The sequence below is a fragment of the Halorussus marinus genome (genome assembly GCF_004521895.1).
Classification (GTDB): Archaea; Halobacteriota; Halobacteria; order Halobacteriales; family Haladaptataceae; genus Halorussus; species Halorussus marinus.
This window is the reverse complement of sequence record NZ_SBIR01000007.1, coordinates 1-54,339: the sequence shown is the minus strand read 5'-3', so window position 1 is coordinate 54,339 and position 54,339 is coordinate 1. Positions and strand designations below refer to the sequence as shown.

Here is a 54,339-nt window from a genome sequence, read left to right as displayed (position 1 = left end):
CGTCTACGCGTGGGCGACCGACGAGACCGTCGAGAACGACCGCGGCGAGCGCGTCGGCCCCGACGCCCTGAAGATGAAGGTGTTCGAGACCGAGCATCTGGGCCGGTTCGGTCCCGAGAGCTACGCCGCCGACCACGCCGCCTCGCCGGCGGTCGAGGAGTTCCGGCGCAACAAGGTGATCACCGCGCTGAACCGCCACGCGTGGCAGAGCCGCGACGAGGACTTCGAGGTCGGCGACATCGACCCCAAGGAGATACCGATCATCAAGACCGTGCTGGCGAACTACGACTGGGACGACGTCCGCCGGGTGTACGAGGACTTCGACCCCGACCAGTGGGCCGACCCGCCGAGCGACACCGAGACCGCGGCGCTGAAAGCCGAGACCATCGACAACATGGTCGAGCTGTTCGGCTACTCGCCGGCGTCGGCCGAACTGACCAGCCAACACGTCATGAGCCAGGTGAGCTACAAATGGGACTGAGAGAGGACCTCGAACGCTACCGGGAGGTCGGGGAGGCAAAGCGCGAGGATCTGGCGGAGTTCATCCAGTACGGCGATCTCGGCCAGAGCCTGCCCGACGAGATACAGATCCCGATCAAGATCGTCGACCTGCCCGAGTTCGCCTACGACCAACTCGATCAGGGCGGCGTCGGACAGGGCGAGCCCGACGTGGGCGACCCAGTGGGCCAACCCCAGCCCCAGCCCGGCGACGACGGCGAGGAGGGCGACGAGCCCGGCGAGGAGGGCGGCGAGCACGACTACTACGAGATGGACCCCGAGGAGTTCGCCGAGGAGCTCGACGACGAGCTCGGGCTCGATCTCGAACCGAAGGGCAAGGAGGTGATCGAGGAGAAAGAAGGCGACTTCACCGACATGACCCGGACGGGGCCCGACTCGACGCTCGACTTCGAGCGAATGTTCAAGGAGGGGCTCAAGCGGAAGCTCGCGATGGACTTCGACCCCGACTACGTCCGGGAGGCGCTGAAGATCGAGGGCTGGGGGCCCGACCGGGCGTTCGAGTGGGCCCGCGAGGAGAGCATCACCGTCTCGCGCCACTGGCTCGACGAGCAGTACGGCGCCCTCTCGGCCGAGGAGCGCACGACGTGGGCGAGCCTCGAGGAGATGGAGGCGAACACCCCCCGGCGGAGCGCCGCCCAGAAGATCCGCGAGGAGGGGATACGGCACGTCCCGTTCCGCAAGGAGGACGAGCGCTACCGCTACCCCGAGATCGTCGAGGAGCGCGAGAAGAACGTCGTGGTGGTCAACATCCGCGACGTGTCGGGGTCGATGCGCGAGAAGAAACGCGAGTTGGTCGAGCGCACCTTCACGCCGCTGGACTGGTACCTGACAGGCAAGTACGACAACGCGGAGTTCGTCTACATCGCCCACGACGCCGACGCGTGGGAGGTAGAGCGCGACGACTTCTTCGGCATCCGGTCGGGCGGGGGCACCAAGATCTCCTCGGCCTACGAGCTCGCGGCGGCGATCCTCGACGAGCGGTACCCGTGGGCCGAGTGGAACCGCTACGTGTTCGCGGCCGGCGACAGCGAGAACTCCCGGAACGACACGAGCGAGAACGTCATCCCGATGATGGAGGAGATCCCGGCGAACCTCCACGCCTACGTCGAGACCCAGCCCGACGGGAAGGCGATCAACGCGACTCACGCCGAGGAGGTCGACGAGCACTTCGGGGACTCGGACGAGGTGGCGGTCAGCTACGTCAACAGCCCCGAGGACGTGACCGACGCCATCTACGAGATACTCAGCACGGAGGCCGAATCGTGACCACCACGGAGACAGAGCCATGAGGGACCGACCCCGCACCCGGACGGCAGCCGAACAGCTCGACGAACCCGCCGCGGAGGCCCGGAATCTCGCGATGAAGCTCGGGCTCGACCCCTACGACGTCAACTACTGGGTGGTCGACTACGACGAGATGAACGAGCTCATCGCGTACAACGGCTTCCAGGAGCGATACCCCCACTGGCGGTGGGGGATGCAGTACGACCGCCAGCAAAAGCAGGGCCAGTACACCGGCGGGAAGGCGTTCGAGATCGTCATCAACGACGACCCCTCTCACGCCTTCCTCCAGGAGTCGAACGCGCTGGCCGACCAGAAGGCGGTCATCACCCACGTCGAGGCCCACTCGGACTTCTTCGCGAACAACGAGTGGTACGGCATGTTCGCAGAGGACCTCGACGCCGCCGCGATGCTCGAACGCCACGCCCGGCGCATCGAGTCGTACATGACCGACCCCGAGATCGATCGGGAGGCCGTCGAGCGCTGGATCGACAGCGTGCTCTGTCTGGAGGACAACATCGACCAGCACCAGCCGTTCAAGCGCCAGTTCGAGCGCGCCGACGACGAGGAGTTCGAGGACGACGAGCTCGCCGAGCGGCTCGATGAGATGGACCTGAGCGAGGAGGTCAAACGCCAGGTGTTCGACGAGGAATGGGTCAAAGCCCAGTCGGAGGACGCCGACCTCGACGAACCCGAGATGGACGTGCTTGCCTTCCTCCGAGACCACGGCAAGGCCTTCGACGGCGAGACGGGCAAGGCCGTCGAGATGGAGGAGTGGCAACGCGAGATCTTAGAGATGCTCCGGGCAGAGTCGTACTACTTCGCGGCCCAGAAGCTCACGAAGGTGATGAACGAGGGGTGGGCCGCCTACTGGGAGTCGATGATGATGGGCGAGGAGACGTTCGCGGGCGACGACGAGTTTCTCAGCTACGCCGACCACCAGGCCCGGGTGCTCAACTCCCCCGGGCTCAACCCCTACAAGCTCGGCAAGGAGCTGTGGGAGTACATCGAGAACACCGAGAACCGCCGGGAGGTGTGTCGGAAGCTCCTGCGGGTCGAGGGGATCACCTGGCGGAACTTCCACGACACCGTCGACTTCGATCGGGTTCAGGAGCTTCTGGCGCCCGATCCCGCGCTCGACCGAATCACGCCCGAGACGCTCGCGGACCTGCGCGACCTGCCGGCCGAGAAGATCGACGAGGCGGCCCTCGACCGCGCGGCGGCCGGCGACCTAGACGTCGCGGAGTACCCCTGGAAGGTGCTCGACTACGAGGGGCTGGCCGAGCGACACTTCTCGCTTTGCAAGCCCCAGAATCGGGGGTTCCTCAGGTCGGTCTCCCAGCAGGACCTCGAACAGTTCGCGCGCTACCTGCTCGACGACGCCAGATACGACTCGATCGAAGCGGCGATCGCAGCCGTCGACTACGCCGCCGGCTGGGACAAGCTCCGGGAGATCCGCGAGAGCCACAACGACGTGACGTTCCTCGACGGCTATCTCACCCAGGAGTTCGTCACGGACAACGAGTATTTCACCTACGAGTTCAGCCAGACCACCGGCGACTACCGGGTCGCGAGCACCGACTACGAGGACGTCAAGAAGAAGCTGATGTTGCAGTTCACCAACTTCGGCAAGCCCACCATCGCGGTGTACGACGGCAACTACAACAACCGCAACGAGCTCCTGTTGGGCCACCACTACAACGGCGTGATGCTCGACGTGGAGCAGGCAAAACGCACCCTCGAACGGGTGTTCGACCTGTGGGGCCGGCCGGTGAACCTCAAGACCATCGTGAAAGAGATCGACGACCGGGACGCCGAGATCGCCCGGCGCCGGGACCGCGAGCCAGAGCCCGAAGAGCAGGGCAAGCTCCTGCGCTACGACGGCGAGCAGTTCACGATGGAGGACCTGCCGTGGAGCGAGGTCGAGGAGATCGCGGCGACCGAGGTCGACTACGACACCAAGCCCGAGGAGTGGCTGGCCTGATCGGCGGGGCGCGAACGCCGTCCGGACCCCGCGAGTCCGGCCCCGACGCGCGAGGACGCGAACGCCGTCATGAGACCGTCGAGGGAACGTCGATCCGATTTTTCACGATCGCCTGCCGGGAGGCGTCGAGTTGCTCAGTCACGGCCTCGGGGATCGCCGAGCCGATCTCGCTCCCGTAGACGGCGCGGACGCCGCCTTCGAGGAGCCCGAGGGCGTTGACGGTCCCGACCCGGAACTCGAACTTGCCCTCGACGAGACTCGTGATCGAGCGGTACACCGCTGTGTCGACCTGCTTGACCATGCTCGCGAGGATCACGTCGCTGTACTCGGGCACGCTGACCGACTGATCGTTGTCCACGCCGATCGCGAACCGACCGTGGTCCTGGGCAGCCCGAAAGACTCCGACGCCGGTCGCGCCGGCGGCGTGGTAGACGATGTCGGCCCCGTCGCTGTACATCTGAGCGGCCAGTTCCCGGCCGGTCTCGGGGTCGCTGAACCCGCCCGCGTAGGCGCTTTCGACCGTGACCGCCTCGTCGGCGTGTGTCGCGCCGGCGCGAAACCCGGCCTCGAACTTCTCGACGAGCGGTGCCTCGACGCCGCCGACGAACCCGACTCTCCGCTCGTCGGTCGTCTCGCCCGCGCCGGCGCTGAACTCCCGGCCGGTCAGGAGACCGGCGAGGTGGCCGACCTGAAACGATCCCTGGTGTTCGCGGAACACGAAGTTCGCGACGTTCGACAGCGGTTCCCCGTCGTCGGTCGCGACGCCGTCGACGAGCAGAAACTGCTGGTCGGCGTATTCGGTGGCGTTGGCGACGATGCCGTCGGTCTGTGCGAACCCGATCCCACAGACCAGATCGTAACCGGGGTCGGTCGCGGCCGCGAACTCCCGCTGGAACTGCTCGATCTCGGTCGACGACGACGGTTCGGCGTTGTCGAAGTCGATGCCGAAGGTCTCGCTGGCGCGTCGGATCCCGGCGTTGGCCATGTCGTTGAACGAGTCGTCGTCGAGCCCGCCCGTCGCGTACACCATCCCGATTCGCGCGTCCGGATTACGTTCGAGCGTGGGGGTCGTCTGTCGCGACGTCGACTCGGTCGGCGTCGAGGCGCCGCGAGTCGTCGCCTCCTCGCGGGCATCGTTCCCGGAGCAACCGGCGAGTCCCGCGGTCGCGACGACGCCCAGTCTGCGGAGCAGGCGGCGTCGGGAAGCCGATCTGGGTGCGTCGGTCATCGGTGCACCACCGTACGGTCGGACGACCCGTCGCCGGCCCGGTCGTCGTCGAGATCGAACTGATCGAGCAGGTCGCTGAGCCGGTCGGCCCGACTCGCGAGATCCTCGACCGTCGAGGATACTTCGGTCAGCGACGCGGTCTGCTCCTCGGCGGCCGCAGAGACGGTCTCGGCTTCGGCTGTCGTCTCCTCGCTGACGCTGGAAACGTCTTCGACCGTCGCGACGACCTCCTGAACTGACTCGGCCTGGGTCTCGGTCGCGCGGCTGATCTCCTGGATGCTCTCGTTGGTCTCGGAGACGTCGTCGACCAACTGTTCGAGGGCCTCCAACGCGGTCTCGACGGTCTCGGTGCCGTCGGAGACGCTGGTCCGAGTCTCGGCCATCTCCGCGACGGTGGTTTCGGTCTGGTCGCGGACCCGTTCGATGGAGCCGCCGATCCGGTCGGTTGCGTCTTGGGTCTGCTCAGCGAGGCTCTTGACCTCCTCGGCGACGACCGCGAAGCCCTCGCCAGCCTCGCCGGCGCGGGCGGCCTCGATCGAGGCGTTGAGCGCGAGGACGTGGGTCTGTTCGGCGATATCGGTCACGAACGCCACCACCTCCTCGATCTCGGCGACCTCCTCGCGGAGTCGTTCGACGGCCTCCGCGGTCCGTTCGGTTCGGGACTCGATGCTGTCGAGTTCTTCGATTGCGTTCTCGGCGGCCTCTCGGCCGGCTTCGCCCTCGTCGGCGGCCGCCTCGGCCCGCTGGGCCACCGTCTCGGTCGAGGAAGCGACCTCCTCGACGGTCGCCGAGAGGTCGCTCATCTCCTCGCTGGTCCGCTGGAGGTCGCGGTTCTGTCGGGTCGCCCCGTCCGAGATCTCCTGTACCGACTCGGCAACCTCCTGGCTCGCGCGCTCGATCTCCGCGATACCGTCGGTGGCCTGCTCGCTCACGGCGGCGACGTCGCGGCTGAACGCTCGGACCTCCTCGATCGTCTCGGTCAGCTCGTCCAGCATCCGGTTGTACGAGCTGGCAATCTGTGCCATCGCCTCGTTGTCGGCGTCGGCGTCCATGCGCCGCGAGAGGTCGCCCGCCGCGCAGGCACGCATCACTTCGCTGTAGCTGTCGGCCCGGCGTTCGAGGCGGTCGTTGAGCTGTTCGGCCCGTTCGCGCGCCTGCTGGGCCTGCTCGCGCTCGCGTGCGGCGTCCTCGCGGGCCGACTCGGCGTCCTCGCGGGCCGACTCGGCCTCTCGAATCTTCTCCGTGATCGAGTCGCGCATGCTGTCGAACGCGGCGTACAGCTGACCGAGTTCGTCGATACGACTGCTTTCGAGGTCGGTATCGAAGTTCCCGCGTTCGATCTCCTTGGCCTTCGCGGTCAGCTCCTTCAGCGTCGTGGTCGTCTGTCGTTCGAAGACAACCGACACCACGCCGAGCGCGAGAACCGCCGCGAGAATCGTCGTGAGGAGACTGGTGCCGACCTGATCGCGAATGGCGAACGCGCTCGCCTTGGGAGCGTAGGAGACGACGATCCAGTCGGACCCGAGGACCGACGCTTTGTCGGCTACGAACTCCTCGGTGTTCACGAAGCCGTCCGCAACGTTTTGAACGGCGGTCGCGCCCGAGAGCGCCCCGTCGAGCCGGCGGTCGCCCGTGTTGAACACCTCCTCGCCGCCGCGGTTGTAGACGACCGTCTGGCCGTCCTCGACGGGCTGGTGGAGCCCGTTGACCTGTTGGGAGATGTCGGCGGTCAGCACCACCGCCCGCTCGTCCTTGTCGGGGACGCGGCTCACGAACGCGACGACCCGCCCGTCGCCGTCGGTCGCGTTGTACGGGTTGCTCGAAACGAACACGTCACGAGGGCGTTCGAGGTCGTCTCCGAGGTCGGCACTCGCCCACGAAACGCCCGACTCCCGGAGGTTGGTCCCGGTCGCCCCGTCGGCCGTGCTCACTCTGATCTCCCAGGAGGTGGTGTTGACGAAGTGGACGGCCCGAACGTCCTCGGGCAGTGTCGGCTCCTGGGACTCCAAGTAGTACTCGACGCCCCGCTCGTTGTACGTGCGGAACGCCTGAGCCTGCGAGAGCGTTCGGGTCAGCGTGCGCTTGCTCTGGACCCACTCGCCGAGCTGGCTCGCCTGCAGGTCGGCGGTCGAACTGATCCGGTTTTCGACGCTCTCGCTCAGTTCCGCGGTCGTCGACGCGTAGTTGAACGCGCCGACGGTGCCGGTCACCAGGATCACGATCAGGACGACCGCAAAGAACTTCCCGGCGAACGTCCGTCTGAGGACGTCGGGAACCGCTTCGGTCGGGAGCCGCTCTGCCAGCGATCGCCCCGCTCGCGAGAGTGGCCCGGACGAGTCTATCTGTCGCTTCTGCGAAGGGTCACTTCCCATATCGGTCCCGGATCACCCGACCGGGATAAGAGTTCCGCGATAGAAAGTGGAATTTAATTCATGTTAATAGAAATTTTATGTATATTTTTGTTCATAATATACGTGCCAGCGAGCGAAATCGAGGATGCGTCCGTCTCGCGCCGAGCCGCCGAGCCGCGGTAGCGACATCCCCCGAGGACGTTCAGTGATCGACGCCGCGACGGATCGTCGGGACTCCCGACGAAGACCGAGATGAAAGAGCGGGGGACGCCGATCGCGGCCCGACTACGGATGAAGCGACTCGTGAACCCGAGTCTGCGTCTGTCCGCGGCCGAGACGAGCGGCTTCCACAGCGATACATATGTACGGACTCGCGATAAATTAGCGAGTACGCCGATGGAATCGTACGCCGACCGAATTCGTGTCCTCTGTGTCGACGCCGACCGCGCGGCCGAGACCGCGAGGGCCCTCGAACGCGAGACCGACCGGTTCAGCGTCGAGTCCGCGGCCGGCGCGAGCGAGGCGCTCGACCGGCTCGGGGCGGCGTCGTTCGACTGCGTCGTCAGCGGGCTCGAACTGCCGGACGGTGACGCCCTCGGGCTCCGCGACGCCGTCCGGGCCGAGTACCCCGACCTCCCGTTCGTCGTGTTCGCCGACGCCGGGAGCGAGCAGGCGGTCGCCGACGCGCTCGCGGCCGGCGTCGACGACTTCGTACACCGACCCGCCGGGAGCGCCGGCTACACGCTACTCGCGAAGCGTGTTCTGGACGCCGTCGAGCGGGGCGAGCGCGAGCACCGACTGGAGCGAACGAGCAGGCGGTTCGACGCGGTGTTCGACAACCCCGTCTCGTTCATGGGAATCCTCGACCTCGACGGCACCGTCCAGCGCGCGAACGAGACCGCCCGGGCGTTCGGCGACGTGACCGCCGCGGAAGTCGAGGGCGAACCGTTCGCCGAGACGCCGTGGTGGAACCACTCCGAGGCGATGCAGGCCGACCTCCGGGAGTGGATCGACCGGGCCGCAGACGGGGAGTTCGTCCGCTACGAGGCCGACCACTACGACGCCGACGGCAACCGGCTCACCATCGACGGGACGCTCTACCCCGTGACCGACGCCGACGGGGAGCCGACCGCCATCGTCGCCGCCGGCCGGGACGTCAGCGAGCGGACCGAGTACGAGCGACACCTCCGGCGGATCCACGACGTCATCGCCGACACCGACCGGTCGTTCGACGAGCAGGTCGGGGCGCTGCTCGATATCGGGCGCGACGCCCTCGGAACGTCGTACGGCACGCTCTCGGACGTCCGAGGCGACGAGTACGTCTACGAGGTCGTGCGATCGCCCGACGATAGCGTCCGGGCCGGCGACACGGTCCCGCTGTCGTCGACGAACTGCGAGCGGTCGGTCGCGACCGAGCAGACGCTCGTGCTCTCGAACGTCGCTGAGGACGCCCCCGAACTGACCGATCGGGCGGGGTACACGGAGCAGGGAATCTCGTGCTACCTCGGCGCGCCGGTCAGCGTCGACGGCGAGGTGTACGGGACGTTCTGTTTCTACGACGACCAGCCCCGCGAGACGGAGTTCTCCGAGTGGGACGTGACGCTCGTCGACCTGATGAGCCAGTGGGTGGGCTACGAGCTCACCCGCCAGCGCGCTCGCGAGCGACTCGAACGCCAGAACGAGCGGCTCAACGAGTTCGCGAGCGTCGTCTCCCACGACCTCCGCAACCCCCTGAACGTCGCGCAGGGGCGACTCGAAGTCGCGACCGAGAGCTGTGACAGCGACCACCTCGACGCGGTCGCGCGGTCGCTCGACCGGATGGAGTCGCTCGTCGAGGATCTGTTGGCGCTGGCCCGGGAGGGCGAGGCGGCGACCGACCCCGAGCCGATCGAGGTCGCCGACCTCGCCGAGGCGAGCTGGCGGACCGTCGACACGGCCGACGCGACGCTCTCGATCGAGACCGACCGGACCGTCCGGGCCGACCGGGGCCGGCTCAAGCAACTGCTCGAAAACCTCGTCCGGAACGCGGTCGAGCACGGGGGTACGGACGAACGGCGCCCGGAGGGCCCCGAGGACGCCCCCGAGCGGGGCGGTGACGGCGTGGCGATCACGATCGGCGACCTCGGCGACGGCTTCTACGTCGAAGACGACGGCGAGGGCATCCCGGCCGACGACCGCGAGGCCGCGTTCGAGTTCGGGTTCTCGACCGCCCGAGACGGAACGGGCTTCGGGCTCGCGATCGTCGAGGACGTCGCCGAGGCCCACGGCTGGAGCGTCAGCGTGACCGAGGGGGCCGACGGCGGCGCGCGGTTCGAAATCACCGGCGTCGAGTGACCCGACGACTACCAGGCGTACTCTTCGCGCGGGTCGACGTCGTCGCGCTCGCTGTCGTAGATCAGGTCGCCTTCGAGGAACACCTGTCGGGCGTCCGAGTCGAGATCGAACATCGGGCCGTCCCAGACGACGACGTCGGCGTCGGTGCCGGCTTCGAGCGTGCCGACTCGGTCGTCGATGCCCAGAATCTCGGCGGGGTTGCGAGTGACGGTCGCCAGCGCGTCCTCGGCGGGGAGCCCCTCGCGGACCGCCAGCCCGACGCAGACGTCGAGGTGCTCCTGGGGGAGCACCGGCGCGTCGGTCTGGATCGCGACTTTCACGCCGGCCTCGTGGAGGATGCCGGGCGTCTCGAAGGTGATGTTTCGGAGTTCGTACTTGCTCGCCGACGAGATCGACGGCCCGACGACCGCGGGCACGTCCCGAGCGGCGAACTCCTCGGCGAGGACGTGGCCCTCGGTGGCGTGTTCGATCGAGAGGTCCTCGATGCCGAACTCGTCGGCGATCCGGAACACGGTGGCGATGTCGTCGGCGCGGTGGGCGTGGACCCGAAGCGGGAGGTCGCCCTCGACGACGCGGGCGAGGTTCTCCATCCCGAGGTCGCGGTCGAACGGCTCGCCTTCCTCGCGGGCGTTCGCGCGGCGCTCGACGTAGTCTTCGGCGTCCATCAGCGCCTGACGGAGCTTGGCGGCGATGCCCGGCCGGGTGACCGGTTCCCGGTCTTTTTGCTCGCCGTGGAACCGCTTTGGGTTCTCGCCCATCGCGGCCTTCATCCCGTCCTCGCGAACGAGCATCTCGTCGGCCACGTCGCCGTAGGTCTTCATCGAGCAGATGATCCCGCCGACGACGTTCCCGCTCCCCATCCGGGCGCTGACGGTCGTCACCCCGCCCTGAAACGCGTGCTGGAGTTCCTCGTCGCGGGGGTGGAAGCCGTCCAGCGCGTTGACGTGGGGCGTGATCGGGTCGGTCCCCTCGTTGACGTCGCCGTCCTCGGGTTCGCCCCACTCGCCCATCCCGGCGTGGCTGTGGGCCTCGACGAGGCCGGGCGTGACGTGGCGCCCGCCGGCGTCTACGACCTCGGCGTCGTCGGGCACGTCCACGTCTGCGCCGGCCGCGACGATCTCGCCGTCCTCGAACAGGACCGCACCGTCCTCGACGGTCCCTGCCTCCGTGAGAGTGTGGACCGTTCCGTTGACAATTGCTTTCACGGCTCGTACCAGCGACGATCGAAGTATCAGTATTTCGGTTCGAAACAGTCGGACCCGAGACGCCGCGACGTGTCCGGACGGAGAGCGGTCGCGAACGGGAACGCCCCGCCGACTCCGGCGCCGGTCGCCGAACGCGGCGCCGGAAGGTCTCACGGATTGGGAAGGTCAAGCATTTAATACCCCGCGCGGAACCGTAGTCGTATGAAGCGAGTCGACGTCGCCATCGTCGGCGGCGGTCCCGCGGGGACCTCCGCCGCCCGCTGTGCCGCCGAACAGGGGGCCCAGACCCTCCTCGTCGAGAAGGGCGTCCCGCGCGCCGACCGCGAGGCGCTGGGACCGGACTCGACCGACGCCGCCGGCATGCTCGACTACTGGGTGGACATCCTCGACGTCCCCTTCGAGGAGATCCCAGACGACGTGGTGCTCCGGGAACTCGACCGGACGGAGTTCTACGGCCCGACCGAGTCGTGTGTCCTCGGGGCCACCGGCATCGAGTCCTCGTACGACGGCTTCGGGTTCACCTTCCACCGCGCCCGGATGGACGACTGGTTCCGCGACCGCGCCGAGGCCGCTGGCGCCGAGTACCGGGTCGGGACCAGCGTGACCGACGTCGAGACCGACCTGACCGGCGCGCCGACCCACACGCTGGCGCTCTCGTCGGGCGAGGCGATCGAGGCCGACTACCTCGTGCTCGCAGACGGCCCCCAGCGACAGGTCACGATGCGGGTCCTCGACCGGTTCAGCCCGGCCGACCGCCCGATCTCGGAGGTGCTGTCGCCCGACACCGCCAACCACATCGCCTACCAGGAGTACCGGGAGTTCCCCGAGGAGCTGTTCGACCCCGACGCGCTCAAGTTCTGGTGGGGCGTGATGCCCGGCGAGACCGCCTACCCGTGGGTGTTCCCGAACGACGGGACGGTCGCCCGTGTCGGGCTCACGATGCCGATCGGGATGCGCCTCGACGACGTCGACGACCCGGCGGGGTACGACCTGCTCCGGGACGACGACGAGGCGCTCCCGCGACCGAACGAGTACATCGACCGCCTGCTCGAACGCGAGTACGGCGACGAGTACGACCTCTCGGAGTTCCCCCGCGTCGAGGACCGGGGCAAGACCGGCGGCACCGAGACTTACCCGATCTCCTCGACCCGGCCGATCGACTCGCCGGTCGACGCCAACGTCGCGGTGGTCGGCGGCGCGATGGGGACCACCTCGGCGTTCCACGAGGGCGGGTACCACGTCGCGGCCCGCACCGGCGCCATCGCGGGCGAACTCGCCGGCAAGGGCCGACTCGACGGCTACAACGACCGCTGGAAGGACGCGATCGGCGACGAGATACTCCGGAACGTCGCGTTCGCCGACATCGTCGCCGACTACGGCCCCGACGACTGGGACCGGACGTTCGCGGTCGCCAGCGACATCCTCGCCGACGAGAGCGAGGGCAAACTCCTCGACTGGAAGCTCTCCTCGGGGCTGACCGGCGCGAAGCTGGTCACCAAGTACAAGACCACCAAGCGAAAGTACCGGGGCGGCAAGTACGTCCAGTTCCGCGAGGACGAGTACTCGGCCTGATCCCGGTCGACAGATTGACAGGTCTCCGGGACGCCGACCCGGTATGACGAACGCTCCGGTCGCGGTGTTCGACGGGCACAACGACACCCTCCTCGACGTCCGAGCGGACGGCCGGGAGGGCGGTCGCTCGTTCTTCGAGCGACGCGAGGCGGGCCACCTCGACCTCCCGCGGGCCCGCGACGGCGGCCTCGCCGGCGGCCTGTTCGCGGTGTTCGTCCCGAACGACGACCACGAGTACGACCGCGAGCCGACCGCCGAGGGCTACGAGATGGACCTCCCGCCGGCGGTCGACCGCGAGCGGGCGAGGGCGTTCACCTACGACGCGCTGGCGCGACTCCACCGCATCCGGGCCGACTCGGACGGCGCGGTCCGGATCGTCGGCGACGCCGAGGCCCTCGACGCCGCGCTCGACTCGGACGCGCTCGCCGCGATCCCGCACCTCGAAGGCGCCGAGGCGGTCGCCCCCGACCTCTCGAACCTCGATCTCCTCTACGCCGCGGGCGTGCGCTCGATCGGACCGGTGTGGAGCCGCCCGAACGCCTTCGGCCACGGCGTCCGGTTCGAGTACCCCGGGACGCCCGACACGGGTCCCGGACTCACCGACGCCGGCCGGGACCTCGTCGCGGCCTGCAACGACCGGGGGATCGTCGTCGACCTCGCGCACCTCAACGCCGCCGGGTTCGAAGACGTCGCGGCGCTGTCGACCGATCCGCTCGTGGTGAGCCACGGCGCGGTCCACGCCATCTGTCCGTCGAGCCGAAACCTGACCGACGAACAGCTCGACGCGATCGCCGCCTCGGGCGGGCTCGTCGGAATCACCTTTGCGGTGGGGTTTCTCCGCCCGGACGGCGAGAGCGACCCCGACACGCCGATCGCGACGCTGGTCGATCACGTCGAGTACGTCGCCGACCGCGTCGGCGTCGACCACGTCGCGCTCGGGTCGGACTTCGACGGTGCGACCATCCCCGACCCGATCGGCGACGCGACCGGGCTCTCCGACGTGCTCGCCGCAATTCGAGACAGGGGGTTCGACGAGGACGAAGTGGAGAAGATCGCCCGCGACAACTGGCTCCGAGTGCTTGGGGAGACGTGGGCGTAGGCGCGATGCCGTAGTCGTGCGATGCTGTGAGCACCAGCAATCGCACCGCGAGCGAGGAGCGTCGTCGTTCGAACGCCATCGCCTTTCGTGATGAGGAGAAAGCGTCGCTCTCTCGGACCACGACGAGCGAGCGGACCAAGCGACGACCAGAGTGAGCGAAGCGAACGGCGGGAGGAACGCCGTGTCTGCGTGAACGGAGCGAACGCAGGCTCGGGAGAGCTTCCCTCTTCCGGCGGTTTTGATGGAGCGTTTGCAATGGCGGCGCGTTTATGCGCCGCCCTTCGAAAGGGTCGTCGGTCGTCTAGAACCCTTTGCCCAGTAGCTCGCGGGCGATGATGTTCTTCTGGATCTCGGTGGTTCCCTCGTAGATCTGGGTGATCTTCGCGTCCCGATAGAGCCGCTCGACGTCGAAGTCGTTGACGTAGCCCGACCCGCCGTGGATCTGGACCGCCTCGTCGGCGGCTTCGACCGCGACCCGCGAGGAGAACTCCTTGGCCATCGACGCGAGCTGGGTGAGCTGGTCGTCCTCGTTGTTGATGCTCCACGCCGACTTGTAGGTGAGGTTGCGCGCGGCCTCGGTCTTGGTGTGGATCTCGGCGAGCTTGTGCTGGATGGCCTGGAACTCGGAGATCGGCTGGCCGAACTGGTCGCGCTCCTGGGCGTACTCCAGGGCGCGCTCGCAGGCGCCCTTGGCGATGCCGACGCCCTGGGCGGCGACCATCGTGCGGGTCTCGTCGAAAAACTGCATGAGCTGGGGGAAGCCCATCCCGCGCTGGCCCACGAGGTTCTCCTCGGGGACCCGGACGTCGTCGAAGATGAGCTCGGCGGTGTCGCTCGCCCGGATGCCGAGTTTGCCCGTGATCTTGTCGGCCTCGAAGCCGTCGCGGTCGGACTCGACGACGATCTGGGAGAAGCCGGCGTACCGGTCTTCGATCTCGGGGTCGGTCTCGCACATCACGACGAAGTAGTCGCCGACCGAGCCGTTCGTGATCCACATCTTGTTGCCGTTGAGCACCCACTCGTCGCCGTCCTTCTCGGCGCTGGTCGAGACCGACGAGACGTCCGAGCCGGTGTCGGGTTCGGAGATGGCGGCGCCCATCACGGCCTCGCCCTCCGCGACCGGGCGGAGGTACTGCTCTTTTTGCTCTTCGGTGCCGAACTCCCGGATGGCGTCCGCGCCGAACGCCGCGGAGGTGATACACAGCCCGATGCCGGGGTCGACCGCGAACAGCTCCTCGACGATGATGGCGGTTTCGAGGGGCGTGTAGCCCGCGCCGCCGTACTCGACGGGGATGTTCGAGCCGGTCAGGCCCATCTCGGCGGCCTTGTCCATCACGTCCCAGGGGTACTTTTCGGCCTGATCGTACTCGCCGGCGACCGGTTCGATCTCGTTTTCGGCGAACTTCCGCACTTCGTCGCGGATCGCGATCTGCTCGTCGGATAGTCCAAAGTCCATGTGCGCCGATTGCACACCCGACCGTAAATTCCTTTGTAACCGTAAATAAACTCACTCAGAGTTTCTTATTCCGAGAGGGAAACGTTGAAACGGCCGGCAAGTGAGCGTACGGGTATGGAAGTCGAAGATATCAACACCGTCGCAGTTCTCGGCGCCGGAAACATGGGCCACGGCATCGCGGAGGTCGCGGCCCTCGCGGGGTTCGACGTGAACCTCCGGGACATCAAAGAGGAGTTCGTCCAGAACGGCTACGACCAGATCGAGTGGAGCCTCGGCAAGCTCGCGGAGAACGACCGGATCACCGACGAGGAGGCCGACGCGGCGCTCGATCGGGTGACGGCGCTGGTGGACTTCGAGCAGGCGGTCGAAGACGCCGACTTCGTGATCGAGGCGGTGCCCGAGAAGATGGAGATCAAAAAGGACGTCTACGGCGAACTGGAGGAGTACGCGCCCGACAGCGCGGTGTTCGCCACCAACACCTCCAGCCTCTCGATCACCGAGCTCTCGGAGGTCACCGAGCGCCCCGAGCGGTTCTGCGGGATGCACTTTTTCAATCCGCCGGTCCGGATGCAGCTCGTAGAGGTCATCTCCGGAGCCCACACCGACGACGAGGTGCTCGAACTGACCGAGGCCCTCGCCGAGGAGATGGGCAAGACCCCGGTCCGGGTCCGGAAGGACAGCCCCGGATTCATCGTGAACCGGATCCTCGTGCCCCTGATGAACGAGGCGGCGTGGATGGTCGAATCCGGCGAGTACACCGTCGCCGAAGTCGACAGCGCCACCAAGTTCGACATGGGCCTGCCGATGGGGAGCTTCGAACTCGCCGATCAGGTCGGCATCGACGTCGGCTACCACGTCCTCGACTACATGCACGACGTGCTGGGCGACGCCTACGAGCCGTGTCCCCTGCTGGTCGAGAAGGTCGAGGCCGAGACGCTGGGCAAGAAGACCGGCGAGGGGTTCTACGACTACGAGGACGGCGGCGTCGAGATCCCGACCGACGCCGGGAGCGAGGCCGCGGTCCGTCGACTTCAGGCGGTGATGGCCAACGAGGTCGCCAAGCTCGTCGGCAACGACGTGGCGGACCCGGCGGCGATTGACGAGGCGGTCATGCTCGGGGCGGGCTTCCCCGACGGCCCCGCGAAGCTGGCCGACGACGCCGGACTCGACGCCCTCGTCGAGACGCTCGAAAAACTCCACGAGGAGACCGGCGCGGCCCGCTACGAGCCGAGCGACGCGCTCCGGACGGCCGCCGACGAGGGCGGCTTCTACGGCGACGAGGCCGACGGCGACGGCGGCGACGCCTACGAGTTCGACACGATCCGGGTCGAGAAGCCCGGCGAGATGGTCGGGAAGGTCGTTCTCGATCGACCCCACCGGATGAACACGGTCAGCGAGGAACTGCTCGACGACCTCGCCGACGCCGTCGACGCGCTCGAAGCCGACGAGGACGTGCGTGCGCTCCTGGTCGTCGGGGCCGGCGACAAGGCGTTCTCCGCGGGCGCGGACGTCCAGAGCATGGCCGCTGGCGGCGGAGACCCGCTCACTGCAGTCGAGCTCTCGAAGAAGGGCCAAGAGACGTTCGGCAAGCTGGAGGCGTGTCCGATGCCCGTCGTCGCCGCCATCGACGGCTACTGTCTCGGCGGCGGGATGGAGCTGGCGACCTGCGCGGACATGCGCATCGCGACCGACCGCTCGGAGCTGGGCCAGCCCGAACACGATCTGGGTCTGTTGCCGGGCTGGGGCGGCACCCAGCGGCTCAAGCACATCGTCGGTGAAGGTCGCGCGAAAGAGATCATCTTCACCGCAGACCGCTTCGACGCCGAGACGATGGCGTCGTACGGCTTCGTCAACGAGGTCGTCGCTCCCGACGAGTTCGGCGACCGGGCGTTCGAGCTCGCGGCCGACCTCGCGGCGGGGCCGCCCATCGCCCAGAAGTACACCAAGCGGGCGATGCTCGCGGGCCGGGACGACACCGACGCGGGCCTCGAAGTCGAGTCCCAGGCGTTCGGCCACCTGATGAACACCGACGACCTGATGGAGGGCGTCACGGCGTTCATGGGCGACGGCGAGCCCGACTTCCAAGGGAAGTGAGCGAAGCGACCGCCGTCGGGGCTCGCTGTCGACGGTAAGGGACCCCGGGTTCGGGCGGCGCGATTTCGACCGTCTCCTTTTCGGTCGCAATTAGCAGGAACAAGAACACTTCATCTAAAATTTATAGCTGATCTAGATCCTAAAATAACGAGTGAAGCGATACCGGAACGGCTGGTGGCTCGAAATCAAGTACTGGGAGGAGAACCTGACACAGCGGGAAATCGCCGAGGAGTGTGGGATCTCGGTCAGACAGATCCGCCATTATATGAAAAAGTTCGACATCCCACGGCGAGAGCTGCGCGGAGAGAATCACCCGATGTACGGGCGAGAGCGCACGGAAGAGGAAAAACAAAAGATCTCGGCGTCGTTAACCGATCGATCGTTTTCTGCGGAGACGCGAGAGCGAATGTCGAAATCTCACCGGGGAAAAGAGTTACTCGACGACGTGCGAGAGCGAATCGCCGACTCGTTAGAAGGCATCGATCGCTCGGAGGAAACGCGGCGAAAGATGAGCGAATCAACGGCGGGCGAGGACAATCCGAACTGGCGTGGCGGATACAGTCAGCGTTACGGGGCCGGTTGGTCGCTCGCTCGCGAGCGGATCCGCGAGCGTGACAAGGTGTGTCAACACTGCGGGCACGATGGAAACGAGAGGCGACTCGAAGTCCATCACATCGTCCCTGTTAGGGTATTCCGACAGACTGCGGGTCGCTCGGCCGAGGATGCACACGACGAGCGGAACTTGGTGTTGCTTTGCAAGCGGTGTCACGGTCGGGCCGACCACGGGAAGATCGAGTTCGAAGCGCCGATAGAGTTGCTCTTCGAAGAGTAAGCCGACGGCGGTCACCACTGGCGGATGTTAAACCACGGCACAGCGGGAGAGCGATTTAGTTGGGTTTATAAGCGTGCGTGCCATTCGTCCGAGTGGATCCGGGATCGAATCCGGATGCGTGCTACGCTCCGTTGGTGTAGTCCGGCCAATCATTCGGGCCTTTCGAGCCTGTGACCTGGGTTCAAATCCCAGACGGAGCATTTCTACGATCTATCACTGTCGAGTGGAACTCGACAGGTAGGGGGATGACACCAGCAGACTGTAAAAGAGTAGGGCTGTCGCAGAAAGAGAGAATTTAGTGCTCGCTCCCGAACCGCCCCACATGTCCGACGCCGACACGCCAGACGTGCTCGTTCTGCGGAAGCCGACCCACGGAATGGCCCTGAGCGACTACGCCGCGGCGCTCCGCGAGCGCCTGCCCGAGGCCGACGTGCGGGTCGCCCGAACGCCGGCCGAGGAGCGCGAGCTCATCGAGCGCGCGCCGGTGGTCACCGGGATGGAGATCGACGAGGAACTGCTCGCGCACGCAGCGGAGATCGAACTGTTCGCCTGCGCGTACGCCGGGACCGGCCACCTACCCCTCGACGCGTTCGAAGACCGGGGCGTGGCGGTCACCAACGCCTCGGGCGTGCACGGCCCGAACATCGGCGAGCACGTCGTCGGCAACCTCCTCGTGTTCGCCCGGCGCCTCCACGAGGGGTGGCGCCGCCAGCGGAACCGCGAGTGGCGCCACTTCCAGGCGTACGAACTCCAGGATAGCACCGTCACCGTGGTCGGGTTAGGGGCCATCGGGCGGGCCGTCGTCGAGCGCCTCGAAGGGTTCGGCGTCGACACGATCGGCGTCCGGTACACCCCCTCGAAGGGCGGGCCGACCGACGAGGTCGTCGGCTTCGACCCCGACGAGTTCCACGACGCGCTCGCCCGGACCGACTACCTCGTGTTGGCGTGCCCGCTGACCGAGACCACGCGCGGGCTCGTCGGCGCCCCGGAGTTCACCACCCTGCCGCCCGAGTCGGTCGTCGTCAACGTCGCCCGCGGCCCGGTCGTCGACACCGACGCGCTGGTCGACGCGCTCCGGAGCGAGTACGTCCGCGGGGCGGCCCTCGACGTGACCGACCCCGAACCCCTGCCCGAGGACCACCCGCTCTGGAACTTCGAGAACTGCCTGATCACCCCTCACTGCTCCGGACACACCCCCGAGTACTACGCCCGGCAGGCCGACATCGTGGCGACGAATCTGGATCGGCTGGCGGCGGGCGAGCCGCTGGAAAACCGCGTCGTCTGACTGCCCGCCCCGGAGACCGACGCCGTCTCGGGCGCGCCTACAGCCAGCCCTCGCTCGCGAGGAGTTCGCCGTTCAGCACCGCCGCGCCGGCCGCCCCGCGGATCGTGTTGTGCGCCAGACAGTTGTACTGGACGCCGCTGTCGGTCTCCTGGACGCCGCCGGCCGCGATCGCCATCCCGTCGCCGACGTGGCGGTCGAGGCGGGGCTGGGGCCGCTCGGGGTCCTCGAAGACGTGGATCAGCGGCTCGGGCGAGCTCGGCAGATCGAGGCTCTCGACGCCTCGGAACGCGTCCTCGACGTCGGTCGGCGAGACGGCCTCGTCGGTCTCGGCCCAGACGTTCTCGATGTGTCCGTCGATAGTCGGCACGCGGTTGCACGACGCCGAGACCGACACGTCGTGGTGAGAGAGGGTCGCGCCGTCGAACGAACCCAGCAGTTTCCGGGATTCGGTCTCCATCTTGTCCTCCTCGCCGCCGATGTGGGGAAGCACGTTGTCGAGGATCTCCATCGAGGAGACGCCCGAGTAGCCCGCCCCGGAGACCGCCTGAAGCGTCGAGACGTGGACTCGTTCGAGCCCGGACGGCGCGAGCGCCGCGAGCGTCGGAACCATCGTGATGGTCGAGCAGTTGGGGTTCTTGAGCACCGCGCCGTCCCAGCAGCGCTCGTCGCGCTGGACTTCGAGCAGGTCGAGGTGGCCCGGGTTGATCTCGGGGATCACGAGGGGCACGTCGTCGGCCATCCGCTCGTTCGAGGAGTTCGACGAGAGCACGTAGCCCGCCTCGGCGAACGCCGGTTCGACCTCGGCGGCCACGCCCGACGGGAGCGACGAGAAGAGGAGGTCGACGTCGTCTGGCACCGACTCGGGGTCGGTCGATCGTACGGTGAGTTCGGCGGCCGCCTCGGGGATGGGGGCGTCGATGCGCCACTTGGCCGCGTCGCGGTAGGTCCGTCCCGCGCTCGACTCGCTCGCGGTTACCGCCGCCAGTTTGAACTCGGGGTGGCCGTCGAGCAACTGAATGAATCGCTGGCCGACCGCGCCCGTCGCACCGAGAACGCCGACACGTACTGTCATTGTCGTGGGTGAGCGCTACGGTAGGAAAACGGTTTGGGTTCGACGGTTTGTTGCGGGTGGCACCCTTGCAAACGCTCGATCAAAACCGCCGGGAGAGCGATGTTCTCCCGGTGGTTTTTCACCGACGTTTTAGGAGGGAGGCGCGTTCGTGCGCCGACCGCAGTAAAAGGTCGTGTTACTGCTTGCGGGTGACGTAGCCCGCGATCCGGTTGCGGACGCCCTTCGACTCGATGTTGGTGAGCTTCGTGACGCTCTCTTTGTTCTGGTCGAAGTCGTCGGTGAACGCTTCGGGATATCGGTCGAGCAGGATGGTACCCGTCTTCTTGACGTAGTCCGGCTTGATTGGCATGCCAGCAACTTTTCCGTTGGGAACCTTAAACCCATTCGTTCGCAGTCGTCGCGCGACGGAGCCTCGGGTCCGAGCGCCGACTCGGGCGTTTCGTAACTATAAATACACTTGGTTTCGGACCTCATCGTACGGACACAGAGCGCCGTTCTGAGAGCCATGGATCACAACGACACAGCGGACCCGACGTTCAAAGAAGAGCTCGAAGCGCTCGTCCTCCGATCCTTCGGGGAGGGAAAGGAGGTAGAGGGCGTCTGGGAGCTCGAATACGTCCCCGACGAGATCCCCGACTGGACGGTCACCATCGACCGCAAAGACGAGTTTTGATCCGCCCCGGAGCGTCGCCGGGGCGCTTTTCGATCGAGGCGTCGCCACGGAGAGCCGACTCCCGGGTCGGCGTTCCGAGAGCAGTGAAGTGATTCGGTCTCGACCCTCAGTCGAGTCGGTCGACGAGTCGGTCGAACGCCTCGCGCACCCGGTCGCCCCCGCACGTCCGCCCGACGTCCTCGAAGTAGTCTAACCGCTCGCGGAGCGTCTCCTCGTCGTACGCCTCGACGCCCAGCCGCGAGGCCGCGACCGTCGCCTCGACGACCGCGCTGAACCCGCGGTTCGTCGTCGGGACGACCTCGCGTTCGATCCCGGTATCGCGGGGCGAGAGCCGCCACTCGGCCCACTCGGTGTCGCCCGACTCGCCGACGGCGACGCGCTCGGCGCCGATCTCGGCCCACGCGTCCGCCGCGTCGAGCACCGGCTCGTCTACCTCCCAGATCGAGAGCGCGGCGTCGACGAACGCCACGGGGTCCCGGACGAACTGGACGTAGCCGCCGCCCTGCCGCCGGAAGTTCCGTCGCGTCCGGGTGTCGCCCCACGTCCGGGCCGTCACCGGCTCGCCGGGCGACGCGGGCGGATGGAGCCCCAGCGCCGCGACGTTCCACCGGTCGTTCGGGCCGAGCGTCGTCACGACCGACTCGGTGACGCCCCGGAACTCGATCGGCCACGCGTCGGCGCCGGCGTCCGCGTCGGGCGCGCGGTCGGCGTCGGTCACACCGACACCTCTCCGCGCGCGAGCGCGACGAACAGCGCCGCCGCGGTGACGTCTGCGGTCGTGCCCGGGTTGATCCCGTCGGCGACCAGCGACTCGGCGAACGCCTCGACGACCGCCGGCCCGCCTTCGAGCGCCTCCTGCGCCCGAACTCGGACGCTCTCTGCGGCTTTCCGGCCGTGCTTGGTCGCGACGAGGGTGTCGGGTTCGCGCGCGAGGAGTTCGAGGTAGACCCGCGCGGCCCGGCCCGACGCCGGCCCCTCGAAGTCCGCGAGCCGGTCGGCCGCCCAGAAGGTGCGCTCGAAGCCGCCGGTCCACTCGGCCGCCACGTCATCGTCGTCGTCCCCCAGCGCGAGCACGTCGTACAGTGACAGCTCACGCTCGCGGACCGCCGGCACCGCGTCGGACCCCCGGCGCACGTCGAGCGCGTCGGCGTCCTCGGGCGGGTCGCCGACGAACACGTCGACGTGGTCGAACGCCCGGTAGAAGTTCGCGGCGTCCTCGACCGTCGTGTCCTCGACGACGCGAGTCGCGCCGTCCGGCGAGAGATCGTCGGCCGCCGCGGCCCCGACGAGCGGGACGAGCAACAGTAGCGCGCCGAACTGCGTGTTGCCCCCAGACTGGCGGCTCATCCCCTCGACCGCCCGCTCGAACGCCTCGCCGACCGGCGCGCCGTCGGCGGCCGACCGGAGTCCCTCGCCGGCGCCCACGGTCCCGGCGAGGAAGTGCTCGAACCGGAGGTCCGGGAGGTCGCGCTCCCGGTCGACGTTGCCGGGCTTGGGCGTGCCCGCCACCTCCAGCAAGAGTGCGAGCTGGGCGTCCTCGGAGGGGGTCACGGCGCCACCCCCTCGCGGTCGACGGGGCGTTCGTCGGCGAACCACGACGCGGTCGCCGCCCGCACGCGCCGGAGGACGCGGGGATCGTCGCTCGGTCGCCCGACGCTCACCGCGTCGGCGCCGCAGGCCAGATACTCCCGGACGGTGGCCTCGTCGCGGACGCCGTTGTTCGCGATCACGAACAGGTCGGCGGCGTCGGCGACCTCGGCGACCACGCCCTCGGAGTCCATCGCGTCGACGTGGACCGCGTCGGCGCCGGCGTCGGCGATCGTCCGGGCGACCGCCGGGAGGGCCACGTCCGGGAGTTCGGCCCGGACCTTCACGCTCACGGCGGCGCCCTCCGCGGCCGCGGCGCGAACCTGCTCGGCCAGCCGGTCGGGGTCGCGGAGGAGCGCCTCGCCGGCGCCCGCGGCGCACATCTCGTCCTGTCGACAGTGGGCGTTGAGTTCGAGGACGGCCCCGCGGTCGGCGCAGGCGCGGGCGACCGCCCGAAGCGGGCCGAGCGAACTCGTCCGGACGTTGACGCCGGGCCGGAGGTCGGCGTCCGCGAGGTCGTCGAGCTGGTCGGCGACGAACGCCACCGGATCGTCGGGCAGGAACTCATCGCGGTCCCGGGCGACCAGCCGGCGGGCCGCCTCGCGGGTCGGGTCGTCGAGCGCGATCCCGCCGAGGAAAGCCGCGCCAGCGAACGACTCGCCGGCGCGAGCCCACGCGGCGTCCGACCGCCCGCTGAGGCTGGCGAGCGCGACGCGGGGCTCGAACATCAGGCCACCTCCAGCGCGTCGGCGACGGCGCGGGCGACCCGCTCGGCGTCGGCCTCGTCGTTCATCTCGGTGTCGGTCCTGACGACCGGCCGGTCGAGGTCGGTGCCGTCGGCCTCGTCGAGCACGAACGCGTCCGCGAACGGGTAGGCCGCCGCGACGCCCCGCGTCGAGGGCTCGTAGCCGACGGCCTCCATCAGCTTCGCGGCCGGGCCGGAGAACACCTCGTCCTCGACGAACGGCGAGACGGCCACGACGGTGGTCTCGTCGAGCGCCTCGCGCAGGCGATCGATGGCGACCATCGGGCCGATGCTCGTCACGGGGTTCGAGGGGCCGACGACGACCGGGCCCTCCTCGATCGCCCCGAGCGCGGCTGGCGACGGCTCGGCCCGGTCGGCCCCGCGGAACTCCACGTCGTCGACCGGCGGGGCCGCTCGGTGGGCGACCCAGAACGACTGGAAGTGGAGTTCGTCGGGGTAGTCGCTCGCGTCGGTGGTGTGGACGATGCTCGCGACCGGATCGTCGCTCATCGGCACCACGTCCACGGGCACGTCGAACGCCTCGCAGAGCCGCCGAGTGGCCTCGGTCAGCGTGTGGCCCTCGTCGAGCAACCCCGTCCGGGTGAGGTGGACCGCCCGGTCGCGGTCGCCGATCTCCATGAACTCCGCGACCCCGGAGAAGCGCCGCCAGCGCGCGATCTCCCGGCCCGCGGTCTGGGCCTCGTCGGGCAGGTAGCGCGGCCCCGATTCGAGGCCGGCCGCCTCCGCGAGGGTGGCCAGTTCCTCGTGGGTCTCGGTCGTGTCGTCTGCGATGCCCCACCACCGATCGCGGTCGAGCACGTCGCCCTGCTCGAACAGGACGGTGTCGACGTCGGGAGAGACCAGGTGGCCCCCGAGCTCCACGTCGTCGCCGGTGTTGGCGACCACGGTGACCGCCGCCGGGTCGAACACCGACTCGGCGCCGGCGAGGAGCTTCGGGGTCCCGGTGCCCCCGGAGAGAAACGTCGTCATACCCCGACGTGCGTCTTCGGACGGGTAAATGCTTGCGCTGTCGGCGCCCGCGTCCGTCTGTTTTTATACGAAGCCGCCGAATCCGGGGGCATGAAGACGATCAAGGACAGCGTCCACGACCACATCGAGGTCGAGGGCGTGGCCCGGGCGTTGCTCGACACGCCCGCAGTCCAGCGGCTCCGGCGCATCAAGCAGCTGGGTCCCGCCCACCTCGTCTACCCCTCTGCGAACCACACCCGGTTCGAGCACAGCCTCGGCGTCTACTATCTGGCCTGCGAGGCGCTCGACCACCTCGGCATCGAGGGCGCGCGTGCCGAGCGGGTGAAAGCGGCCGCCATCCTCCACGACGTCGGCCACGGGCCGTACAGCCACACCATCGAGGCGGTCATCCACCGCCACACCGGGAAGTACCACGACGACGTCCACGACCTGCTCGCGGAGAACGCGGTCGGCGAGGTGCTCCGCGACCACGACCTCGACCCCGGGGCGGTCGCGGACCTCGTCGCGGGCGAGCGAAAGCTCGGCCAGATCGTCGCCGGCGAACTCGACGTCGACCGGATGGACTACCTCGTCCGGGACGCCCACCACACCGGCGTCCCCTACGGCACCATCGACCACGCCCGGCTGGTCCGAGAGCTCACGCTCATCGACGGCGAGCTCGTGCTCGACGAGGGCAACGTCCCGACCGCCGAGAGCCTGCTTTTGGCGCGGGCGCTGATGAACCCGACCGTCTACAACCACCACGTCACCCGGATCTGTCGCGGGATGCTCCAGCGGGCCAGCGAGCGCCTGCTCGCCGACGGCGAGACGACCCCCGCCGAGCTCCGCCGGATGGACGACCACGACCTGTTCGCCGCGCTCCGGCGCGCCGACGGCACCCGGGAGTTCGCCCGGCGGCTCGGCGATCGGGACCTCTACAAGCGGGCGGTGTGGGCCGAGATGCGCGACGTGCCCGAGTCGGTCGTCGACGCCGGCCACGACGACATCCGCGACTACGAGGCCGAGATCGCGGCCGAGGCCGGCGTCGACGACCGCGAGGTCATCGTCGACGTGCTCGACCGACCGAGCATGACCGAGTCCTCGACCCGGGTCATCGTCAACGGCGAGACCCGGGGGCTCGGCCGGCAGTCGGCGCTGGTCTCGGCGCTCCGACGGGTCCAGCGCGAGCAGTGGCGCCTCGGCGTGTACGCCCCCGCCGATGCGACCGAGTCGGTCGGACGGGCCGCCGAGTCGGTGCTCGAACTGGAGACCGACGGCGCGCTCGTCAGCGAGATCCGGACCCGGGGGACGCCGACGACGCTGGACGAGTTCTAATACGACCTTTTGCAGCGGGCGCGCCCCGAGCGGCGCGCCCTTGCAAAACGTCGATGAAAAACACGGCGCTCCTCCCTCCGCTTCGCTCCGGTCGTCGCTTGGTCCGCTCGCTTCCTTCGGTCGCTCGCGGCGGATTGCGGTGTCTCCGTGGTTTGTGTCGTCGAGCGCGGGCGTGACCTGCAGTCCGCCTCGGCAGGAGCATCGCACTGCGGGAACGCCGTGAACGAATAGCGGAATTGAAGGCCCCGCCCGATAATCCTCGACTATGATCGTGGAGGGTACCGTCCTGCGCGGCCCCGAGTTCGAGCCCGTCGAGGGACGGGTCGTCGCCGAGGACGGCGAGATCGTCGCGGTCGAAGAAGAGTCGGTCGAGTCCTCGAAGGTGATCCTCCCGGCGTTCGTCAACGCCCACACTCACATCGGCGACTCGATCGCCAAGGAGGCCGGCGGCGGGCTGGACCTCGACGAACTGGTCGCGCCGCCCGACGGGCTGAAACACCGACTGCTCCGGCAGGCCTCCCGCGAGGAGAAGGTCGCGGCGATGCGGCGGTCGATCCGGTTCATGGAGCAGACCGGCACCGCCTCGTTCCTCGAGTTCCGGGAGGGCGGCGTCGAGGGCGTCTACGCGCTCCGGGAGGCCGCCGAGCGGCTGGCCGTCGACCCCGTCATCCTGGGCCGGGAGACCGTCGAGGCGATGGAGGCCGCCGACGGCTTCGGCGCGAGCGGCGCCCGCGACGCCGAGTTCGGCCGCGAGCGCACCGCGACCGACCGGGCGGGCAAGCTGTTTGGCATCCACGCCGGCGAGCGCGACGCCACCGACATCAACCCCGCGCTCGACCTCGCCCCCGACTTCCTCGTCCACATGGTCCACCCCGAGTCGCTCCACCTCGACCGAGTCGCCGACAGCGAGATCCCGGTGGTGGTCTGTCCGCGCTCGAACCTCGTCACCGGCGTCGGCGTCCCGCCGATCCGCGACCTCGCCGAGCGGACGACCGTCGCGCTGGGGACCGACAACGTGATGCTCAACAGCCCGTCGATGTTCCGCGAGATGGAGTTCGCCGCCAAGCTCGCCGACGTGAGCGCCCGCGAGGTGCTCAGGATGGCGACGCGCAACGGCGCGGAGATCGCGGGCCTCGACGCCGGGCTGATCGAGGAGGGCCGGCCCGCGAAGCTCCTCGTGCTGGACGGCGACTCGGACAACCTCGCGGGCGCACAGGACGTCGTCCGGGCCGTGGTCCGGCGGGCCGGCGCGAGCGACGTTCTCGACGCGGTGCTGTGACCGTCGGAACCGGACCGGCGCTATTCGGCGACCAGATCCGCGAGCAGGTCGGCGACGAACGCGATCTCCTCGTCGTTGACCGTGTGGCCCATCCCCTCGTAGATGCGCTCGGTCACGTCGCCGTCCAGCTCCTCGAACACGTCGGCTGTCTCGTGGACGCGTTCGAGCGGGATGTGGGGGTCCCGATCGCTACATCCCAGGAAGACGGGCGTCCCGTCGAGCGAGCCGTCGTAATCCCGGGGCGTCCCCTCCGGGCCGATGACGCCGCCGCTGTACGCCGCGAGCCCGCCGTACCGCCCGGCGTTGCGCGCGACGAACTCGCTGGCGAGACAGGCCCCCTGCGAGAAGCCGAGCAGGAGGATGCGCTCGCGAGGGATGCCGGCGTCGGTGAGCGTTTCGAGGGCGTCGGCGACCGCCCGGAGCGCAGAGGAGAGTCCCGGCTCGTTCGAGTCCATCGGCTCCATGAACGAGTTGGGGTACCAGCTTCCGCGCCGGGCCTGTGGCGCGAGGTAGGCGACGTCCTCGACGCCGAACTCCCCGGCCATCCCGAGGATGCTCCGAGCGCGCGCGCCGCGACCGTGGACCAGCACGGCGCCCGCCGCGGCGTCCTCGGGGTCGGGACCGGCCGCCGCGACCGGCTGGCCCTGATGGGGTCCCGCCATCTCAGTCGGCCTCCTGCGGGTCGGGGGCGTCGAGGTCGGCGAGCCCGGCCTCGATGCGCTCGCGGTCGGCTTCGAGCCACTCGGGGAGCTTGAGGTCGCTACCGAGCTCCGCGACCGACTCGTCGCGGGTGAACCCCGGGCCGTCGGTGGCGATCTCGAACAGCACGCCGCCGGGCTCGCGGACGTAGATCGACCGGAAGTACCGACGATCCTTCTGGGAGGTCACCGACAGCCCGATCTCCGAGAGGCGATCGCGCCACGCCGACTGGGACTCCTCGTCCGGCGTTCGGAAGGCGACGTGGTGGACCGTGCCGACGCCGGGCTCGCCGCGGGGGCCGCGGTCGTCGGTCCGGAGGTCGACGACTGTCGCGCGCTCGCCCGCCGTCCGGTACCGACGCCGGTCGCCGTCCTCGCCGTCGGACTCGTAGCCCATCGCTTCGAGCACCGACCCGGTCACTTCCGGGTCGGCCGAGTTGAGCGTCACCCCGTGGAAGCCCCGGATCGCGTGCTCGTCCGGGATCGGCCCGCCGCTCCACGGCGCGACGTCGGACTCGCCCGCGACGAGTTCGAGGGGCTGGCCGTCGGGGTCGGCGAACGGCAGGACCGCCTCGCCGAACCGCTCGGTGGGCGCCCCGACGTCGAGGCCCTCGGCGTCGAGTCGGTCGGCCCAGTAGTCGAGCGACCCCTCGGGCACGACGAACGCGGTCGCGGTCGCCTGCCCGCGTCCGGGCCGGCCGCGCCGACCGTCGCCGAACGGGAAGAACGTCAGGACGGTGCCGGGCGTCCCGGTCTCGTCGCCGTAGTAGAGGTGGTACGTCGAGGTGTCGTCGAAGTTCACCGTCCGCTTGACGAGGCGGAGGCCGAGGACCTCGGTGTAGAACTGTGCGTTGGCTCGCGGATCGCTCGCGATCGCCGTGACGTGGTGGATGCCGTTGACGTTGTGGGTCATGGTGCGTGGGGAGACTGGCGCCGGCGTGACGCGGTGCCAGTGTCTCTGTGATACCTGCTTCGGTCTTGAACCACTTAGGCGCTCGCGGACGCCCGCGTCACCGGGTGGCACCCGTGTTATCCGGCCGTCGTCCGCGCCGGTCGCCAGTTTCACCGTGTTACCTGATTCGAAGAGGAACCTATATGGGCCGCGAGCGCCTCGACTCGATCATGGCAGTAGGCGACCAGCAGTCTAACGATCTCGACTCCGACGACGAGTACAGCGAGAGCGCGTGTTCGGTTATCGACTCGATCGAGCAGATCGGCTCGACGTGGCGGCTCATCGTGCTCCACGACCTCCAGGACGGCGAAAAGCGGTTCAACGAACTCAAGCGTTCGACCGACGCGAGTTCCCGGACCCTCTCGCGGGTGCTCGACGACCTCCAGGAGACGGGGTTCGTGACCCGGCGACTGGAGGAAGACGCTCCGGTCGCGACCTACTACAGCCTCACCGAGAAGGGCCGGTCGCTGTGTCCCGTCTTCGACGAGATCGAGGAGTGGGCCGACGAGTGGCTGTGAGGTGAGGGGACTCGCCCGCGAGCGAACGGGGAGCCGTCCCGAGAGACGGGTACCGCTATATATTTCTCATAGAAAACGCTTAATCACTCGGGGCGGTACCGATAGATGCGGTCGGACTACCATGAGCAACGAACCCGATATCCGAACCGAATCGGACCGCCCCGACGAGTCGCGATCCGCCGCCGGCGATCGCCTCGATCCCGCCCTCGACTCCGTGGTCGTTTCGTACGACGACCGCCCGGACCGACGAACGGTCTTTCCCCGCGGCCTCTCGGGCGTCGATCGCATGTCGACGTGGCTCACCGCGAGCGACGACGCCTTCGTCGGTCTCGAAGACGCCCGCTGACGCGACCCGGCCGAAGCTTCTTGGCACCTCCGCGTTTGTGTCACGGCTATGGGACCCCGACAGGCGGACCTATCCGGCGTCCTCGCGGCGTCGATACGGGAGCTCAGATCGACGTTCGTCGAGGCGATTCCGAGGCTCGCGACCGCGGTACTGTTTCTCGTGGCCGCGTACGTCGCCATCAAGCTCGTCATGGGGCTGGTCAGGGGATCGCTCGATCGGCTGTACTCGGGCGACGACGAGCTCGTCGCCGGGCTGTTCGGGACCGTCGTGAGCGTCTTCCTGTGGTTCGGCGTCGTGCTCGCGCTCCTGAAGATTCTCGGGATGGGCGAGATCGCCGCCAGCCTCGGCACCGCGACGGGGTTCGTCGCGCTCGGAGTGAGCTACGCGCTATCGAACATGCTCGCCGACACCGTCGCGGGCGTCTACCTCCTTCGAGACCCCGATTTCGCCCCCGGCGACAGGGTGGTCGCCGGCGACGTGACCGGGACCGTCCGGACCATCGAACTCCGGAAGAGCCGATTCGAGACCGAGTCGGGCGACGTCGTCGTCGTCGCCAACAGCGCCGTCGAGAAAAAATGGACCAAGAGAGTCGAACCGGACGGGTCGGCCGCCCCCTCGGAGGACGACGGCGCCGCCGACTCGCCGGCGTAGCTACAGGAAGTCCTCGACGTGGTCGGCGACTTCGTTCGGGGTGTCGCCGACGGGGACGCCCGCGTCGTTGAGCGCCTCGATCTTGCTCTCGGCGGTGCCGGTGCCGCTACCGGAGACGATGGCGCCCGCGTGGCCCATGCGCTTGCCCGGCGGCGCGGTCCGGCCCGCGATGAAGCCGGCGACCGGCGTGTCCATGTGCTCGGCGATGTAGGCGGCGGCGTCCTCCTCGTCCTCGCCGCCGATCTCTCCGCACATCACGACCGCGTCGGTGTCGGGGTCGCTCTCGAACAGTTCGAGCGCGTCGATGAAGTCCGTCCCGATGATGGGGTCGCCGCCGATGCCGACCGCGGTGGTCTGGCCGATGCCCCGCGAGGTGAGGTTGTCGACGACCTGGTAGGTGAGGGTGCCCGACCGCGAGACCAGTCCGACGTTACCGGACTCGAAGATGTTGCCCGGCAGGATGCCGAGTTTCGACTCGCCGGGGGTGATGATGCCCGGGCAGTTCGGCCCGAGAAGACGGGTGTCGACCTCCGAGAGGCGCTTTTTCACCTTCGCCATGTCCTGAGTGGGGATGCCCTCGGTGATGGCGACCGCGAGGTCGATCGGGGCGTCGAGCGCCTCGAAGACGGCGTCGCCCGCGAACGCCGGCGGGACGAAGATGACCGATGCGTCGGCGTCCTCCTCGATTGCGGCGCGCTCGACCGTGTCGTAGACGGGCACGCCCGCGACCTCCTGGCCGCCCTTGCCCGGCACCGCGCCGGCGACGACGTTGGTGCCGTACTCCATCATCTGCTGGGTGTGGAACTTGCCTTCCCCACCGGTGATGCCCTGCACGATAACTCGGGTGTCTTCGTCGACTAGCACACTCATGCTTCTACCTCCTCGGCGTACTCGACCGCACGCTGGACCGCGTCTTCGAGGGTCTCCTCGACCGTCACGAGGTCGTCGTTGAGGATCTCGCGGCCCTCCTCGGCGTTGGTGCCCGCGAGCCGGACGACCACGCGCTTGGGGATCTCGTCGAACTGTTCGAGGGCGTCGTTGATGCCTTTCGCCACCTCGTCGCCCCGGGTGATGCCGCCGAAGATGTTGAACACGACGGCGTCGACGTTCTCGTCGGAGAACACCATATCGAGGGCGTTTGCCACGCGCTCGGCCTTCGCGCCGCCCCCGATGTCGAGGAAGTTGGCGGGCGAGCCGCCGTAGTAGTCGACGAGGTCGAGGGTCGTCATCACGAGCCCCGCGCCGTTGCCGATGATGCCCGTGTTGCCGTCGAGCCGGACGTAGTCGAAGCCGTACTCGCCGGCCTTGCGCTCGAGGTCGTCCTCGTAGGTCTCTTCTTCCATCTCCGCGAGCTCCTGCTGGCGGAAGAGGGCGTCGTCGTCGATGTTCATGACCGCGTCGGCGGCGACGATCTCGTCGTCCTCGGTCACCATCAGGGGGTTGACCTCGATGTCGCTGGCGTCCCGGTCATCCCACAGCTCGAAGAGCGTCCGCAGGACCGACGCGACGTCGGAGGCGACCGCCGCCGGGACGCCGGCGTCGTAGACGACCTTCCGGGCCTGATAGGGGTGCATCCCGAACGCGGGATCGACGTGTTCGCGGGCGATGGCGTCGGGGTCTTCCTCCGCGACCTCCTCGATGTTGACCCCGCCCTTGGTCGAGACCATCGCGACGGGCTTGCCCTCGCCGCGGTCCATCGTGACCCCGACGTAGAGCTCGTTTTTGAAGTCGACCGCGGCCTCGACGAGGACCTCCTCGACGGTGTAGCCTTTGAGGTCCATCCCGAGGATGTCCTCGGCCGCCGCCTCGGCCTCCTCGCGGTCCTCGACGAGCTTGATCCCGCCGGCCTTCCCGCGGCCGCCGACGTGGACCTGTGCCTTGACCGCGACGGGGTAGCCGATCTCCTCGGCGGCCTCGACGACCTCGTCGACGGACGACGCCAACGTCGACGCGGGGGTCGGGATTCCCGCGTCGGCGAAGACGCTCTTCGCCTGATATTCGTGGAGCTTCATGCACTCGAAACGGCGTCCGCCGGTCGCTTAAATCCCGCCGGTTCGGTTCCGACGGCGGGGTCTGTCGGTCCTCACTCGATCGCGTAGAACCGCACCAGCCCGCAGTCCGGACACCGCCGGGGCGTCACGTCGAGCGCCTCCTTGAGCCCAACCGCCGCGAGCACGTCGTCGCCGTCCGCCTCGGTCCTGACCCGCAGTTCGCCCTGCCCCGTGAACAGTTCGGCGTCCTCCAGCGCGACGTCGCAGTCCGGACAGCGCGGGTCGCCTGCCATACGCTTTGGTCGTCGACGCGGCGCGAAAAACGTGTCGGTGTTCGGAACGGTCCGGCTCAGAGGTCGGCGTAGAGCCGCACGAGGCCACACTCCGGACAGAGCCGCGGCGAGACGTCGAGAGACTCGTTCATCCCGAGCGACCCCAGCAGGCCCTCGCGCTTCTCGTCGGTCTGGACGCTGAGTTCGTAGCCGCCGCCCGTTCGAACGTCGACGCCTTCCATCGTCACGCCGCAGTCGGGACAGCGCGGGTCGGTCGCCATACGCGACCCGACGGCCCCACTCCACTTAAATTTCAGTTCGTCGAGACGATGTCGATGACGTCCCGGGCGTCGAGCCGGGTGTTCGCGCCAACCTGGCGGTTGCTCCGACAGTCGATGCCGTGGAGAAAGCCCTCCCCGAGGTCCGAGTGGATGTGGTAGGCGAAGTCCTCGGCGGTCGACCCCTCAGGCAGGAGAAAGCAGTCGGGCAACACCTCGCCGCGCTCGTTGCCGAGCCCGTTCGCGCCGCCCGGGAACACCGGCACCATCCCGAGCTCGTCGAACAGCGCGGTTTCGAGCGCGCGCTGGACGCCGGTGCCGTCGTACTCGGCGACGAACCCCTCGATGGCTTCGAGCCCCTCGCGCTGGTCGCCCGAGACGTCGCCCACGATGTCGAACTCCCCGTCGCCCGGCCGGTAGTCGACCGCGCCCTGCTCGTCGGCTTTCTTGAGCGCCTTCTCGGCGTGGGCGCTGACCGGGACCACCGTCAGGTGCTCGTAGTCGGGGTCGGAGGTGATCGCCTCGTAGTTTTCCTGGGCCTCGGGGGTGTCCATCTTGTTCGCCGCGATCACCATCGGCTTCGTCTCCGTGCGGATCGCGCGGGCGAGGTCCTCCCGATCGGTCTCGTCCCACGTCGCCGGGTCGAGTTCGAGGTCGAGCGAGAGGATCTCGCGTTTGATCTCGTCTTTGTTGATCCGGAACGCGCTCATCTGCTCGGCGAGTTCGACCTCGATCTCGTCGTCCTCGCCGTCGTAGCCCGACTCGTAGCGCTCGATCCCCTTCTCGAGCACTTCGAGATACCACATGTCGAGTTCGCCTTCGAGGAAGTCGATGTCCTCGCGGGGGTCGTGGTCCTCGACCGGCTCGCCTTCGAGGTCGGTCGTCCCCGAGAAGTCGACGACGTGGACCAGCACGTCGGCCTCGTTGAGGTCGGTCAGAAACTGGTTGCCGAGCCCGCGGCCCTCGTGGGCGCCGGGGACCAGCCCGGCCACGTCGACGAGCTTCGTCGGGACGAACCGGGTGCCGTCCTCGCAGAACCCCACGTTCGGGGTGCACTCCTCGTCGAACTCCGGGGCGGCGCAGTCGACCCGGACGTACGCCTCGCCGACCGCGGGGTCGATGGTCGTGAAGGGGTAGGCGCCCTCGGGCACGTCGTTCATCGTCGCGGCGTTGAAGAACGTGGACTTTCCGACGGACGGTTTCCCGACCAGTCCGATCTTGTAGCTCATTAGGCCGTGAGTGGCGGCGGCGGGGTAAAACCCCTGCTAAAGCCCAGAGCGATCGCGAACAGTCCTCACGATGGTCGGTACCAACCCCCACTCTCCGGCAGGACCTTTTTGCCGGCCCCCGTCGTCGGATCGGCGGATGCTGTACGCATCGGTGACCTCGCTGTCGAGGCCGCGTCGGACGGACCAACGAAGCGCCGGGAGTCCCGAGCGATGGACGTGAGAGCGCTCCGCGAGCGAGCGCTCGCGGTCGCCGACCACCTCTCGTTTCTCGCGCAGTGGATGCTCTACGTCGCGGTGAGCGCCCTCTCGCCCCTCTGGGAGCGCGACGACCGGCTGTGGGCGTTCGGCGCGCGCGGCGGGGAGGCGTTCGCGGACAACAGCAAGTACCTCTTTCTCCGCGTCGCGGCCGATCACCCCGATATCCGGCCGGTCTGGCTCTCGAAGGACCGGGCGGTCGTCGCGGAGCTCCGGCGGGCCGGCTACGAGGCGTACCACTGTTACTCGCTTCGCGGGCTGGCGGTCAACCTCCGGGCCGGCGCCGTGTTCCTCACGCAGGGCCACCGCGACCTCGCCATGCCCTGCTGTGCCGGGGCACTGACGGTACTGCTGTGGCACGGCATTCCCCTGAAACACGTCTCGTGGGACGCGGGGTTCGCCGACGCGCCCGCGCCGGTCCGGGCCGGCCACGCCGCGATGGCTCGGGCGTTCGACCTCCTGACCGTCCCCGGCGACGGCGCGATCCGACCCTTCGAGTCCGGACTCGGGGTCGCCCGCCCGAAGATGGTCGCGACGGGCTACCCCCGCAACGACGCGCTACTGGGGTCGATCCCGGGCGAGGATATGGGCACCGACGCGGCGGCGCTCGCGCGGGTCCGGTCGATCGCGGCCGACCATCGAGTGGTCTGTTACCTCCCGACGTATCGGGAGTGGGACCCCGGGGCGATCGCCGCGAACGTCGACTTCGAGGCGCTCGAAGAGTTCCTCGCCGAGCGCGAGGCCTACCTCGTCGTCAAGCCCCACCCGAAAGAGAGCCTCGACCTCCCGGAGGGACTCTCGCGGGTGGTGGCGCTCCCCGAATCGACGGACGTCTACCCCCTGCTCCGGGCGGTCGACGCGCTGGTCACCGACTACTCGTCGGTGTACTTCGACTTCCTCCTCCGGGACCGGCCGGTGGCGTTCTACGCCTTCGACCTCGATCGGTACCGCGCCGAACGGGGGTTCTACTTCGACTACGAGGCGGTCACGCCGGGACCGGTCGCCCGGACGTTCCCGGAACTGCTGGCGGCGCTCGACCGGACGCTCGACGCCGCGGCGGCCGGACCCGACGCGGACCCCGACGCGACCCACCGGCGGGCGCTCGGAGAGGCGTTGTTCGAGCGTTCGGATCCCGACTACTGCCGGGCGGACGCGGTGTATCGAGTCGTCCGGCGACGGCTGGCGGCCTCGAACGCGTCGTGAGAAAAACGCTCGTCTCAGTCCAGCGCGGCGGTCGCGGCGCCGCCGAGCGCGCCGAATGCGACGGGGTAGACCAGTCCCGCGAGCAGGACGCCGGTCACCGGATCGGGCGCGATCGCGGCGCCGGTGTCGCCGAGGGCGTGGGTCGCGAGGAACGCGACTGCGACCGACGCCGGGAGGTAGCCCGCGACGACGGTCGCGCCGGCGGTCGCGCGGTCGAGGAGGCTCCCCCGCCGGTCGTAAGCCACCAACGCGCCGGCGACCGCGAGCGCCAGCGCGGGGGCCGCGACGAGCGCGATCGGCCCGTCGCCGCCGGTCACGAAGTTGACCATCCGGCTCCCGCCCGCCACGGTCGGAAAGCGCACGTCGACGAAGTGGGCGTTCAGAAAGAGCCACGAGACCCCCTTCCAGACCGGGACGCTCCCGCCGCCGAGCAGTTGGGAGACGAATCCCACGCCCCGCAACGCCTCCGAGACCTCGGCGGCCTTCCAGACGTACGCCACCAGATACCCGGCGAGCCACGCCGTGACGCCCGCCATCGCGCCGCGGGCGAGTCGCCCGCGCGTGAACACGCCGCGAACGGCCGAACGGTCCTCAGTTACCGACATAGTCGGGGCCACCGACCGGTCCGGTGAATAGTTTGTGGCTCGGTCAGTGGGAGAACACCAACAGTCGGTCGGGTTCGCGAACCACGCAGAACCGCCCGTCGGGGCGCTCGAAGCTGTTGTGCCGACGCTCGGAGACGAGGAGGTCGGCGAACGGCTCCTCGCAGGCCGGACAGTCGAGCCCCTTGCGGTTCTCCCAGAGCTCGCGCTCGCCGGTGTCGCGGTGGAGCTTGAGCGCGTGGCGGTGGTCGTGAACGTCGAAGACCTCGCCGGTCACTCCCCGTCACCCCGGTTTTGCGCCCACTGCTCGCGGGTGACGGTGTAGCGGTGGGCGTCGGCCGGCCCGTCGGGGTCGGGGTGGTAGTTTCTGAGCCGTCCCTCGTGTTGGCCGCCGTGGGCCTCGACGTACTTCTCGATCGCCCGCCGGGACTTCTCGTTACCGGCGTGGTGGGTCACCGCCACGAGTTCGAGGTCGAGTCGGTCGAACGCGACCTCCATCAGCGCGGCGGCGCGCTCGCCGGAGTACCCCCGACCCCAGAAGGGCTTGCGGAGCCACGCGCCGAGCACCCCGGTCCGGCGGTCCCACTCGGGGTGGAGCCCGGTCGCTCCCGCGATCTCGCCCGCGCCGTCCTCGCCCGCTTTCGGGCGGATGACGTACGTCGCGTCCTCGCCGTTCGCCCGCGCGGTCTCTTGGGCTTCGACGAACTCGAGGGTCTCTTTGGGCGTCTCGTGGGGCTCCCACGAGATGTGCTCGGTGATCTCCTCGATGTGGGGATTGTGGTGCGAGCAGTGCCGGTAGAGCGCCAGTACGTCGACGTTTTCGGTCGTGAGCGGTTCGAGGACGAGCCGCTCGGTCTCGATGCGCTCGGGGAACATGTCCGGAGCGTCGGAGCGCCCGGAGAAAAGCGTTGTCCGTGCATGCGAGCGCGTGGCAGGCCATCGGGCGTCGCTGTAACGGAGAGCGTCTCGCAGTCCGCAACCAGTATCACCACTCTATGCGGCACACCCTCGGTGGGTGGTTGAGTGGGTGAACAATTAATTTTGGGGGAAATCTTTTACGCTTACCCATCGTAGGAGAGCGTATGTCCGATGCGACGCTCGACGACCGGGGACGGCTGACGCTCCCGAAGGAGATTCGAGAACGATACGGAGACCACTACCACGTCGTCGACCTCCACGACGGAATCAAACTGATTCCGGTCGCAGACGACCCTCTTGACGCGCTGCGAGACGAGTTTTCCGAGGTCGAGAAGACGCCAGAGGAACTCAGAGCGGAAGCACGTGAAGCGACACTGGACGAAGCCGGGCGCTAAATGTACGCTGAAACAGATTTCTTGCTGGCCCTCATCAAAGACGAAGACTGGCTCGGAGACACCGCCGAAGCGGTTTACCGCGACCACAGAGACGAGCTGTGGACGTCGCAGTTCACGCTCATCGAGCTTCTCTTCGTGGCTTACCGCGAGGACCGCGACACAGAACGGGTAGTCACGAACGCCGCAAACCTCGTCGAAGTTCGTGGCGATTTGGATACGGTCGTCGCGGCGGCCACGTACGTCGAGGATCACGGATTCGCCCCGTTCGACGCGCTCCACCTCGTCGAATCTGATGGCGACACTATCGTCTCCAGCGACCGTACGTACGAAGACTTCGCTCCGCGACTCGACCTGAAAGCGGAGAACGAGGAGTAACGCTCCGCAACCACTAAACGCCGCTCGCCCCTACCGACGCCCAATGACCGACTGGACCGAGAAGTACCGGCCCTCGACCCTCTCGGAGGTCCGCGGGAACAACAAGGCCCGCGACCAGCTAAAGGAGTGGGCCGAGACGTGGGACGACCACCGGGACGCCGTCATCGTCCACGGGCGTCCCGGCGTCGGCAAGACCTCGGCGGCCCACGCGCTGGCGGCCGACATGGGGTGGCCGACCATCGAGCTCAACGCCAGCGACCAGCGCACCGCCGACGTGGTCGAGAAGCTCGCGGGCGGGGCCTCACAGAATCGGGCGCTGACCGGCGGCGCCGACGGCCGCCAGCTCGTCGTCATGGACGAGGCCGACAACCTCCACGGCAACGTCGACCGGGGCGGCTCGCGGGCGATCGGCGACGTGGTCCGGGCGGCGGGCCAGCCGATGGTGCTCATCGCAAACGAGTTCTACGACATGTCGAAATCGCTTCGAAACGCCTGCGAGACGATCGAGTTCCGGGACGTGTCCGCCCGGTCGATCGTGCCCGTCCTCCGGGACATCTGCCGGCAGGAGGGCGTCGAGTTCGACGACGACGCGCTCCGGGCGATCGCGGACAAGAACAGCGGCGACCTGCGCTCGGCGGTCAACGACCTCCAGGCGGTCGCCGAGACAAGCGAGCGCCTGACCGAGGCCGACGTGGAGGTCACCGGCGAGCGCGACGACACCAGCGGCATCTTCGATTTCCTCGACGCGCTGTTCAAAGAAGAGGACGCCCAAGGGGCGCTCAGGCAGTCCTACGACGTCGACGAGACGCCCGACGACATGCTGAACTGGGTCGAGGACAACGTCCCGAAAGACTACGAGGGCGAGGAGCTCGCGGTCGCGTACGACTTTCTCGCGAACGCCGACAAGTGGCTCGGCCGAGTCCGGGCCTCCCAAGACTACTCGTACTGGCGCTACGCCGGCGACAACATCGCGGGCGGGGTCGCCGCCGCCCGCCGCGGGGAGAAGGGCGGGTGGACCCGCTACGGCCCGCCGAGCTACTGGCGGAAACTCGGGAGTTCGAAGGGCAACCGCAAGAAGCGCGACTACGTCGCCCGGAAGATCGCGGCGGCCGACGGCGTGAGCATGTCGACCGCCCGCCGGGAGATGCTCCCGTTCCTGGCGGCGATGACCCACCACTGCAAGAACCGCGAGCTGACCGTGGCGATGACCGCGAAGTACGACCTCGACGCCGAACACGTCTCGTTCGTGACGGGGAGCGGCGAAGACACGAACAAGGTACAGGACGTCGTGGCCGACGCCGAGACGCTCCGCGAGGAGCGGGCGGTCGAACACTCGGGCGGCGCGTTCGAGGGGAGCTTCGGTTCACAGTCGAACGGGGGCGACGGCGCGGACGAGAGCGAGGCGTCCGACGACGCCGAGTCTGGGGCCGAGGAGTCGGCGGGCGACGACGAGGGGACCGACGACACCCAGGCGGGGCTGACCGACTTCGGCTAGCTCCGGGGCCACACCAGAATCTCGCCGTCCCCGCGGACGGTGACGTCGTGGCGCTCGTACTCGAAGGTGATGCTCGTCTCTGTCTCCCGGTCGCGCATGGACGCGACGAACGCGTGGAGCGCGTCGGGGTCCATGTACTCGTAGAGGGGCGCCAGCTCGGTGACCGCGTCGCCGGTCGCCCGAGAGATCGCGCAGGTGATCGCCGAGTCGAGGGTCTCGGTACCCGACCAGTCGGCCTGCACCCGGAGGGGCGCCTGTCGTGTCTCGCGGTCGTACTCTGTCGCGTTCGTCGGCTGCGTTTCGGTCTTCGACATTGTGTCTCGCCGATTTCGCCTTGGACTGACAGCGGTTTCAACCCCCGAAACCCTGAAAGCCGATTGGCGGAGGTGGGTCCGGGTTGTGCCGAATTCACCGCGAATTTAGCGTCGTATCGATCCCATACTCCGAGTAAGGAGCCGATACTATCGAGAAACGGGGCGTGGAACCGACACGCGCTCGATAAGTCGATCCTAATTAGCGCAACCCATTTTTTCGTGCGCGTCGGAGACTCACGACGAATGGGGGCTCGACAGTTCGGGGCGGTGCTGGCGGTCGTCGTCTGCCTGACGGCCGCCGTCGGTGGACCCGGCGTGACGGCCGCCGCGTCCCAGACCGCGACGCCGGACGTCACCGCCGACACCATCATCCTCGACGTGCAGGTCCACGAGAACGGGACCGCGACGTGGGCGGTCGCCTACCGGACGCGACTCGACGACGGCGAGACCGCCGCCGCGTTCGAGAGTCTCAGAGACGACGTCGAGAACAACTCGACAGAGTACACCGACCAGTTCACCGATCGGATGGCGAGCACGATCGCGAGCGCCGAGCGCGCCACCGGTCGCAACATGACCGGCGAGAACTACACCGTCGACGCCGAGATCCGCCAGTTCCCCCAGCGGTACGGCGTCGTCACCTACTCGTTCCAGTGGCACCGGTTCGCCGATACGGCGGGCGACCGGCTCCGGATCGGCGACGCGATCGGCGGGCTCCCGCTCGACGACAAGACCCGACTGCTGATCTCGTGGCCCCAGAGCTACGAGGCGACGGCGATTCGACCGCCGCCCGACGAGGAGCGAAACGGGACCGCGGTGTGGATCGGCGAACTGACCTTCGGCCGCGACGAGCCCCGGATCGTGGTCGCGCCGCCCGCGACCGGCCCGCAGGTGCCGTGGCGGGCGGTCGGCGCCGCGGTCGGCGCGCTCGGTGTTCTCGGGGCCGCGGTCGCCGGCGGCTGGTGGCTCTACCGCCGCGAGGAGGTCGGCGACCCCAACGACGACATGCCCGAGGAACTGTTGAGTAACGAAGAGCGGGTGTTGCGACTGCTCGAACGCCGCGGCGGGCGCGTCAAACAGAAGGCGATCGTCGAAGAGCTCGGGTGGACCGAGGCCAAGACGAGTCAGGTGGTCGGAAGCCTCCGCGAGCAGGGGAAAATAGAGAGCTTCCGGCTCGGCCGCGAGAACGTCCTCGCACTCCCGCAGGAGGAGCTTTGAGGGGTGAACGCCGCTTAATTCGGGTTAATCCGGGTTCAGTAACGGCGGCTTATTGGCGGTTGGGGCCGTGGAAACGATCGATGAAAGCCGCGGTAATCGCGATTGCGGGCGTGATGGTCATGGCGTCGATCGCCCCGGTCGCGGCCGCCGACCGACCGACCGAGCCCGACCGCGACGAGCCGTGGGCCGACCCCGAGTGGCCGGGCCAGGAGACGACCAGCGAGAACAACACCACCGTCGCGCCGGGCCAGCATCTCGCCGGCGCGGTCGGCGCGCAGGGCGCGACCGTCGAGGGCGAACTCTGGAACCGGAGCCTCTCCGAGCGGTTGGCGAACGCGACCGGCGACGCCGATCGCGCGCGGGTCCTCGCCGACGAGGTCGGGACCATCGAGGCGTACGTCGAGCGTCTCGAGGCGATCCGAGCCAACCTGACCGAGGCTCGGGACGCACACGAGCTGTCGGCGGGCGAGTACCGGTCGTCGGTCTCCGAGCTCGTGATCCGGGCCCGCGGCGTCGAGGTCCGGGCCAATCGGACCGTCCGCGCCGCCGAGAAGCTCCCGGAAGTGATGCGCGACACCTACGACGTCGACCTCGAACGCGCTCGGAACCTCTCGACGCGGGCCCGCGACCTCTATCGGTTCGACGACCGGGTCGGCCGCGAGGTGGCCAACGAGACGCTCGACGACGGGCGCGACGAGCCGACGCTTCCGGCGGGCGAGCGACGCACGGTCAGCGAGGCCTGACCGAACCTCTGCCCGAGCGCGACTCCGGAACAGCCCGCCCGCGACGGCGGCGCTGACAGCGTCGGGCGTCACCGAACCCGCGAGAGGAACCGCTGGGCCCGGTCGGTCTCGGGGCGCTCGAAGAACTCCGGGGGCGGCGCCGACTCCACGATCCGGCCGTCGGACATCAACACGACGCGGTCGCCCACCTCGCGGGCGAACCCCATCTCGTGGGTCACGACCAGCATCGTCATCCCCTCGTCGGCGAGCGCCCGCATCACTTCGAGCACTTCCCCGACGAGCTCGGGGTCGAGCGCGGAGGTGACCTCGTCGAACAGCATCACGCTCGGGTCCATCGCCAGCGCCCGGGCGATGGCGACCCGCTGTTGCTGGCCGCCCGACAGCTCGGCGGGGTACGAGTCGGCCTGCTCGGCCAGCCCGACCTCCGCGAGCAGGTCTCGGCCACGCCGGATCGCTTGCTCGGCCGGGAGCCCGCGAACGCGGATCGGCGCGAGCGTGACGTTCTCCAGAGCGGTCTTGTGCGGGAAGAGGTTGAAGTGCTGGAACACCATCCCGACCCGCTGGCGGAGCCGATTGACGTCCACGTCGGGGTCGGTGATCGACTCCCCCTGAATCCGGACCTCGCCCGACTGGACCTCCTCCAGCCGGTTCACGCACCGCAGGAGCGTCGACTTGCCCGAGCCGCTCGGGCCGACGATCACGACGACCGCGCCGTCCTCGACCGCGAGGTCGACGTCTTTCAGGACGTGGGTCTCGCCGAAGTACTTGTTCACGCCGTCGAAGGCGACCGCCGGGGCCGAGTCACGCACGGTCGCCCCCCCATTCGGCGCGGTCTTCGAGGTACTGGACGAGCCACATCAGCGGGAGCGTGATGGCGAGGTACGTCACCGCGACCAGCACGATCGGCGTCCACGCGTCGAACTGGTTCGAGTTGACCTCCCGGAAGACGGTGAGTATCTCCGGGAACGCGATGACGGTCAGAAGCGAGGTGTCTTTCACGAGGATCACCTGATCGTTGCCGATGGCCGCAAGCGCGTTGCGCCACGCCTGTGGCAGGACGATCTCGCGCATCGAGTCGACGTACGACATCCCGAGCGATCGGGCGGCCTCCATCTGGCCCTCCGGGACGGCGTTGATGCCGCCCTTGACCGCCTCGCCGACGTAGGCGGCGTGGTTCAGCGTGAGCGCGACGACCGCCGTGATGAAACTCCAGTCGATCGAGAGGACGCCCGGGACGACCGTCCAGCTCTGGCTGATCGGGAACTGGCCCGGCGGCCACAGCGACGGGATGCCCAGATAGATGATGAAAAGCTGGAACAGGAGCGGCGTCCCCCGGAAGAACTGGACGTACGCGGTGGCGATCGAGTAGGTCAGCGACGTCCGGGAGACCCGACCGAGGCCGACGAACACCCCGGCCGTGACCGCGAGCACGCTGGAGATGACCACGACCATCAGCACCCGGAGAAACGCGAACACGAATCGCGGAAAGACCGCGGCCAGCAGGTCGTAGTCGACGTAGTCGACCAACACGAGCCCGACGAAGCCCGCGACGGCCAGGGTGAACACGACCGCGACCGCGAGCCCCGCGATCCTGACGCGTTCGTCGGTCAGCAGGCCGTCTCCGGCGGTCTCCTCGACCGACGCGTCGTCGGCGTACGTCTCCCCCATCGCGAGCTACCCGCCGTCGGCGGTGGTCTCGGTCGGCGCCTCCTCGGTCGTCTCGCCGTCGGCCGTCGTCGTCCCGGCGTCGCCGACGATGCCCGCCGGCGGGTCGCCCGGGAAGTACTCGCGGTAAATTTCGGCGTACCGGCCGCTCTCGATCACCGCGGCGAGCGCCTCGTTGACCTGCTCGCGGAACTCGTCGTCGTCCTGCCTGAACGCGATGCCGTAGCGCTCGACGGTGAGCGTGAGGTACGGCGGCGCGTCGTCGAACTCCTCGGCGGCCTGGCCCTCGCCCTCCAGCATCACGACGGAGTCGCGTTCGTCGACGTACTGGAGGTTGACCGCGTTGTCGTTGATGACCGCGACTGCCTGGGCGTTGCGCAGGGCGTTGAACGCGCCGGTGATCTGGTCGTAGCTGTCGATCGTGAGTTCGCCGTCGAACTGCTCTTGGAGGTCCTGGGCGGCCGCCTCGCCCGTCGTCCCCTTCTGGACGGCGACCGTCCGGCCCCGGAGGTCTTCGAGGCTCTGGACGTCCCCGCTTTCGAGCACCGCCACCGTCTGAAACGCGATGAAGTACGGGTCCGAGAAGTCGACCTGCTCGGCGCGCTGTTCGTTGATCGTCATCGCCGACATGATGATCCGGAAGTTCCCGTTGTTGAGACTCGGGATGATCGTGTCGAAGCCGGTCTGGACGAACTCGTACTCCCTGTCCATCTGCTCGGCGAAGACGGCCTCGGCTACGTCGACGTCGAACCCCACCAGCGTCCCGTCCTCGGTGCGGTACTCGAACGGATTGTACGGGATGTCCGAGCCGATCCGGATCGTCTCGTCGTCCTGTCCGGCGGCCACGCCCCCGAGCGTGAGTCCGCCGATCATGCCTGCGCTCCCCCGAACGAACGTCCGTCTGTTTACGTTCATTTGTTTCCCCCGGTACTACGTGCAGTACGGTCACACATAACCGTTGGCCTGAAAGGTCGAAATTCGGACGGGAGAGCCGCTAAAATCAGGGTCAGTCGTCGCTCGGATAGCCCGCGGCCGCGTCGGTCGACCGGCTCTCGGGGGCGCGCTCGCTCTCGTAGGACCACAGCGTGGTCGCCATAAGCGACCCGAAGATGGTGAGCGCGGCGGCGTGGTGGGCCACCTGCACGACCGGGGTGTAGACGAAGACCGTCGCCCCGCCCAGCACCATCTGGAGCGGCGTGACCGCGAGCGCGAGGGTCGCGGCCCCGCGGATCCGGCGCTCGGCGTGGTACTTCCACGCGCCGACCGTCGTGGCGATGATGAAGAAGCCGGTGATCATCGCGACGAGGCGGTGGAACCACTCGACGAAGCTCGGGAACGTCTGCGGGAGCACGCCGCCGTCACAGAGCGGCCACTGGGCCGAGCACGACAGTCCCGCGCCCATCGCGGCGGTGTAGACCCCCAGCAGGATGAGCGAGAACGTCAGCCCGGTGGTGACCGCCGCGAGGTGTCGGAATCGAACCATCAGCGCGGCCCTCCCGTCGACGCGAATCGTGTGTTGAGTTGCACGGTTTGAACTCCCCTCATCGGACGTTTCGGCCGGTCGCACTTAGAGTTGTCCGACCGCGGCTCGGAGGCAGACGCCGCCCGCGGCCGTCGAAGCCGCGCCCTTCAAGGCGGTCGCCGGCGACCGACCACGCATGACCAAACACGAGCGCCTCGACGCCGCCCTCGACGACCGGGACCTCGAATCGGTGTGGTTCGGCCGGCCGAACGCGTTCGCGTGGCTGACCGGTGCGAGCAACGTCGTCGACCGCGAGGCAGAAGTCGGCGTCGCCGCGGTCGGCTACGACGGCGACGGCCTCGAGGTCGTGACCAGCAACATCGAGGCCGACCGGCTCCGCGAGGAGGAACTCGACGCGGCCGTCTCGGTGTCGTCGTTCGCGTGGCACGAGACGTCGCTCGCGGCCGCGGTGGCCGACCGCGCGCCCGAGCCCGCCGCGGCCGACTTCGAGGTGCCGGGGTTCGAGTCGATCGAGCCCCGCCGGGTTCGCCAGCCGCTGACCGACGACGACGTCGCGCGCTACCGCGAACTCGGCCGCGAGACCGCGAGCGCGCTGGAGGCGGTCTGCCGCGAGCTCCGGCCCGGCGACGCCGAGACCGAGGTCGCCTCCGCGCTCCGGGTCGCGCTGTCGGCCCGCGACATCGAGGCGCCGGTCGCGCTGGTCGGCGGCACCGAGCGCGCCCGTACCTACCGCCACTACACCCCGACCGACGCCGAACTCGGCGGGTACGCGCTGGTGTCGGTGACCGCCGAGCGCGGCGGGTTGCACGCGAGCGCGACCCGGACGGTCGCCTTCGAGTCGGCGCTGGCCGACGGGGCGCTCGCGGACCTGCGCGACCGCCACGAGGCCGCCCGGGCGGTCGAGGTCGCGGCGCTCGGCGCGACCCTGGACGCGGCCGAGCGGGGCGGGACCGCCGGCGACGTCTTCGACGCGATTCGGGACGCCTACGACCGGGCGGGCCACCCCGGGGAGTGGCGGCGACACCATCAGGGCGGGGCGGCCGGGTTCGCCGGCCGCGAGTGGATCGCGAGGCCCGACGCCGACCACGCGGTGACCGCGCCGATGGCCTACGCGTGGAACCCCACGGTCGCGGGCGCGAAGAGCGAGGACACGGTGGTGGTGGCCGACGGCGGCTTCGAGGTGCTGACCGACACCGGCCGGTGGCCGACGACCGAGGTGTCGGCCGAGGGCGTCGACGCCGCGGTCTCGCGCCCGGACGTGCTGGTCGTCGAGGAGTGAGCGAGTCGACTCCGTGAGTTCGTCGTTCGTCGAAATCAATTTCGACGGGTTCGCATAGTTTTTTAGGGACGGGCGCGATTTGTCGCGCCATGGGACTCGACGAGGACTCACTGGAGTATCACCGAGAGGAACCGCCGGGAAAGATCGAGATTTCGACGACGAAACCCACCAACACACAGCGCGACCTGAGCCTCGCGTACTCGCCGGGCGTGGCCGCGCCGTGTCGCCACATCGACCAGAACCCCGACGACGCCTACCAGTACACCGCGAAGGGCAACATGGTCGGGGTCGTCTCGAACGGGTCGGCCGTACTCGGACTCGGCGACATCGGCGCCCAAGCGTCCAAGCCCGTCATGGAGGGGAAAGGCGTGCTGTTCAAGCGGTTCGCCGACATCGACGTGTTCGACATCGAACTCGACCAGACCGACGCCGAGGACATCATCACGACCGTCGAGGCGATGGAGCCCACCTTCGGGGGGATCAATCTCGAAGACATCAAAGCGCCCGAGTGCTTCGAGATCGAGGAGACGCTCCGCGAGGAGATGGACATCCCGGTGTTCCACGACGACCAGCACGGCACCGCGATCATTTCGGGCGCCGCGCTGTTGAACGCCGTCGACATCAACGGCAAGGACCTCGCCGACCTCGACATCGTCTTCTCGGGCGCCGGCGCGTCGGCGATCGCGACCGCCCGGTTCTACGAGTCGCTCGGCGCGCGCAAACAGAACATCACGATGTGTGACTCCTCGGGGATCATCACCGAGACGCGCGCCGAGCACGGCGACGTCAACGAGTACAAGGCCCAGTTCGCCCGCGACGTGCCCGAGGGCGACCTCGCCGACGCGATGGAGGGCGCGGACGTGTTCGTCGGCCTCTCGGTCGCCGACATCGTCTCCCCCGAGATGGTCCGGTCGATGGCCGACGACCCCGTCATCTTCGCGATGGCGAACCCCGACCCCGAGATCGGCTACGAGGAGGCCAAGGCCGCCCGCGAGGACACGGTCATCATGGCGACCGGCCGCTCGGACTACCCCAACATGGTCAACAACGTGCTCGGGTTCCCGTTCATCTTCCGGGGCGCCCTCGACGTGCGCGCGACCGAGATCAACGAGGAGATGAAGGTCGCGGCGGCCGAGGCGCTCGCGGACCTCGCAAAGCAGGACGTGCCCGACGCGGTCGTGAAGGCCTACGGCGACCAGCCGCTCCAGTTCGGCCCCGACTACATCATCCCGAAGCCCCTCGACCCCCGCGTGCTGTTCGAGGTCGCGCCCGCGGTCGCCGACGCCGCGATGGAGAGCGGCGTCGCCCGAGGGGAACTCGACACCGACGACTACGTCGAGACCCTCGAAGCCCGACTCGGCAAGTCCCGCGAGATGATGCGGGTCGTGCTCAACAAGGCCAAGTCCGATCCCAAGCGGGTCGCGCTGGCGGAGGGCGACGACGAGAAGATGGTCCGGGCCGCCTACCAGATGGCCGAGGAGGGGATCGCCAAGCCCGTGCTCATCGGCGATGCCGACCGGATCGAGGCGACCGCCGCCGACCTCGGCCTCGACTTCGACCCGGAGATCGCCGATCCGGCGGCCGGCGACTACGAGGAGTACGCCGAGCGCCTCTACGAGATCCGACGCCGGAAGGGCATCACCGAGAGCGAGGCCGCGGACCTCGTCCGGAAGGACGGCAACTACTTCGGGAGCGTGATGGTCGAGCAGGGCGACGCCGACGCGATGCTGACCGGGCTCTCACACCACTACCCGTCGGCGCTCCGACCGCCCCTGCAGGTCGTGGGCACCGCCGACGACGCCGAGTACGCCGCCGGCGTCTACATGCTCACGTTCAAGAACCGCGTCATCTTCTGTGCGGACGCCACGGTCAATCAGGACCCCGACGAGGACGTGCTCGCCGAGATCACTCGCCACACCGCCGAGCTCGCCCGCCGGTTCAACGTCGAGCCCCGCGCGGCGATGCTGTCGTACTCGAACTTCGGGAGCGTCGACAACGAGGGCACACGCAAGCCCCGCCGGGCCGCCGAACGCCTCCGGGAGGACTCCGCGGTCGACTTCCCGGTCGACGGCGAGATGCAGGCCGACACCGCGGTCGTCGAGGAGATCCTGCAGGGAACCTACGAGTTCTCCGACCTCGACGACCCCGCGAACGTGCTCGTGTTCCCGAACCTCGAAGCGGGCAACATCGGCTACAAGCTCCTCCAGCGCCTCGGCGGCGCGGAGGCCATCGGCCCGATGCTGGTCGGGATGGACAAGCCGGTCCACGTCATCCAGCGCGGCGACGAGGTCAAAGACATCGTGAATCTGGCGGGCGTGGCGGTCGTCGACGCCCAGCAAAACGAGTAACGTCCGCGAGGAACCCGAGGCGCCGCGCGCCTCGGAAGTCCGAGCGGGTTTTTTCGCGGAGGGTTTTTGGGCGAGCGGTCCCATCGTGAGCGGAGCGAACGAGGGACCCGAGCGGAAAAACGGTCCGAACGACACCGTGAATCTGGCGGGCGTGGCGGTCGTCGACGCCCAGCAAAACGAGTAGCGTTCGCGAGCCCGCGGTTCACTTGAAGTCCGTCTCCGAAGCGACCCCCAGAACGTCCTCGACGTCGTCGTCTGCCGCGAACCGGACCCGACTCGCCTCGGTGTCGTGGTCGAGGACGCCGGCCTCCGAGAGCTTCGGGAGGTGGATCTGGAGGAGCTCGGCTCGCGTCTTCTCGATTTCGGCGGCGGTGAGCACCGCCCGGCGCTTCTCGGTCGTCGAGGCCGCGAGCAGTTCGGCGAGCTCGTCGACCGAGGCGGGGCCGTCCCGGCGGGCGAGGTAGTGACACACCCATCGGCGGCGGTGGTCCGCGAGCGCCCGGAACACCGCGTCGAGGCGCTCGCTCTCGCCGGTCATCGGCAGTACGTCCTGCATCGGAGCGTGGGGAGCCGAGACGTCCGTCTCCCCGGAGTGGTCGTGGCTCATAGTGGAGGTGACCGAGCGCCCGGAACCGATCCGGCCGGGCGCCGTTCCGTCCGATTACGACCACGGTGATCGACATAAGGGTACCGCCCGGCTCGCCCGGAGACGGACGACCGAAACCGTGTGTCGGCGGGCGGACGGGTCCGCATCGGACGGCGGCGTTCGACGCGGCGATGGGGCTCGCGGCCGTACACTTAAGGGATCGGACACCGAAGCGAGCGTATGGCCGTTCACGGCCGGTCTGCTCCCCTCCGGGCACTGTTCGACGAATCGCCCACGCCCCACATCGCCCACCCGCCCCGAACCCACCACCGGGACTTCTACGTCGCCACCGACGGCTCCTACGACCTCGACAGCGGCGGCGGCGGGCTCGGCGCGATCATCGAGACGCGCGACGGCCGACGGGTCGAACGGATCGCGCTCCCGGACGACACCGTCGCGGACAACAACGCCGCCGAGTACCGGGCGCTCCACCTCGGGCTCGACGTGCTGGCCGAGCGGGCGCCCGCCGACGCCCGGGTCGGCGTCGTGGTCGACCACGACGACCTCGCGGCGAACGTCAACAGCGCGTCGCTGGCGACCCGCCGGAGCGATCGATCGCCCCCAAGAGAGCTGCGGATCCCCACCGCCGACCGGAACCACTGGCGCGGGATCCGTGCCCGCATCTGCGGGTTCGAGGAGCTACGGGCCGCCGTGGTCGGGAGCGACACGAACCCCGCCCACGCGCTCGCGAACGCGCCGAGCGAGTACGCACACGTCAACGCGGGCTCCGAGCGGTGTCTGCTCCCCGAAGACATCGGATCGAGCGAGGCCCAGATCCCGCCGCCCTCCAGAGCCGACCGCCGAGCCAGCGACTGACCGCGGGCGGCTCCCGGTCAGCTCACCAGCCCCACCCTGTCGACGTGGTCGCGGAGCGCCCGTTCGGACTCGAACTCGTCGCCACAGGCCACACAGACGTAGCCGTCCTGATCCGCCATGGGAACCGAGACGGGCTCGCGGACCGTAACTCCTCTCGCCGCCCGAGCCCGCCATCGGAACGCATACGGGCCGGGCGGCCCTCGGCACCGACATGAACGCCCGCGATCTGATGACGACCGACGTGGAGACGGTCAGTCCCGACGACGAGATCGGCGAGGTCCTGACCCGGCTCGCCCGAGTCGACTTCAACGGCTTTCCGGTCGTCGACGACGGCGAGGTCGTCGGCATGGTGACCCAACACGACCTCGTCCACCTGTTCCAGCCGAGCGACCGCACTCTCTGGATCCCGGTCGGGCTCCCGCCGTTCTTAGAGACCATCGAATACGCGATCGACCTCTCGTGGGACGAACTCGACGCCGAACTCGACCTGCTGAAACACGCGGGCAAGCCCGTCCGGACGATCATGACCGACGACGTGGTGACCGTCGACCCGGACGCCGACCTCGATGCGATCCTCGACCTGCTCGCCGACGACGACCGGGACATCAACCGACTGCCGGTCGTCAGCGAGGGCGAACTCGTCGGCATCGTCGCGCGCCAAGACGTACTGCGAGCGATCCGGGACGAACGACGCGCCGACTAACCGGCAAGCAGAGCGCGCTTCGAAACGTTGACCCCACCCGGCCCGTGATGTGTCGGCGTGAGCAGATACCGTAACGTCGCGCTGTTCGTCGTGTTGGCGGCCGTCTGGGGGTCGGCGTTCATGGCCATCAAGGCCGGACTCGAGTACTTTCCGCCGGTGTTGTTCGCCGCGATCCGCTACGACATCGCGGGAGTCATCATGCTCGGCTACGCGGTGTACGCGACCGAGCGCTGGCGGCCCCGGACCCGCGGCGAGTGGTCGCTGGTCGCGGTCGGCGGGGCGCTGTTGATCGCGGGCTATCACGCCTTCCTCTTCGTGGGCGAGCAACACACCACGAGCGCAACGGCCTCGGTCATCGTGAGCCTCAGCCCGGTGTTGACGACGGGCTTCGCGCGGCTACTGCTACCGAGCGAACGCCTGACGGCCGCCGGGACGGCGGGGCTCGCGCTCGGGCTGGTCGGGGTCGTCGTCCTGAGCCGGCCGGACCCCAACAACCTGCTCGCCGCCGACGTGGTCGGGAAGGGGCTGGTGTTCGCGGCCGCTCTGGCGTTCGCGCTCGGGAGCGTGCTGACTCGGCGGATCGAGGCCGAACTCCCGATCGAGACGATGGAGGCGTGGTCGATGCTCCTCGGCGCGGGGCTGATGCACGCCGCCAGCGCCGCCCTGCCGACCGAGTCGCTGTCGGCGGTCGCGTGGACCCCCGAGTCGATCGCCGCGATGGCGTACCTCTCGGTCGCGGCGAGCGCGCTCGGCTTTCTGGTGTACTTCGATCTCCTCGACCGACTCGGCCCGATCGAGATCAATCTGGTGTCGTACGTCGCGCCCGTCTTCGCCGCGCTCTCGGGGTGGTGGTTCCTCGACGAGCAGGTCACCCCTGCGACGGCGGTCGGCTTCCTCGTCATCTTCGCGGGGTTCTGCCTGCTGAAGCGCCGGGCGCTCGCCCGCGAACTCCCCCGAATCCGGGCCGCGATCACTCGACGGTAGTCCGGAAGGACTATCACGGCGCCGTCGCCACCACTCCGGGATGAACGACTGGACGGTCGGCGACCCGCCGGCGACCGGCGCCGACGCCCGAACCGAGGCGCTGTTCGCCGCCGGTGCGGGCGTCGCGGTCGCCAACGCCGCACTGTACTTCTTGAGCGTCGAGACGCTTTCCCATCCCGCGATCTCGGTGCTCGCCGTCGCGGTGCTGGTAGTGGCGTACGTCGTGAGCCGATAGCGGGGAAAACGAGTCGGCCGAGCCGCTCACTTCGCGTTCGCCAGTCGGTCGAACTGGTCGGCGGTGAGGTCGATCTCGGCGGCCGCGAGGTTCTCCTCTAGCTGGTCGACCGTGCGAGCGCCGACGATGGGCGCGGTGACCCGCCCGTGGTGGACGAGCCACGCCAGACTGACCTGCGCGGGCGTGGCGTCGACCGCGTCGGCGATCGCCTCGGCCGCCTCCAGCGCGTCGAAGTTCTCCGGAGTGAGATACGACTCGCGGAACTGCTGGTCGGTCGCGCCCCGGGTCCCCTCCGGCGGCTCGGCGTCGCGCTCGTACTTGCCGGTCAGGAAGCCGCCGGCCAGCGGGCTCCAGGGCACCACGCCGATGTCGTAGTCCGTACACATCTCGAGGTAGTTGCCCTCGATCTCGCGGTTGGCGAGATTGTAGCGGGGTTGGGCGAGTTTGAACGGCTCGTAGCCGCGCCGGTCGGCGATCTCGTTCGCCTTGGCGACTTTCCAGGCGTTTGGTTCGAGCGTCGAGGCGCCGAGGTAGTTGACCTTGCCGTCGCGAACGAAGCCGTCGAGGGTCCGCATGAACTCCTCGACCGGCGTGTCGTCGTCCCACCGGTGGACGTAGAGCAGGTCGACGTAGTCGGTGCCGAGCCGGTCGAGGATCCCCTCGATGCTGTTTCGGAGGTGCTTGCGCGAGAGCCCCCAGCCGTTCGGGTCCTCGCGGGTCGGCCAGTAGATCTTCGAGGCGATCACGAACTCCTCGCGGTCGCGGTCGGCGAGCCAGTCGCCGATGTACTCCTCGCTCCGGCCGTCGCCGTACATGTCGGCGGTGTCGATGAAGTTGCCGCCCGCCGCGGCGTAGGCGTCGAGGAGTTCGTGGGCGCGCTCTTTACCGATCTCGACGTCGCCCTCGTCGTTCTCGCGGCCGAAGCGCCACGTCCCAAAGGCGAGTTCGCTGACCTTCGTGCCGGTCCGCCCGAGCGACACCGTGTCCAGACCCATGCGTACACCGTCGTCCGGCCGGCGGTTAAACGCGTCTATCTCCGCGAGTCGACGACGAAAACGGGGCCCGGGCGGCCTCGTCACCGCTTGTGGTCGTGGCCGGCGAGGAGGGCCGCGACGTTGAGCGCGAGGAGTCCGAGGAACGTGATCAGTTCGGCGTCCGTAGAGAGCCCGGTGAGCAAGAGCGGCAGGTAGAGAAACGGGAGCGCGACCGCCGCCCAGAAACCGAGCACCTCGAACGGCGTGGTGAGCGCGTGCTCGTGGTACCGCTCGAACAGCGCTGAGAGCTTGTGACGCCCTGCGGTCGCTTCGCCAGCGTCGGCAGGGGAACTCACGGCGGAGCCGTTTTCCTGTTGGAGGGACGATTCGGGCATCGTGGGGGTCACCTCGACCGCGATGACACGTACCACGGGCGAGACCTTATAAGCCGACGAGCGTTAGCGCGATTTCAGATCAGTTCAGCGCGGCCGCTCCGGAGCCGAAACGTTTCATAACCGTCCGAGGCGACGCGATAAAATTTAGAACCGGCTGTGCGCCGGTTTCGGCGAGCCGATCGACGAGTCGGTACGGCGGGACTACGCTCTCGGTTCGCGGGGTGATCAGGCGTTGCCTTCGTCAGTTCAGGCCGCGTGTATCCGATACCGATCGGTCCGAGCGGTCCGAGGCGGTACGTCGTACGGGTCGGGTACCGACTCGGAGTCGCGGGACTAGAGAGTAAGCGTTCGGCGGATCGCCAGAAGCGCTTGGGAAGGGCTTTACATCCGATCTTTACACGCCCGATACAAATACGATCCCGCGCCGGACCCGACCGACATGCTGCACTGGGACGAAGACACCCCGCCGATGCTCGATGCCTGTCTCAACTCCCGCGACCGCACACTCGTCGCGCTCGCCTGGGACCTCGGCTCCCGGCCGGGCGATCTCTTCGACCGAACCGCTGGCGCAGCCACCGACCACCAGTACGGCCTCCACGGCACCCTCGACGGGAAGACTGGCCGTCGATCGCCCGTGCTCGTCCTCGCGGTCCTCTACGCCCGGAAGTAGCTCGACGACCATCCCGGCGACGACAGCGATCCCCGGTTCTGCAAGCTGACTTCTCCGGACTCTATCTCGAACAACCGCGTCCGAGACATCCTGAAGGAGGTCGCGACCGCGCCGACATCTCGAAGACCATCACGGCTGGACGCGTGGGAGCAGTATCGTCGCTCGCTACATCGCCGTCTTCGACAACGCCAACGAGCACCGGTGTCCCGCACCTTCTATTATATATATCATATCTAAAGTTAGATTTAGATATTAATAGCATATAGTAGTTTCATAAGTATATATGTGGGACACTGGACCTGCCAGGACGTTTAGAGTACACCACATCCGTATTAAAATTGGAGTAAAGGATTCAATAATTCGGATCGCAAGGTAATTACCGCAAAAATGGAAGCTGCGAGGGGCACGTCAAATCGAACCCGGTGAGGGTTCGGTGGTTAGCGGACGTTAGTTGCTACGGCGGACTGCCAGCAGCGCGGCCGCGATGAGCGCGACCAGCGAGACAGCCATGCCGAAGCCGGGGATGCCACCGTCGCCACCGTCACCTTCCGTGGTTTCGGTCGCTTCGGTCGTCTCCTCGGTCGTCTCTTCGGTCGTCTCTTCGGTCGTCTCCTCGGTCGTCTCCTCGGTCGTCTCTTCGGTCGTCTCCTCGGTCGTCTCCTCGGTCGTCTCTTCGGTCGTGGTCTCGTCGCCTTCGCCGTCGTCGTCGGACATCGATTCGACGAGGACCGCATCAGTCACTTCGTCGTCAGTGTCTCCGCCCTCGGCGTAGACACGAGTCAGCTGGGTGC

Annotated in this window: 57 protein-coding genes and 1 tRNA gene (1 of these 58 only partly in view); 29 read left to right on the top strand and 29 right to left on the bottom strand. The window is 68.5% G+C overall.

Annotation, left to right across the window (positions count from 1 at the left end):
- The 3 genes in view from EPL04_RS10400 to EPL04_RS10390 are tightly spaced (at most 19 nt apart) and all read left to right on the top strand, a layout consistent with a single transcriptional unit that may run on beyond the window.
- Window positions 1-481, top strand: partial view of a PrkA family serine protein kinase gene (locus EPL04_RS10400; protein ID WP_245154557.1) — the 3' portion only. 1,787 nt of this gene lie to the left of the window's left edge; the window shows 481 of its 2,268 coding nt (coding positions 1,788-2,268); its start codon lies beyond the left edge, outside the window; its stop codon occupies window positions 479-481.
- Entirely contained in the window at window positions 472-1,785 is a 1,314-nt protein-coding gene (locus EPL04_RS10395; protein ID WP_134671278.1) for a YeaH/YhbH family protein, read from the top strand. The genes EPL04_RS10400 and EPL04_RS10395 overlap by 10 nt, the downstream gene beginning before the upstream one ends.
- Before the next feature lie 19 nt (window positions 1,786-1,804).
- Window positions 1,805-3,784 (top strand): SpoVR family protein, encoded by a 1,980-nt coding sequence (locus EPL04_RS10390; RefSeq protein ID WP_134671277.1) that lies wholly within the window; start codon window positions 1,805-1,807, stop codon window positions 3,782-3,784.
- A 67-nt stretch (window positions 3,785-3,851) separates the two neighbouring features.
- Here EPL04_RS10390 and EPL04_RS10385 read toward each other — a convergent pair whose 3' ends face one another.
- Both EPL04_RS10385 and EPL04_RS10380 read right to left on the bottom strand, forming a co-directional pair.
- Window positions 3,852-5,012: a BMP family lipoprotein gene (locus EPL04_RS10385; RefSeq protein ID WP_134671276.1), complete on the bottom strand. Its 1,161-nt coding sequence runs from the start codon at window positions 5,010-5,012 to the stop codon at window positions 3,852-3,854.
- Window positions 5,009-7,384, bottom strand: a complete 2,376-nt coding sequence (locus tag EPL04_RS10380) for a methyl-accepting chemotaxis protein (RefSeq protein ID WP_134671275.1) — start codon at window positions 7,382-7,384, stop codon at window positions 5,009-5,011. Before EPL04_RS10380 ends, EPL04_RS10385 begins: the two co-directional genes overlap by 4 nt.
- A gap of 375 nt (window positions 7,385-7,759) precedes the next feature.
- Between EPL04_RS10380 and EPL04_RS10375 the strand changes: the two genes are divergently transcribed.
- Window positions 7,760-9,697 carry a hybrid sensor histidine kinase/response regulator gene (locus EPL04_RS10375; protein ID WP_167599456.1) on the top strand — a complete coding sequence of 646 codons (1,938 nt, stop codon included), beginning with the start codon at window positions 7,760-7,762 and terminating at the stop codon, window positions 9,695-9,697.
- An 8-nt stretch (window positions 9,698-9,705) separates the two neighbouring features.
- On the opposite strand, the gene EPL04_RS10370 is transcribed toward EPL04_RS10375, so the two are convergent.
- Complete coding sequence (locus EPL04_RS10370) at window positions 9,706-10,902, bottom strand: amidohydrolase (protein WP_134671273.1); 1,197 nt, start codon at window positions 10,900-10,902, stop codon at window positions 9,706-9,708.
- A 201-nt stretch (window positions 10,903-11,103) separates the two neighbouring features.
- Here EPL04_RS10370 and EPL04_RS10365 point away from each other — a divergent pair, with 201 nt between their 5' ends.
- Window positions 11,104-12,474 (top strand): NAD(P)/FAD-dependent oxidoreductase, encoded by a 1,371-nt coding sequence (locus EPL04_RS10365; protein ID WP_134671272.1) that lies wholly within the window; start codon window positions 11,104-11,106, stop codon window positions 12,472-12,474.
- A gap of 43 nt (window positions 12,475-12,517) precedes the next feature.
- Window positions 12,518-13,573, top strand: coding sequence for a dipeptidase (locus tag EPL04_RS10360; RefSeq protein WP_134671271.1), 1,056 nt, complete (start codon window positions 12,518-12,520; stop codon window positions 13,571-13,573).
- Between the two features lie 301 nt (window positions 13,574-13,874).
- Here the strand turns inward: EPL04_RS10360 and EPL04_RS10355 are convergent, their stop codons facing one another.
- Complete coding sequence (locus EPL04_RS10355) at window positions 13,875-15,029, bottom strand: acyl-CoA dehydrogenase family protein (RefSeq protein WP_134671270.1); 1,155 nt, start codon at window positions 15,027-15,029, stop codon at window positions 13,875-13,877.
- Between the two features lie 114 nt (window positions 15,030-15,143).
- Here EPL04_RS10355 and EPL04_RS10350 point away from each other — a divergent pair, with 114 nt between their 5' ends.
- The 4 genes from EPL04_RS10350 to EPL04_RS10335 all read left to right on the top strand — a co-directional run bounded on the left by EPL04_RS10350 (window position 15,144) and on the right by EPL04_RS10335 (window position 19,240).
- Window positions 15,144-17,123 carry a 3-hydroxyacyl-CoA dehydrogenase/enoyl-CoA hydratase family protein gene (locus tag EPL04_RS10350; RefSeq protein WP_134671269.1) on the top strand — a complete coding sequence of 660 codons (1,980 nt, stop codon included), beginning with the start codon at window positions 15,144-15,146 and terminating at the stop codon, window positions 17,121-17,123.
- 151 nt (window positions 17,124-17,274) lie between these two features.
- Window positions 17,275-17,955: an NUMOD3 domain-containing DNA-binding protein gene (locus EPL04_RS10345; RefSeq protein WP_134671268.1), complete on the top strand. Its 681-nt coding sequence runs from the start codon at window positions 17,275-17,277 to the stop codon at window positions 17,953-17,955.
- A gap of 125 nt (window positions 17,956-18,080) precedes the next feature.
- A tRNA-Glu gene (locus EPL04_RS10340) sits at window positions 18,081-18,155 on the top strand.
- Window positions 18,156-18,277: 122 nt separating this feature from the next.
- Window positions 18,278-19,240, top strand: coding sequence for a D-2-hydroxyacid dehydrogenase (locus tag EPL04_RS10335; RefSeq protein WP_134671267.1), 963 nt, complete (start codon window positions 18,278-18,280; stop codon window positions 19,238-19,240).
- 37 nt (window positions 19,241-19,277) lie between these two features.
- Here the strand turns inward: EPL04_RS10335 and asd are convergent, their stop codons facing one another.
- Both asd and EPL04_RS10325 read right to left on the bottom strand, forming a co-directional pair.
- Window positions 19,278-20,312 carry an aspartate-semialdehyde dehydrogenase gene (gene asd / locus EPL04_RS10330; protein ID WP_134671266.1) on the bottom strand — a complete coding sequence of 345 codons (1,035 nt, stop codon included), beginning with the start codon at window positions 20,310-20,312 and terminating at the stop codon, window positions 19,278-19,280.
- 175 nt (window positions 20,313-20,487) lie between these two features.
- Complete coding sequence (locus EPL04_RS10325; protein WP_134671265.1) at window positions 20,488-20,661, bottom strand: 30S ribosomal protein S17e; 174 nt, start codon at window positions 20,659-20,661, stop codon at window positions 20,488-20,490.
- 156 nt (window positions 20,662-20,817) lie between these two features.
- Here EPL04_RS10325 and EPL04_RS18760 point away from each other — a divergent pair, with 156 nt between their 5' ends.
- Window positions 20,818-20,985, top strand: a complete 168-nt coding sequence (locus EPL04_RS18760) for a hypothetical protein (RefSeq protein WP_167599455.1) — start codon at window positions 20,818-20,820, stop codon at window positions 20,983-20,985.
- Window positions 20,986-21,091: 106 nt separating this feature from the next.
- On the opposite strand, the gene EPL04_RS10320 is transcribed toward EPL04_RS18760, so the two are convergent.
- Genes EPL04_RS10320 through cofD form a run of 4 tightly spaced genes read right to left on the bottom strand, consistent with a single transcriptional unit; the run spans window position 21,092 to window position 24,307 of the window.
- Entirely contained in the window at window positions 21,092-21,703 is a 612-nt protein-coding gene (locus tag EPL04_RS10320) for a DUF447 domain-containing protein (protein WP_134671264.1), read from the bottom strand.
- Entirely contained in the window at window positions 21,700-22,536 is an 837-nt protein-coding gene (locus tag EPL04_RS10315) for a triphosphoribosyl-dephospho-CoA synthase (RefSeq protein WP_134671263.1), read from the bottom strand. The genes EPL04_RS10320 and EPL04_RS10315 overlap by 4 nt, the downstream gene beginning before the upstream one ends.
- On the bottom strand, window positions 22,533-23,300 hold the full coding sequence (locus EPL04_RS10310) for a tRNA-dihydrouridine synthase (protein ID WP_134671262.1): 768 nt from the start codon (window positions 23,298-23,300) through the stop codon (window positions 22,533-22,535). Before EPL04_RS10310 ends, EPL04_RS10315 begins: the two co-directional genes overlap by 4 nt.
- Window positions 23,300-24,307, bottom strand: a complete 1,008-nt coding sequence (gene cofD / locus EPL04_RS10305; protein ID WP_134671261.1) for a 2-phospho-L-lactate transferase — start codon at window positions 24,305-24,307, stop codon at window positions 23,300-23,302. Before cofD ends, EPL04_RS10310 begins: the two co-directional genes overlap by 1 nt.
- Window positions 24,308-24,397: 90 nt before the next feature.
- Here cofD and EPL04_RS10300 point away from each other — a divergent pair, with 90 nt between their 5' ends.
- Both EPL04_RS10300 and EPL04_RS10295 read left to right on the top strand, forming a co-directional pair.
- Window positions 24,398-25,621: an HD domain-containing protein gene (locus tag EPL04_RS10300; RefSeq protein ID WP_134671260.1), complete on the top strand. Its 1,224-nt coding sequence runs from the start codon at window positions 24,398-24,400 to the stop codon at window positions 25,619-25,621.
- Window positions 25,622-25,886: 265 nt separating this feature from the next.
- Window positions 25,887-26,900, top strand: a complete 1,014-nt coding sequence (locus EPL04_RS10295; RefSeq protein ID WP_134671259.1) for an amidohydrolase family protein — start codon at window positions 25,887-25,889, stop codon at window positions 26,898-26,900.
- Window positions 26,901-26,920: 20 nt separating this feature from the next.
- Here EPL04_RS10295 and EPL04_RS10290 read toward each other — a convergent pair whose 3' ends face one another.
- Together EPL04_RS10290 and EPL04_RS10285 are read right to left on the bottom strand one after the other, a co-directional pair.
- Window positions 26,921-27,562: an alpha/beta hydrolase gene (locus tag EPL04_RS10290; protein WP_134671258.1), complete on the bottom strand. Its 642-nt coding sequence runs from the start codon at window positions 27,560-27,562 to the stop codon at window positions 26,921-26,923.
- A gap of 1 nt (window position 27,563) precedes the next feature.
- The gene (locus tag EPL04_RS10285; RefSeq protein WP_134671257.1) at window positions 27,564-28,511 is read right to left on the bottom strand and encodes a ring-cleaving dioxygenase; all 948 of its coding nucleotides are present in this window, start codon (window positions 28,509-28,511) and stop codon (window positions 27,564-27,566) included.
- Window positions 28,512-28,720: 209 nt separating this feature from the next.
- Here EPL04_RS10285 and EPL04_RS10280 point away from each other — a divergent pair, with 209 nt between their 5' ends.
- From EPL04_RS10280 to EPL04_RS10270, 3 genes are all read left to right on the top strand, one after another.
- Window positions 28,721-29,068 (top strand): winged helix-turn-helix transcriptional regulator, encoded by a 348-nt coding sequence (locus EPL04_RS10280; protein WP_134671256.1) that lies wholly within the window; start codon window positions 28,721-28,723, stop codon window positions 29,066-29,068.
- 121 nt (window positions 29,069-29,189) lie between these two features.
- Entirely contained in the window at window positions 29,190-29,414 is a 225-nt protein-coding gene (locus EPL04_RS10275) for a DUF7511 domain-containing protein (protein WP_134671255.1), read from the top strand.
- Between the two features lie 48 nt (window positions 29,415-29,462).
- Entirely contained in the window at window positions 29,463-30,065 is a 603-nt protein-coding gene (locus EPL04_RS10270; RefSeq protein ID WP_134671254.1) for a mechanosensitive ion channel family protein, read from the top strand.
- Here EPL04_RS10270 and sucD read toward each other — a convergent pair whose 3' ends face one another.
- The 5 genes from sucD to EPL04_RS10245 all read right to left on the bottom strand — a co-directional run bounded on the left by sucD (window position 30,066) and on the right by EPL04_RS10245 (window position 33,835).
- Window positions 30,066-30,935: a succinate--CoA ligase subunit alpha gene (gene sucD / locus EPL04_RS10265; protein ID WP_134671253.1), complete on the bottom strand. Its 870-nt coding sequence runs from the start codon at window positions 30,933-30,935 to the stop codon at window positions 30,066-30,068.
- Window positions 30,932-32,077: an ADP-forming succinate--CoA ligase subunit beta gene (gene sucC, locus EPL04_RS10260; protein ID WP_134671252.1), complete on the bottom strand. Its 1,146-nt coding sequence runs from the start codon at window positions 32,075-32,077 to the stop codon at window positions 30,932-30,934. Before sucC ends, sucD begins: the two co-directional genes overlap by 4 nt.
- Before the next feature lie 71 nt (window positions 32,078-32,148).
- On the bottom strand, window positions 32,149-32,349 hold the full coding sequence (locus EPL04_RS10255) for a hypothetical protein (RefSeq protein ID WP_134671251.1): 201 nt from the start codon (window positions 32,347-32,349) through the stop codon (window positions 32,149-32,151).
- Between the two features lie 56 nt (window positions 32,350-32,405).
- Window positions 32,406-32,609 carry a hypothetical protein gene (locus EPL04_RS10250; RefSeq protein WP_134671250.1) on the bottom strand — a complete coding sequence of 68 codons (204 nt, stop codon included), beginning with the start codon at window positions 32,607-32,609 and terminating at the stop codon, window positions 32,406-32,408.
- A 32-nt stretch (window positions 32,610-32,641) separates the two neighbouring features.
- A complete protein-coding gene (locus EPL04_RS10245) occupies window positions 32,642-33,835 on the bottom strand; it encodes a redox-regulated ATPase YchF (protein WP_134671249.1) in 1,194 nt (397 codons plus the stop codon).
- Window positions 33,836-34,045: 210 nt separating this feature from the next.
- On the opposite strand from EPL04_RS10245, the gene EPL04_RS10240 reads away from it, so the two are divergent.
- Window positions 34,046-35,293, top strand: a complete 1,248-nt coding sequence (locus EPL04_RS10240) for a CDP-glycerol glycerophosphotransferase family protein (RefSeq protein WP_134671248.1) — start codon at window positions 34,046-34,048, stop codon at window positions 35,291-35,293.
- A 14-nt stretch (window positions 35,294-35,307) separates the two neighbouring features.
- Here EPL04_RS10240 and EPL04_RS10235 read toward each other — a convergent pair whose 3' ends face one another.
- Genes EPL04_RS10235 through EPL04_RS10225 form a run of 3 tightly spaced genes read right to left on the bottom strand, consistent with a single transcriptional unit; the run spans window position 35,308 to window position 36,771 of the window.
- Window positions 35,308-35,898, bottom strand: coding sequence for a transporter (locus tag EPL04_RS10235; protein ID WP_134671247.1), 591 nt, complete (start codon window positions 35,896-35,898; stop codon window positions 35,308-35,310).
- A 43-nt stretch (window positions 35,899-35,941) separates the two neighbouring features.
- The gene (locus EPL04_RS10230) at window positions 35,942-36,172 is read right to left on the bottom strand and encodes a DUF7385 family protein (RefSeq protein WP_134671246.1); all 231 of its coding nucleotides are present in this window, start codon (window positions 36,170-36,172) and stop codon (window positions 35,942-35,944) included.
- Window positions 36,169-36,771: a GNAT family N-acetyltransferase gene (locus EPL04_RS10225; RefSeq protein WP_134671245.1), complete on the bottom strand. Its 603-nt coding sequence runs from the start codon at window positions 36,769-36,771 to the stop codon at window positions 36,169-36,171. The genes EPL04_RS10230 and EPL04_RS10225 overlap by 4 nt, the downstream gene beginning before the upstream one ends.
- Window positions 36,772-36,977: 206 nt before the next feature.
- On the opposite strand from EPL04_RS10225, the gene EPL04_RS10220 reads away from it, so the two are divergent.
- The 3 genes from EPL04_RS10220 to EPL04_RS10210 are packed head-to-tail and all read left to right on the top strand — an operon-like array spanning window position 36,978 to window position 39,078.
- Window positions 36,978-37,208, top strand: coding sequence for an AbrB/MazE/SpoVT family DNA-binding domain-containing protein (locus EPL04_RS10220; protein WP_134671244.1), 231 nt, complete (start codon window positions 36,978-36,980; stop codon window positions 37,206-37,208).
- Window positions 37,209-37,583, top strand: coding sequence for a type II toxin-antitoxin system VapC family toxin (locus tag EPL04_RS10215; RefSeq protein WP_134671243.1), 375 nt, complete (start codon window positions 37,209-37,211; stop codon window positions 37,581-37,583).
- A 43-nt stretch (window positions 37,584-37,626) separates the two neighbouring features.
- On the top strand, window positions 37,627-39,078 hold the full coding sequence (locus EPL04_RS10210; protein WP_134671242.1) for a replication factor C large subunit: 1,452 nt from the start codon (window positions 37,627-37,629) through the stop codon (window positions 39,076-39,078).
- On the opposite strand, the gene EPL04_RS10205 is transcribed toward EPL04_RS10210, so the two are convergent.
- Window positions 39,075-39,392, bottom strand: coding sequence for a HalOD1 output domain-containing protein (locus tag EPL04_RS10205; RefSeq protein WP_167599454.1), 318 nt, complete (start codon window positions 39,390-39,392; stop codon window positions 39,075-39,077). The two genes, EPL04_RS10210 and EPL04_RS10205, sit on opposite strands and share 4 nt — an antisense overlap.
- Window positions 39,393-39,635: 243 nt before the next feature.
- On the opposite strand from EPL04_RS10205, the gene EPL04_RS10200 reads away from it, so the two are divergent.
- Together EPL04_RS10200 and EPL04_RS10195 are read left to right on the top strand one after the other, a co-directional pair.
- Window positions 39,636-40,607, top strand: a complete 972-nt coding sequence (locus tag EPL04_RS10200) for a helix-turn-helix transcriptional regulator (protein ID WP_134671241.1) — start codon at window positions 39,636-39,638, stop codon at window positions 40,605-40,607.
- An 80-nt stretch (window positions 40,608-40,687) separates the two neighbouring features.
- Entirely contained in the window at window positions 40,688-41,350 is a 663-nt protein-coding gene (locus EPL04_RS10195) for a hypothetical protein (protein WP_134671240.1), read from the top strand.
- A 68-nt stretch (window positions 41,351-41,418) separates the two neighbouring features.
- Here the strand turns inward: EPL04_RS10195 and EPL04_RS10190 are convergent, their stop codons facing one another.
- The 4 genes from EPL04_RS10190 to EPL04_RS10175 all read right to left on the bottom strand — a co-directional run bounded on the left by EPL04_RS10190 (window position 41,419) and on the right by EPL04_RS10175 (window position 44,498).
- Complete coding sequence (locus EPL04_RS10190; RefSeq protein WP_134671239.1) at window positions 41,419-42,159, bottom strand: amino acid ABC transporter ATP-binding protein; 741 nt, start codon at window positions 42,157-42,159, stop codon at window positions 41,419-41,421.
- Window positions 42,152-43,018: an amino acid ABC transporter permease gene (locus EPL04_RS10185; RefSeq protein ID WP_134671238.1), complete on the bottom strand. Its 867-nt coding sequence runs from the start codon at window positions 43,016-43,018 to the stop codon at window positions 42,152-42,154. The genes EPL04_RS10190 and EPL04_RS10185 overlap by 8 nt, the downstream gene beginning before the upstream one ends.
- A gap of 6 nt (window positions 43,019-43,024) precedes the next feature.
- Window positions 43,025-43,930, bottom strand: coding sequence for a basic amino acid ABC transporter substrate-binding protein (locus EPL04_RS10180; RefSeq protein ID WP_134671237.1), 906 nt, complete (start codon window positions 43,928-43,930; stop codon window positions 43,025-43,027).
- 91 nt (window positions 43,931-44,021) lie between these two features.
- Window positions 44,022-44,498, bottom strand: coding sequence for a COX15/CtaA family protein (locus EPL04_RS10175; protein WP_134671236.1), 477 nt, complete (start codon window positions 44,496-44,498; stop codon window positions 44,022-44,024).
- A gap of 175 nt (window positions 44,499-44,673) precedes the next feature.
- On the opposite strand from EPL04_RS10175, the gene EPL04_RS10170 reads away from it, so the two are divergent.
- Window positions 44,674-45,777 carry a M24 family metallopeptidase gene (locus EPL04_RS10170; RefSeq protein ID WP_134671235.1) on the top strand — a complete coding sequence of 368 codons (1,104 nt, stop codon included), beginning with the start codon at window positions 44,674-44,676 and terminating at the stop codon, window positions 45,775-45,777.
- An 89-nt stretch (window positions 45,778-45,866) separates the two neighbouring features.
- Entirely contained in the window at window positions 45,867-48,125 is a 2,259-nt protein-coding gene (locus EPL04_RS10165; protein ID WP_134671234.1) for an NADP-dependent malic enzyme, read from the top strand.
- Between the two features lie 202 nt (window positions 48,126-48,327).
- Here EPL04_RS10165 and EPL04_RS10160 read toward each other — a convergent pair whose 3' ends face one another.
- Window positions 48,328-48,732: a DUF7344 domain-containing protein gene (locus EPL04_RS10160; protein WP_134671233.1), complete on the bottom strand. Its 405-nt coding sequence runs from the start codon at window positions 48,730-48,732 to the stop codon at window positions 48,328-48,330.
- 219 nt (window positions 48,733-48,951) lie between these two features.
- On the opposite strand from EPL04_RS10160, the gene EPL04_RS10155 reads away from it, so the two are divergent.
- The 4 genes from EPL04_RS10155 (at window position 48,952) to EPL04_RS10140 (ending at window position 51,509) form a co-directional block, all read left to right on the top strand.
- Window positions 48,952-49,587, top strand: a complete 636-nt coding sequence (locus EPL04_RS10155; RefSeq protein WP_134671232.1) for a reverse transcriptase-like protein — start codon at window positions 48,952-48,954, stop codon at window positions 49,585-49,587.
- A gap of 211 nt (window positions 49,588-49,798) precedes the next feature.
- Window positions 49,799-50,290, top strand: coding sequence for a CBS domain-containing protein (locus tag EPL04_RS10150; RefSeq protein ID WP_134671231.1), 492 nt, complete (start codon window positions 49,799-49,801; stop codon window positions 50,288-50,290).
- A gap of 57 nt (window positions 50,291-50,347) precedes the next feature.
- The gene (locus EPL04_RS10145) at window positions 50,348-51,274 is read left to right on the top strand and encodes a DMT family transporter (protein WP_134671230.1); all 927 of its coding nucleotides are present in this window, start codon (window positions 50,348-50,350) and stop codon (window positions 51,272-51,274) included.
- Window positions 51,275-51,314: 40 nt separating this feature from the next.
- Window positions 51,315-51,509: a hypothetical protein gene (locus EPL04_RS10140; RefSeq protein ID WP_134671229.1), complete on the top strand. Its 195-nt coding sequence runs from the start codon at window positions 51,315-51,317 to the stop codon at window positions 51,507-51,509.
- A gap of 26 nt (window positions 51,510-51,535) precedes the next feature.
- Here the strand turns inward: EPL04_RS10140 and EPL04_RS10135 are convergent, their stop codons facing one another.
- Window positions 51,536-52,504, bottom strand: a complete 969-nt coding sequence (locus EPL04_RS10135; protein ID WP_134671228.1) for an aldo/keto reductase — start codon at window positions 52,502-52,504, stop codon at window positions 51,536-51,538.
- Between the two features lie 80 nt (window positions 52,505-52,584).
- Complete coding sequence (locus tag EPL04_RS10130; RefSeq protein ID WP_244605573.1) at window positions 52,585-52,878, bottom strand: hypothetical protein; 294 nt, start codon at window positions 52,876-52,878, stop codon at window positions 52,585-52,587.
- A 439-nt stretch (window positions 52,879-53,317) separates the two neighbouring features.
- Here EPL04_RS10130 and EPL04_RS10125 point away from each other — a divergent pair, with 439 nt between their 5' ends.
- Window positions 53,318-53,548 (top strand): hypothetical protein, encoded by a 231-nt coding sequence (locus EPL04_RS10125; RefSeq protein WP_134671227.1) that lies wholly within the window; start codon window positions 53,318-53,320, stop codon window positions 53,546-53,548.
- 447 nt (window positions 53,549-53,995) lie between these two features.
- Here the strand turns inward: EPL04_RS10125 and EPL04_RS10120 are convergent.
- Window positions 53,996-54,339, bottom strand: a 344-nt coding sequence (locus EPL04_RS10120) for a PGF-CTERM sorting domain-containing protein (protein ID WP_134671226.1), incomplete at its 5' end; no start/stop codon positions are given.

Excerpts from the sequence above, each read along its gene's own strand:
- sucC (WP_134671252.1), bottom strand. The coding sequence starts at position 32,077 with ATGAAGCTCCACGAATATCAGGCGAAGAGCGTCTTCGCCGACGCGGGA.
- asd (WP_134671266.1), bottom strand. The coding sequence starts at position 20,312 with ATGACAGTACGTGTCGGCGTTCTCGGTGCGACGGGCGCGGTCGGCCAG.
- EPL04_RS10180 (WP_134671237.1), bottom strand. The coding sequence starts at position 43,930 with ATGAACGTAAACAGACGGACGTTCGTTCGGGGGAGCGCAGGCATGATC.
- EPL04_RS10225 (WP_134671245.1), bottom strand. The coding sequence starts at position 36,771 with ATGTTCCCCGAGCGCATCGAGACCGAGCGGCTCGTCCTCGAACCGCTC.
- EPL04_RS10240 (WP_134671248.1), top strand. The coding sequence starts at position 34,046 with ATGGACGTGAGAGCGCTCCGCGAGCGAGCGCTCGCGGTCGCCGACCAC.
- EPL04_RS10160 (WP_134671233.1), bottom strand. The coding sequence starts at position 48,732 with ATGAGCCACGACCACTCCGGGGAGACGGACGTCTCGGCTCCCCACGCT.
- EPL04_RS10275 (WP_134671255.1), top strand. The coding sequence starts at position 29,190 with ATGAGCAACGAACCCGATATCCGAACCGAATCGGACCGCCCCGACGAG.
- sucD (WP_134671253.1), bottom strand. The coding sequence starts at position 30,935 with ATGAGTGTGCTAGTCGACGAAGACACCCGAGTTATCGTGCAGGGCATC.
- EPL04_RS10170 (WP_134671235.1), top strand. The coding sequence starts at position 44,674 with ATGACCAAACACGAGCGCCTCGACGCCGCCCTCGACGACCGGGACCTC.
- EPL04_RS10175 (WP_134671236.1), bottom strand. The coding sequence starts at position 44,498 with ATGGTTCGATTCCGACACCTCGCGGCGGTCACCACCGGGCTGACGTTC.
- EPL04_RS10215 (WP_134671243.1), top strand. The coding sequence starts at position 37,209 with ATGTACGCTGAAACAGATTTCTTGCTGGCCCTCATCAAAGACGAAGAC.
- EPL04_RS10125 (WP_134671227.1), top strand. The coding sequence starts at position 53,318 with ATGCTGCACTGGGACGAAGACACCCCGCCGATGCTCGATGCCTGTCTC.
- EPL04_RS10270 (WP_134671254.1), top strand. The coding sequence starts at position 29,463 with ATGGGACCCCGACAGGCGGACCTATCCGGCGTCCTCGCGGCGTCGATA.
- EPL04_RS10210 (WP_134671242.1), top strand. The coding sequence starts at position 37,627 with ATGACCGACTGGACCGAGAAGTACCGGCCCTCGACCCTCTCGGAGGTC.
- EPL04_RS10295 (WP_134671259.1), top strand. The coding sequence starts at position 25,887 with ATGATCGTGGAGGGTACCGTCCTGCGCGGCCCCGAGTTCGAGCCCGTC.
- EPL04_RS10220 (WP_134671244.1), top strand. The coding sequence starts at position 36,978 with ATGTCCGATGCGACGCTCGACGACCGGGGACGGCTGACGCTCCCGAAG.
- EPL04_RS10185 (WP_134671238.1), bottom strand. The coding sequence starts at position 43,018 with ATGGGGGAGACGTACGCCGACGACGCGTCGGTCGAGGAGACCGCCGGA.
- EPL04_RS10165 (WP_134671234.1), top strand. The coding sequence starts at position 45,867 with ATGGGACTCGACGAGGACTCACTGGAGTATCACCGAGAGGAACCGCCG.
- EPL04_RS10375 (WP_167599456.1), top strand. The coding sequence starts at position 7,760 with ATGGAATCGTACGCCGACCGAATTCGTGTCCTCTGTGTCGACGCCGAC.
- EPL04_RS10385 (WP_134671276.1), bottom strand. The coding sequence starts at position 5,012 with ATGACCGACGCACCCAGATCGGCTTCCCGACGCCGCCTGCTCCGCAGA.
- EPL04_RS10365 (WP_134671272.1), top strand. The coding sequence starts at position 11,104 with ATGAAGCGAGTCGACGTCGCCATCGTCGGCGGCGGTCCCGCGGGGACC.
- EPL04_RS10300 (WP_134671260.1), top strand. The coding sequence starts at position 24,398 with ATGAAGACGATCAAGGACAGCGTCCACGACCACATCGAGGTCGAGGGC.
- EPL04_RS10395 (WP_134671278.1), top strand. The coding sequence starts at position 472 with ATGGGACTGAGAGAGGACCTCGAACGCTACCGGGAGGTCGGGGAGGCA.
- EPL04_RS10355 (WP_134671270.1), bottom strand. The coding sequence starts at position 15,029 with ATGGACTTTGGACTATCCGACGAGCAGATCGCGATCCGCGACGAAGTG.
- EPL04_RS10325 (WP_134671265.1), bottom strand. The coding sequence starts at position 20,661 with ATGCCAATCAAGCCGGACTACGTCAAGAAGACGGGTACCATCCTGCTC.
- EPL04_RS10360 (WP_134671271.1), top strand. The coding sequence starts at position 12,518 with ATGACGAACGCTCCGGTCGCGGTGTTCGACGGGCACAACGACACCCTC.
- EPL04_RS10235 (WP_134671247.1), bottom strand. The coding sequence starts at position 35,898 with ATGTCGGTAACTGAGGACCGTTCGGCCGTTCGCGGCGTGTTCACGCGC.
- EPL04_RS10205 (WP_167599454.1), bottom strand. The coding sequence starts at position 39,392 with ATGTCGAAGACCGAAACGCAGCCGACGAACGCGACAGAGTACGACCGC.
- EPL04_RS10285 (WP_134671257.1), bottom strand. The coding sequence starts at position 28,511 with ATGACCCACAACGTCAACGGCATCCACCACGTCACGGCGATCGCGAGC.
- EPL04_RS10140 (WP_134671229.1), top strand. The coding sequence starts at position 51,315 with ATGAACGACTGGACGGTCGGCGACCCGCCGGCGACCGGCGCCGACGCC.
- EPL04_RS10335 (WP_134671267.1), top strand. The coding sequence starts at position 18,278 with ATGTCCGACGCCGACACGCCAGACGTGCTCGTTCTGCGGAAGCCGACC.
- cofD (WP_134671261.1), bottom strand. The coding sequence starts at position 24,307 with ATGACGACGTTTCTCTCCGGGGGCACCGGGACCCCGAAGCTCCTCGCC.
- EPL04_RS10200 (WP_134671241.1), top strand. The coding sequence starts at position 39,636 with ATGGGGGCTCGACAGTTCGGGGCGGTGCTGGCGGTCGTCGTCTGCCTG.
- EPL04_RS10135 (WP_134671228.1), bottom strand. The coding sequence starts at position 52,504 with ATGGGTCTGGACACGGTGTCGCTCGGGCGGACCGGCACGAAGGTCAGC.
- EPL04_RS10195 (WP_134671240.1), top strand. The coding sequence starts at position 40,688 with ATGAAAGCCGCGGTAATCGCGATTGCGGGCGTGATGGTCATGGCGTCG.
- EPL04_RS10280 (WP_134671256.1), top strand. The coding sequence starts at position 28,721 with ATGGCAGTAGGCGACCAGCAGTCTAACGATCTCGACTCCGACGACGAG.
- EPL04_RS18760 (WP_167599455.1), top strand. The coding sequence starts at position 20,818 with ATGGATCACAACGACACAGCGGACCCGACGTTCAAAGAAGAGCTCGAA.
- EPL04_RS10250 (WP_134671250.1), bottom strand. The coding sequence starts at position 32,609 with ATGGCGACCGACCCGCGCTGTCCCGACTGCGGCGTGACGATGGAAGGC.
- EPL04_RS10155 (WP_134671232.1), top strand. The coding sequence starts at position 48,952 with ATGGCCGTTCACGGCCGGTCTGCTCCCCTCCGGGCACTGTTCGACGAA.
- EPL04_RS10390 (WP_134671277.1), top strand. The coding sequence starts at position 1,805 with ATGAGGGACCGACCCCGCACCCGGACGGCAGCCGAACAGCTCGACGAA.
- EPL04_RS10290 (WP_134671258.1), bottom strand. The coding sequence starts at position 27,562 with ATGGCGGGACCCCATCAGGGCCAGCCGGTCGCGGCGGCCGGTCCCGAC.
- EPL04_RS10245 (WP_134671249.1), bottom strand. The coding sequence starts at position 33,835 with ATGAGCTACAAGATCGGACTGGTCGGGAAACCGTCCGTCGGAAAGTCC.
- EPL04_RS10150 (WP_134671231.1), top strand. The coding sequence starts at position 49,799 with ATGAACGCCCGCGATCTGATGACGACCGACGTGGAGACGGTCAGTCCC.
- EPL04_RS10310 (WP_134671262.1), bottom strand. The coding sequence starts at position 23,300 with ATGTTCGAGCCCCGCGTCGCGCTCGCCAGCCTCAGCGGGCGGTCGGAC.
- EPL04_RS10255 (WP_134671251.1), bottom strand. The coding sequence starts at position 32,349 with ATGGCAGGCGACCCGCGCTGTCCGGACTGCGACGTCGCGCTGGAGGAC.
- EPL04_RS10380 (WP_134671275.1), bottom strand. The coding sequence starts at position 7,384 with ATGGGAAGTGACCCTTCGCAGAAGCGACAGATAGACTCGTCCGGGCCA.
- EPL04_RS10350 (WP_134671269.1), top strand. The coding sequence starts at position 15,144 with ATGGAAGTCGAAGATATCAACACCGTCGCAGTTCTCGGCGCCGGAAAC.
- EPL04_RS10130 (WP_244605573.1), bottom strand. The coding sequence starts at position 52,878 with ATGCCCGAATCGTCCCTCCAACAGGAAAACGGCTCCGCCGTGAGTTCC.